Origin of the sequence: Vibrio sp. B181a, assembly GCF_030248375.1 — a bacterium.
Lineage (GTDB): Bacteria > Pseudomonadota > Gammaproteobacteria > Enterobacterales > Vibrionaceae > Vibrio > Vibrio campbellii.
In genome coordinates, this window is sequence record NZ_JAHGAD010000020.1 from 173,014 (window position 1) to 230,684 (window position 57,671).

Consider the following 57,671-nt stretch of genomic DNA (forward strand, 5'->3'; position numbering starts at 1 on the left):
GTACGGCCCAGAGTTCTTTGGTGAAGAACTTTTTACTGAACTACGTCGCGTCAAAGCCGCTTTCGACCCACACAATAAAATGAACCCAGGTAAGATCTGCACTCCGCTGAATAGCGATGCAGAGCTTGTGAAAGTCACCGACACCAAACGCGGCTACTTCGATCGCCAGATTGATGTTCAGGTACGTGATAGCTTCAAGCAAGCGATGGAGTGTAACGGTAACGGCTTGTGTTTTAACTACGACACCAGCTCACCTATGTGCCCTTCAATGAAAGTCACTGCAGACCGCCGTCATTCACCGAAAGGGCGTGCAGGTTTAGTTCGTGAGTGGCTACGCCAATTGACTGAGCAGGGCATTGATATCCTCGATCTAGAGAAGCAGACGTTGGAAAGCAAAACGTCCATCAAAACCATGATTGATCGTGTACGTCATTCGATTAATCGTCGTCACGAGTATGACTTCTCCCATGAAGTGTATGAAGCGATGAATGGCTGTTTAGCGTGTAAAGCGTGTGCGAGCCAGTGTCCGATTAAAGTGGATGTACCTAGCTTCCGCTCTCGCTTCCTCAATATTTACCACTCACGTTACCAACGTCCGGCAAAAGACTATTTGGTGTCAAACATTGAATCCATGTTGCCACTGATGGCCAAAGCGCCAAGTGTGGTAAATGGTGTGCTAAAACAATCTTGGGTGCAGAGTTTAACTGCTTCTACTGTAGGTTATGTTGATGCTCCGTTGTTGTCTGTACCGACTTTGAAAGAGCGAGTAGAGACGTTAACCACGGCTTATGACTTGCAAGCACTCAGCGGTTTATCTTCTGAAGACAAACAAAAGCATGTGCTGATTGTTCAAGACCCGTTCACTAGTTATTACGACGCCGAGGTTGTGGAAGACTTCATCAAGCTCGTTCAGAAACTCGGCATGAATCCGGTTCTTCTACCGTTTAAGCCAAATGGTAAAGCCCAGCACATCAAAGGTTTCTTACGTCAGTTTAAGAACACCGCGCAAGATACCGCGAAGTTTTTGGAAATGGTCGCGGATTTAGGCATTCCAATGGTGGGCGTCGATCCTGCATTGGTGCTGTGTTACCGCGATGAGTACGCTGAGGTATTAGGTAGCAAGCGCGGCGAGTTTGATGTGCTTACCGCTCATGAGTGGTTGTATCCAAGGCTGAACGAGTTCGATGCTCTTGAATCGAAACAGCAAGCGCCTTGGTATTTGTTCGCCCATTGTACTGAGAAGACCAAAATGCCAAATGCCGAGAAAGAGTGGGGGGCTATTTTCGCTCACTTTGGTGCAGTGTTGAACACCGTGCCTGTTGGCTGTTGTGGCATGGCAGGGACCTTTGGCCATGAGGTAGACAAGCTATCGATGTCGCGTGACATTTATGATCTGAGCTGGAAGCCAAACTTGGACAAGCTCGACAATGAACGCTGCTTGATTACGGGGTATTCCTGCCGAAGCCAAGTCAAACGCTTTGAAGGGGTAAAACCTAAACACCCAGTTCAAGCTTTGCTAACCTTGATATAGTATTTTATAAAAGCCCAGTTTGACTGGGCTTTTTATTATTTAAGAACCGTTATTGACGATGACAACGTTTTACTCTCATAAGGATATGAAGATTGAAAAAGCTTGAGCTGAAAGTCCCACCTGTCGCTTTGTTTCTGTTGATGGTACTCCTGATGTACTGGCTAAAAGACGCCATGCCAGAGATGAAAATTACCGTGCCGTTCGTTGAGTTTGTAACCACAGGGCTGATTGTGATTGCTGGTTTTATTGGAATCGCAGGTGTTTACGAATTTCGTAAAGCGAAAACAACCGTGAACCCAGTGAAGCCTGAAACTGCTTCGCAGGTGGTGGATACTGGCGTGTTCGCTTACACACGTAACCCAATGTACGTTGCGCTATTGCTTGTCATCATTGCAATTGGACTTTGGTGGCAGCACCTCAGTGTTATCTTATGTGGTGCATTGTTTGTTGCTTACATGAATCGCTTTCAAATTAAGCCAGAGGAGCGGGCATTAGAACGTCTGTTTGGTGAAGATTATTTGGACTATAAGAACCAAGTACGTCGCTGGATTTGATGACCGTAAAGCCGATCGCTTATAAAAAGAGAGCCACAGATAAAAAACACAGATAAAAAGAAAGCCCAGTGAAGTCACTGGGCTTTCTTATGAATGTTTGAAATTGGTCGGCAGGGCCTTATCTAGCGAAGCTTACTCTGTTGAAGTTTGCTTCCTGAAGACTAGGCTGCCTTAGCGAACTTTGCTAGGAAGGCGTCCTTGCGTTCGTTAAAGCGTTGGACTAAATCGTCTACCGCTTCTTGGTCGTAAGGTTTAAGGCCACTCGCTACCATACGTTTGATGCCTTTGCCTACTACTTCACCATCTTCTTTAAAGGCAAAGTTCAGCGTTACCACACCACGTTTACCTTCAACATCGAATGTTGCACCTGTGAAGTCGACTTCAGGGTGAGTCAGGTCTAGACGGTTGAATTCCACTTCCATGCTTTCGTAAATCACCAATGGACGTTGGCAGTTGATCATCATTTGCTTCTCTTCCATTAGAGGAACCATGATGTGCGGGAAGTTCATGCCAGAGAACTGAACGTAGTTTGTGACTACATGTTCAATGAAGGCTGGATCGTGGTTGGTTTCACCCTCGCGAGACATGTGCAGGTATTCTTTGCCTGCTTCGTCTACAACAGCACTTTCTTTTTCACACTTATTTTCAATGTGAAGTGCCACACCATCGTTCACCATTCCGGAGAAATCGAAGCGCATTTTGTGGCTCACGCCTTCTTTGCTTAGCAATACGGCAAACAGCAGATCGCCTGGCACACAAAAGCGTTTGTTGTCTTCATCATGAATAGGGTTGTAATCACCAGCTACGCGCTTTGCAAAGTGACTTGCTTGCTCACGAGTAAACTGAAATTGGTGATTAGTGTCTGAAAAATAAGGTGTTAGAAACATAATTTTTACGTAGTAACCAAAACTGTCAGGGATTATAGGCGAAGATCTCCCTATCAATGGTCCATCCAGTGAAAAGTTCACTGCATCTTAACAATGAAACGATAAAGGTGGCGAATAAATCCGCAGATCACCCGTTTATTGTTGGTTTGTAAATACCTAGGGAAATGGTCGGTCTGAAAGGTAAACCATAGTTCAAGTGTATCGATTAAGGTTATGTATAGTCGGTGCAATGGCTAATTTCTTTTTATATTGTGAGATATCGACCATTTACCTTGCTAATTAATGAGTAATCGAATTATTAAGATGTTATAAAACAAGGTCTTAATGATGAATTTGTTGAATGGTTTGCTTCTCGTTTGACTCGGCGATTTGCTCAACCTTCGACCGCTTTACTCAAAAGTATATTATTGATTCTTTTATTTTTAATTATCTCTTGTATCGATCGAAATGAAGATAATTGAAATGAAACAGTAATCTATATTGTTATTATTATCTTTATTGGGAACATTCCCAGTCGTAATTCTCATATGATTTAATGTCTTAATTATCATTATCTTAAGTGGCGAATCACTTACAACAAGTTGAGATAAGGTGCATTGCCGCAACTGGACTGCTGGTTTAATGTTTTGCGAAATTTTATAAAAACAATAAAAAATAGCGCCCTTGCAACCTTGATAGCCTCTTTCTGACAGACTGTCTTGTACGCAGGAGGTAATAAAACACAACAACAAAAGTTTGGCTGTCTATGAAATCAATGATCCCTCGGCATCATCCAAAGACTTAACCCTAAGTCTCTCTGCTCTCAGTGTTTGCCCACGAGAGCATCCTAATTAAAAACGTTCAATTTCCGGTTGCGAATAAGTAATCGGAGGCTTGCTGCTTCCTGCAAGAAGCGAATAACTTCTCAAACCAAGGATAATTATATGAAGTTACGAAAATTGGTATTGGCGTGTGCCATTGCTTCCCCCTGTGTTAGTGCCTTTGAAGTTTGTAATATTGGTGACGAATACAACGTATTGGATCGTGAGAGCTTCCACGATATACGTAAGTCAAATTACCGAAACTTCAGTGAAGACCTAACGCCAGAAGATTTATTTTTGTCTGCGCCCGAACACCACGCAGACGCTCGACCTTCGCTTGCTGAGGCAGATGAAGTTTTCCCAGAAACTGCATCTCTACTTGAGGTCGGTCCTGCCAATGTTGCCGTTCTAGAATCCGAAGAAGCGGCGAGCCTGCTTGCGACAATCGGACACTCGACGGCAGGCTTTGCCAAGGGCGCGCTTGAAGCGTTAGGGCCAGTCGGCGATACCATTGCCGTTGGATTGTGGGCAAATGATGTGGCTCAAGCCTTTGAAGATGAGACAAAAACGTCATACGACCGTTTTGCTACGGTGATGAGCCTGATTGACTGGTTTGGCGTTCTCAAGCTACCTGAGCGAGAAATTGATCGTAAGATCCTAACGGCTCGTTGGAATCGAGTTGCCGCGGGTGATCATTATAGCTTTACCGTTCACGACGACATCGTTACTCAACAAGACAAAAAAGATAAGCAGCATTGGGCGGATCTTGCATCCGGTCAACAGCGCATGCTTGAAGCGCTGGCGAAGGGGTATGCCTCTGATGTAGCGCTTAAATATCAGCAGCATTATCAAGAAGCGTTAAAAGCACAAGCCGTGTTAGCAGAGACGTTGATTAACTCTGTCGAGACTGAAGTTCAGAAAGCCATTTTTAATAAGCTCGCGCTAGAAGGTGCGAATGCCAAACTGTTTGCCTCTGATCTTGCTTCAACTTGCCGTACTGAGATTGATGCGTTGCTGGCTTTGTACCCAGAGCAGGAAGAAAACAACAACCGTCCAATGTATGTGCCATCTAAGCGAGAAGCTAATCGAGCACTAGCGCGCTTGCAGCATTGCCAGCAAGACCATCTGGACTTGGCAGTGGCGGTGCTTGATGAGCTTAGAAATGGGGAAGTGGAAGGCTTAGATCGTCAGTCACTGCATCAACTTTACCGACAAGTTCTCAATTCGAAGATCAAAATCGTCGAGACCGCAAACGCCCAGCTTGATGTGCTTAGAGCCAAGTTAAAAGAAGAAATGTATGCAGAAGGCATGAATGCCATCGATCGTTTGTTTGATTCAGAAGCGGTTGCGAAAGCCCATCGCTATTTTAAAGACCAAGCGGATTATTTAGCGATAGATGAAATGTCTCGCAGTATTTTTGGGCGTCCAGCCACGGCTACTGAACGTCGTCAAAAGTACTTTGTTATTCAAGAAGGGTACGAGAAGTGCACTCGAATTGGGATACTTGGGGGGGACCCGAACTTCAGAGGATGTACTGAGTACACGTGGATTCCTGCAGAGAAAGAGCATTATGACTCCGCAAAAGATGAAGTAATTTCGCAGATGGTGATGCCAAATCGCGATGCGATCAAGCGTGTCTTTACCCAATCTATGGATGAACTGATCAACGAAGGTTGGAGCTCTCAATATGAAGAGGCTTGGCTTGAGCAGCAGATCCTAAGCTTTTCCGACAAGCAACGCATCATCAGAACTGCAGAAGCTGACAAAGCACGAGTGATGCGTTGGATGTTTGATTCCAGTGCGGCACTGGAAGCCGAGTGTGGCGGTGGTAATGCTTGTGCCGCTTGGTCTCCTAGCTACCTAGCAAAAGAAAACCTATCTCGTGAATCGTCATTGCACCACATTGCTGATTGGCATGAAAGGAACAAAGACTCAGGTTATTACGTGCATTCAAAGCGCTTGGCAAAACTGGAAGGTTTTATTAGCTCGGCACTAGAGAGTGAATGGCAAGCAACACATGTAAACGGATTTTATAGTTACCTATATCCGGGAAGCTTTGATCTCGATAAACATGCACCTTTAATAGCGTCAGCACTAAAGGCGTCCAACTTGAATACCAGCAATCTTGCTGCAGCATTACCTTTAGCGAAAAGCGTGGTAAAAAATCGTATTTTAGAAGCGATGAGCGTGGCTGACAGCAATGGTGAGGAATGGCTTGCTGCACAGCTTGGCGACTTCCAGAGATACATTGGTATTATCCATGCGCAGAATATTTCTACAGGCCACTACGCATCAGGAGAAATGGGGACGACCGCACTCCTATCTGAGCCATTACCTGCTCATCTACTGCGCTACATGACGTTGGACGTTTATTACAATATCGACGATAGCGAATCTGCATATTACTACCCAGCGAATAATGGCGAAGACATGAGTTATGACGCGCGTCTACATGCATCTATCGATGACTTGTTTAACGCTAATTCTGAATTGGGTAGAAAGCTCGACCTGCTAGTTCAAGTTAATGACAACTTCACCAACCTACCGGGCAGAACTTGCATGATCATGTACCCGCAACTGAGAGACGCCTTGTTTAAGATCTCCGGTGATGAGTCAATGTATTGGTTAACCCCATTTTCTGATTGGTTTGACAGTGTGACTCGCCAACAGCTAGAGCTGTTTAGTGCGATTCGATTCGGAGTCATCAAGCAGAATGAGCTAAATATCTCCTGTGATTTAAGCCCAAATAACCCTAGATATTGGTAAAGGGAGGAACAGACTATGTTGAGAATTATTTCACTCTGTTGTCTCTGTTTTGGCTTCGTCGCCCAGGCTGCGCCTTTTGAGGCATTGAAAGCCCCTTTACGTAGCCAAGTACAAGTCGATGAATTAGCGTCACAATTTTCTGAGTGGGCGAAAGCTTCCAGTGGTTGGCGCTACAAATTGATGACGGCTAATGAAGCAGAGGCCTTGGAAGACTTTTCCGTTTCTGGCTATCAGCTTGCGAATGACTACTTGAGAGCTGCGGATACCTCCACTTGGGGGAGTGCGGGAAAAAGTGCAAGGAAGTTTATTAAGCAGGTTCGTGGTGCCATGAAAAAGCTACCTCGTTACAAGGGGGTGACTTACCGCGGCGCATGGGCAAAACAGTCTCTTTTGAACAAACTCCAAGTGGGAGATGTGGTGGTTGAGCCTGCGTTTACATCAAGCAGTACCATTCCTGAAGTTGCGAAGCGTTTCGCTGTTGTAAGGCCGAACTCTCCACAACCTCTACAGCGCGTGTTGTATGAAGTTCAAGTGAAGAGTAATGGTCGCGCGCTTGGCGGTTTGTCCGAATTTGGAGGAGAGGCTGAGGTGTTGTTACCACCTAACACCTACTACAAAGTAACGAGCATCGAGTTAAATCGAGGTTCTGCAATGGTGGCGCTAGAGACGGTTTCATCACACGAAGCGGTAGAGGGCGCGACATACAACCTATATTCGGGTGAAGAGATAAGCCAATCTTACTGGCGTGCTCTAGTTTGCGGTTAAGCAGGGAGCGAAATATGTACAAGAGACTATTGGCTGCACTTTTAACGATGGTTGCTCAGAGCGCTGCATTGGCAGAAGACTTTGCCGAGTTTAAAGGGCGAGACCTGTCGCCTATGCAGCAAGAGCAGATGGCCGATGATCTGATGGATTGGTCCATCGTTCATCACGCAAAAGCAGAAAGAAAGATGATCCCAGAAGAGTATTCAGCAATTAAACGTTATGGTCGCGTTGATCATGATGTTGTTAACGAGTACATGCGAGCGGGTGAACCAAAAGAATTTTTGATGCCAGGGTATGCGGAAGCTCTAAAAGTACGGGTTTCTCATATGCGTAGCGTAATGAATAAATTGCCCAACTTTAAAGGGACGGTCTATCGAGGCTCATCAATTAAGAACAGTCTTTTAGAACAGTTGAATGTTGGCGATATTTTGCATGAAAAGGCGTTCTTATCGACATCAACCATTCCAAGCGTAGCGAGAAACTTCTCTGCTGCGGGAGCTTATCAGAACGTTTCTGCTGCTCAATTCAAAATTGATTTGAAGTCATCAGGGCGAGCAATCAATGCTTATACATTCAAAGCATACGAAGCTGAAATCTTAGCTAAGCCTAACACTTATTTTCGTGTTGAAGCGATTGAGAGAATTTCAGCGAAAAAGAACTACATAAAATTGAGGGAGATAAAAAATCCTTCTAAATATCTAAAGGCTGAACCAGATATACATATTTACGATAGCTTTAGTGGAGATGAAGTGTCACTTCGAACCCGTTCAGCATTGTATTGTCTTTGATAGCCATTACCTCTCATGAAACCTTCATGAGAGGTATTATTTAGAAAATAAGTGGTCGACGCTCTCCCAGTTATATTTTGGGAGGTGATTTTTTACGTCTATTGGTAAATAAAAATGAAATCTAGAAAATTATTATTTGGCTTATTAATTCAAGTTTTTTTGTGCTCTCACTCAATAGCAGGCTTGAAGTACAATGATAAATATTACAGTAGTTCAGACATAGAAGAGATCATGGAAATTATGTCTGAACCTGGCATTGATGATTATGGAGAATTTAACAGGCTAAGAGAAGAATTATACGAACAAGCAGATGTTCAGAAAGGCCTTCTTTCAGAAGAGCAAGCCGCAGCACTGGCCGAGTATCAAGACTATGCTTTTGCATCGACTCGAGAAAGTTTTATCTCAGGCGTTTTTGATGATGAAACCCTGAATATCATTGACCATATAGATTCAGCGTTTGAGAGCGGCGCTAAATATCAAGGTGTTACCTTTAGAGGTGAACGTGAACTAGGGGCTTATATGTCAGATATACAAGTGGGGGATATTGTTAGTCCTAGCGCTTATGTTTCAACGTCTATATCAAAAGATGCTGCCTATAACTTTCATTCTGGTCAGCTTGCCAGGTTTGAACTTCAACAGGGTAAAAGCGGTATTGTCATACCAAGTGTCATTGATGGTGAGTTAGAGGTTCTTATTAATAGAAACTCTTACTTTGAAGTGACAGCTATTAAAACGAGTTATATGGGGACTCACGTTGTTTACCGAGAAATTGATCCTAATTCAGTAGGTGATAAGAAAATAAAAGATATGCATAGCGGCGAAGAAATCACAGCCGCTGAAGTGTGCGCTTTTTAAAGTCATCTTTATAAACTTTCTTTTTTTACTCTTTTAACAATATAAAGAACATATACCTAATGAATTCAAAATTAATATCCAGTTTTGTTGTTTTGGCTGCATTCAGTCCAGCTACCTATTCATTGTGTTTTATTGATGGTGTGTCTGATACGCAAAACTTAAATAGCTTCGATAGCCAGCGCTTAGAAGGGCAACTCCACCAACAGTTTTTCTCAGAACCTCAGTTTGGCTCTACATTCGGTGAGTTGGAACACTCTTCTCAGCAACAGTTATTTTCTGAGGCATGGCCTTCAACAGAAGAGGCATTAAACAGCGTACCAGTAGCGTCTGAAAGTGCGTTAAGTGCTCCTGCGATATTGAATCGCTTAGGTCAAGCTGGAAGTTCAACACTCGAAGTACTTGGCCCGGTTGGTGATGCTTTTGCTGTGGGTGTGTGGGCAGAGAACATGGCGTCTACCTTTTCCAAAGAGTCGTCGACGCGTTTAGATAAAACCGCCTCTGTTTTCTCGATTGTTCCATTGGTTGGTGATGAGCTAAACATGCTATCCAATGATATTAAATACTTTGCAGCGAAAGAGAAGATTGAGGAGTTTGAATCTCAAACTCACTATGTTTTTAATGATCATCACCCTGATTTCAATCGATTCCATCATAAAAAAGAAGATGCAATTAAGCTGATTAATCAATACGACAACCACGTTAAAGCTTCGATTGAAATGTACATCGACCAACTATTGCTTGCTGCGGATACGGAATATCGTCGTATTGCAGCGGGTTATGATCGTCAGCTTGTGAGGCAAATGACGAGGATGGATCTGGAATATATCAAGGTTTATGGTCATATCTCAGAACAATCAAATCTCAATCAACCTCTGTGTTCTGAAGCGGGGGACAATCCGACTCATTTGATGAATTGTGTCAAATCACAGGGACAGGCGCGAATTGAGTTGATTGCACAGCAGCTGTCATCGTCAGAATTAAATCAACTTCGTTTAAAACTACACGAAGCGAAGCGCTCGCTTGTACAGACCGCGATGGATAACTTGGAGGAGCATAAAGAAACACTGCGTAATGATGTTATTGCTCGTGCAAAGCACCATATTCCTCAAGTCTACCAATACACGAGACTTAATCGACATTTATTGGAAGAGAGGGCGAGAAAGAGTGGGTTGCGTGAATATGCGAAAGCAAATTGGAATGTGGATTATTTGTCAGAAGAGCAAATAAACACCGCGACATTTGAAGTGAGCCCTGCTAGAGAGTGTTGGGGAATACCTTCCGTTTATCCCGGCGGTATTCAAGCATCGCTCGATGCATGTAAAGACACTGGGCCGCTCTATGACACCTATCATATATCGAAAGATCAAGAGCTCGTGGATGTGATTAGAAAATCGCTGGACTTCGATGTGGAATCCTATGTGGAAACGAAGGTGAACGATGGCTGGGAGTCAGGGCTATTGCGCACCAAACTGGGTGAGGCAGCTTATGCGTATGTATTTGGCCAACTCTCGAATCGAATGTTTGAAACGCTAGTAACACAATTATCCACCATCCAAGTACTGTCTTATCAGACGACCCTAACTGAGTATTTAAATAGTCAGGGACTAGATGCCAACGACCCTGAACAGAGAAAAGACTGGTATCAGCTGAGCCGTTGGTACGAATTGCTTTTGACTGAAAGGCCATCAGGAGGTGCTCTAAGTATAATCACACAATATGAAGCGTTCAGAGCGTTGATCAAGCCTGTTTTCGAAGAAACGATCACTATGGCTTACATTCGCGATATTTATTACTCGATTCCTTATCCAAGTGTCTATTCAGCGAAAAACCTACAATTTTATTCTCCGATTATGGCGAAGACTTTTGACAAAGTCGTAGTGGGTCCAGACGAGAATGCAGTGTTGAGAAGTTTAAACTCTGCGGTGACAGAAATAATGCAAAAAGTAAGTGAAGCTAACACGGCCAATGAGTTGCATTATTTACTTGGAGATCTGGCTTTGTATGCACAAATTGCCCAACACCAACAATCTGAAACGCATGTGTTGACGGCGGCTGGTAATGCTCCCCAACTGTTTAACAGCTCATTATCCGCAGTGAATAGACAATACCTAAATGAAGCACATTTGTATGCTCTTTCTCAGCAGGTAATGGCGTCAGAGCAGCATGCTTTGTGGCAGATGTTATCGAATGTCGGTAGCCAATTATCTCAAGGTGAGTTGGATTTGGCGATCACACTACTGGGTGATGTGATTCGGAATAACGATATGACGATGCTTCCCCAAATTCATGAAGTTCTTATTCAAGAGTTAGAAGAACTGATCGAACTACAGATTAAGATTGAGGGCTAGTGGGATGAAAATATTAGCAAAAATGGTTTCTATTGTTTTTACATTCTCAACATTGGTTGGAAGTGCTCTTGCTGGTGGCGGCGCAGAAATGGGTGAGTTTTATGCTGCCCCTGATGGTGTGAAGGTTATTTACGGCTACAACTCTTCCCAGTACGGGAATCTTTATCGAGTATCGACTAACTTGTATGTTCAAACAAAAGATGACGCTTATCTTGCGGATATTAAACTGCTTATCCAAAGACTGAAAATGTCACCGACCGGTCGGGAAGTGTTGCGTCAAATCGCAGCTTATATGCCAGTCAATGCTCCCGACGATGCGGTAGAGCCTCTTATTGAGCATCTTCAAGGTGTTGATACGACCAAGGTGAATGTGGTTACCGTAATTCGAGAACCTGAGGGGGCTGGTCGCTTGTTCGAGACAGTGCCTTCCACCTTCGCTGAAAGACAAAAATCAGAGCTTGTTTACCTACGACAGTTTGATGGGAAAGGTGTGTCAAACACGGTGTTCTTTTCTACCAAAGAAGTGGTCAATATTCCGGGAACGGATAAGCCTTTTGATCAAGCGGTAGCTTTGGGGCATGAGTTAATTCATGCTCGTGATTACGCTTCGGGCGCGATGCCTCGCGGGAGTGTGATACTCAAACATCGTCACCCAGAAACTGGACAAGTCACGGAGTATTCGATCGATAAGGCTGAATACCAAACGACGGGAATTTCCCATTACAATAATGCAGAAAATGGCAGAGATGCAGAGACTGCGATAGATGAAATTCGTAATGACGTTATTATGAGGCGGGAAGAGATGTACTTCCGTTGGAAATCTAGCGGGCAGAATAAACCGAAAGCTTATCTGAAAAACGAAAAGGTGGTGAGCGAGTTTCATTTGGCTGACGACCTTGGTGCATATAAGAGAAATACTTACTGGCCTGCAGGGCACTACCAATATCATCCTTACACGGTTGAGGTAAGGCCTGCTGCTGCTGGCTCTCTTTCACCTAAGTGGGATACATTGGAAGGAAAGCAAGCTCATACCGAAGTGCGTCGAGCGCTGAACCAGTCTTTGAGTGAAGGCAAAGAGACGGCGATTGTGCTTGTCGATGCGACGGAGCAACGTTTGTCGCAAAGCCTGCAAAATTCTCCAGCCTTGACGAGGCGCGGTCTAGGTAACCAAAGTGCGATCTTAAACTATGCGGCTAAAAATAATATCAAAGTGGTTAATGCTTATAGCTCTGAAAATGAAACGCCCCTATCGAGTTTGAAGAAGAGAAAACGCAGCCGATTGTACCGCGCAATCTCTGGGCAGTCCGAAAGGTCAAATGGATACAAAGATGTCCAGTTTAGTGTGGATAATCAATCATTGCTTTCACAAGAACTTGAAGGTCAAGATACCGTGCTGGTGATGGCGTATTCTGATGGCCAAATGACAACAAACATTGTGGATAGCTTATCAGACGACCTCAATAGACAAGTGCTGGTGTCACGACATTCAAACCTAGATTACCAGCCTTCAAATCTGAATGCGGAAGAGAGTACTGCTTGGTTGAATATTCGAGAAAAACAGAATGTGAAAATGCTCGGTTCTGGCAGTCGTAGCCGTTTCAACATTTGCAGTATTCAGTAATCCGCTTGTGATCGTGTCATAAGGGATTAACTGGAAAGTTAAAAAATTAAAGCCGATTGAGTGTGCAGCTCAATCGGCTTTTCTTTACCAGAAGTTTCTTAGTGCACGCTAGGGAGCAAGTTTTCTGGCATTAATGCGTTATGCAAAGCCAGTTTGAGTAGCGCATTGGCTTGCTCAATATCTGGCGCGAAGTAGCGGTCTTTATCGTAGAACGACACTTTTTCACGCAGCATTTGTTTTGCAATCTCGATACGTTCAGAAGATTTGTTTGGCGCGCGGAAATCCAACCCTTGCGCGGCAGACAAGTATTCAACCGCCAAAATACCACGCGTGTTTTCACCCATCTCTTTCAGACGACGAGCAGCGAAGGTCGCCATTGATACGTGGTCTTCTTGGTTTGCGGATGTTGGCAAGCTATCGACAGAAGCAGGGTGAGCGAGCGTTTTGTTTTCACTCGCTAGTGCTGCTGACGTTACCTGCGCAATCATAAAGCCCGAGTTGACGCCGCCATTGTCGACCAAGAATGGAGGAAGTTTAGACAGAGCACTATCAATAAGCAGTGCCATGCGACGCTCTGACAAACTACCAATCTCTGCAATCGCAAGAGCAAGGTTATCCGCCGCCATAGCAACGGGCTCCGCATGGAAGTTACCACCAGAGATGATGTCGTCGTCTTCTGCGAACACAAGCGGGTTATCCGATACCGAGTTCGCCTCTACTTGCAGAGTGTCTGCCGCATTGCGAATTTGTTGTAAACAAGCACCCATAACTTGAGGCTGACAGCGCAGTGAATAAGGGTCTTGAACCTTTTCACAGTTGGTATGGGATTCACCAATCTCACTGGTTGCTTCTAACATATGTCGATACGCTAACGCCGCATCCATTTGGCTGCGATGGCCACGAACACGGTGGATACGTGGGTCGAACGGACGACGGCTGCCCAGTGCTGCTTCTACCGACATAGCGCCACAAACGGTAGCAGATGAGAATAGGTCCTCGGCAATGAACAGACCTTCGAGTGCAAACGCCGTTGACGCTTGAGTACCGTTAAGCAATGCAAGGCCTTCTTTAGGTGCCAGTGTGATTGGTTCTAGACCAGCAATTTGAAGCGCTTCTAAGCCAGAAATGACTTTGCCATTGTGACGCGCTTGGCCTTCACCAAGAAGTACCGTACTCATGTGAGCCAGCGGCGCTAAGTCACCCGATGCGCCTACTGAGCCTTTTTGTGGTACGCATGGATACACCTGCGCATTCACAAGGTCAATCAGCATGTTGATGACTTTCAAGCGCAAGCCAGAGAAGCCACGCGCAAGACTGTTGATTTTCAGCACCATCATCAAACGAACGGTCTCGTCGGACATGAATTTACCGATGCCAGCGGCATGTGAAAGCACAATACTGCGTTGCAGCGTTTCAAGATCTTCCGGCGCAATGCGTGTGTTTGCGAGTAGACCGAAACCCGTATTGATGCCATAAACGGTGCGATCTTCTGCAATCACTCGGTCGACAACTTGAGTGCTTTCCTCAATGGCCGGAATGGCTTCTGGATCGAGAGTAAGGTTGACAGGCGAGCGGCTCACCTGACGCAGTTCGTTTAAGCTAATATGGCCCGGCTTTAGCGTTAAATTGAGCATGTCTTTCATCCTTACTTCAGCTTTTTCAGTTCTTCATTGAGCATTGGCAAATCCAGTCTTTGCTCGGCTGCACATTGTTTTGCGATGTCATATCCCGCATCGGCATGACGCATAACTCCCGTCGCTGGGTCATTGTGAAGTACGCGAGCAATACGCTCAGATGCATCATCACTGCCGTCACAACAAATCACCATACCTGAGTGTTGAGAGAAGCCCATGCCAACGCCGCCACCATGGTGAAGTGATACCCAAGTTGCACCACCTGCGGTATTCAATAGGGCATTAAGTAATGGCCAATCCGATACCGCATCAGAGCCATCCATCATGCCTTCAGTTTCACGGTTCGGGCTGGCTACCGAGCCAGAGTCTAGGTGGTCACGGCCAATAACAACCGGCGCTTTCAGTTCACCGTTTTTCACCATTTCATTAAAGGCTTGGCCAAGGCGCTCACGGTCTTTCAGACCCACCCAACAGATACGTGCAGGCAGCCCTTGGAACTGAATGCGTTCACGTGCCATATCTAGCCAATTGTGTAGGTGAGGGTTATCTGGGATCAGCTCTTTTACTTTCTGATCGGTTTTGTAGATGTCTTCTGGGTCACCAGACAATGCTGCCCAACGGAATGGCCCAATACCTTCACAGAATAAAGGACGAATGTAAGCCGGTACGAAACCTGGGAAGTCAAACGCATTTTCGACGCCTTCTTCCAGCGCCATTTGACGGATGTTATTACCGTAATCCAGTGTTGCAGCGCCGCGGTTTTGCAGTTCTAGCATGGCTTGAACTTGCACAGCCATTGATTGTTTCGCCGCTTTAACTACACCAGCTTCGTCTTGTAAGCGCATTTCTGCTGCATGTGACATACTCCAACCTTGAGGCAAGTAGCCGTTCAATGGGTCGTGTGCAGAGGTTTGGTCTGTTACCACGTCTGGCGTGATGTTACGTTCCACAAGCTCAGGGAAGATGTCAGCTGCGTTACCTAGTAGACCGACTGAAATAGGCGTGTCGGCTTCTTTGATCATCGCTAGCGCTTCATCTAGCGATGTGGCTTTCTTGTCGACGTAGCCTGTGCGTAGGCGATAATCGATACGTGACTCGTCACACTCAACAGCAATCATTGAGAAACCTGCCATTGTGCCAGCTAGAGGTTGAGCGCCGCCCATACCACCAAGGCCGCCTGTCAGGATCCATCGACCTTTTGCGTCGCCGTTAAAGTGCTTTTTAGCTACTGACACAAAGGTTTCGTAAGTGCCTTGAACAATGCCTTGTGAACCGATGTAAATCCAGCTACCTGCCGTCATCTGTCCGTACATCATCAAGCCTTCTTTATCGAGCTCATTGAAGTGCTCCCAGTTGGCCCAATGTGGTACGAGGTTTGAGTTCGCAATTAGAACGCGTGGCGCATTTTTATGAGTCGGGAAAACGCCCACTGGTTTGCCTGATTGGACGAGAAGAGTTTGGTCATCGTCGAGTCTTTCTAACACTTCAACAATCTTATCGAAGCATTCCCAATTTCGTGCTGCTCGACCAATACCACCGTATACAACGAGCGAGTGAGGGTGCTCGGCTACATCTGGATCAAGGTTGTTCATCAGCATACGAAGCGGGGCTTCCGTCAGCCAAGATTTGGCGCGCAGTTGTGTACCGTGTGGAGCACGAATTGTTCTGCTTGTATCAAGTCGTGGATCTTGTCCCTGGCGCTGTGTCATTTTAAGACTCCTTTAGTTTCACGTGTGTACCAAGTCTGTGCTTGGCTATTTCTACTCGAGTAAAGTGCTGTTTGAGCTGTGCCTTGTTCGAGTTGATCGTTATTGGGTTAGGTTATTTGGGTTTATGGTCTTTCTCTGCCATGGCATTGGCGATGTCCCAACATAGGCGGGCTGCCAATCGAGCGGTTTGGCTATCGACGTCATAAGTGGGGTTATACTCGGCAATGTCTGCCAGCATGAGCTTGTTTTTGTAATGTAGGATTCGGTCGAGAAACGGCGAAATGATGTCGTAGCTGACCCCTCTTGCTGCTGGAGCGCTTACACCCGGAGCTGTCGCCGCAGGGAACACGTCCAAATCAATCGTTAGATAGAGGCAGTCGCAGTCATCGATAAAGTGCTGTAGTTGCGTTAAATGGTAGCTGTGGTTCATGTAGCAAAGCTGTTTGTCTTCCACATACCAAACATTGAGTTCGTCCGCTTTCTGGAATAGCGCTTTGGTATTGCTGCTGCGACTGACGCCAATGCAAGCGTAATGAAACTTCCAATCATTGCGTTGGCAGAAGTGATGAATCTGATTAAATGGTGTGCCTGAGCTCGGTTTTACATCTGCCAGCGAACTTTCAAAAGCGCGCAGGTCGAAATGTGCATCGAAGTTGATAATGCCAATCTTCGGCTGCTTGTCTGGGTGATGGGTTTTGAAGTACTCGGCCAACCCGGAAAATGATGCCCATGCGATCTCATGCCCGCCGCCTAGTACTACGACAGGTGAATGGGGTAGCGCTTGAGCAACTGTAGCTGCGCATTGCGATTGGCTGCTCTCTAGTAAGTCGTCTTCGCAAACTACAGTACCGAGGTCATAAAGCGGCGCATCTTGGTGCCAAGCGAGATTGGCTAGGGCACGACGGATTAAATCCGGTGACTTTTTCGCACCAATACGGCCTTTATTTCTGGCAACACCCGCATCGGTCGCAAAACCAAGGATTGAGACGCCTTCGCTTCTGCTCGGTAACTCTTCAACAGAAATATTTTTAATCACGTGGTGAACGCGCTTACCCAATTCTCCATCTTCTGCATCGTGGCGACCTTGCCAGTGAAATGGAGCGGTATTTGGATCTGATTGAGCCATGTTACAGTCCTCCGTGAGAGACATATTCACCATTGACTATACGACCTACTAAACGTTTCGCTCCGACTTGGTAACTGAGGTCTGCTGGGTTTTCGATATCCCAAATTGAGAAATCCGCGTCATAACCGGCTTCAATCACGCCACGAGACTCCCCATACCCCAGTGCTTTTGCTGCGTTTTGAGTGACGCCACGCAGTGCTTCTTGAGGGGTTAAACGGAAAAGAGTGCAAGCCATGTTCAGCATCAAGGTTAAATCAGCAAATGGCGATGTCCCTGGGTTGATGTCTGTCGCTATCGCCATTGGCACCTTGTGCGCTCTAAGTAATTCGATAGGAGGCAATTGGGTTTCACGTAAGAAGTAAAATGCTCCAGGGAGCAAGGTTGCCACGGTCGAGGAATTGGCAAGCGCACGCACACCAATTTCATCGAGATATTCAATATGATCGGCAGAAAGGCCATTGTATTTTGCCGTTAGCGTAGTGCCGCCTAAATCAGAAAGCTGTTCAGTATGACCTTTCACATGCAAGCCATGTTTTTTTGCTGCCTCAAAGACAAGCTCGGTTTGAGCTAAGTTAAAACCTATCGATTCACAAAACACATCGACGCTGGTGGCGAGCTTTTCTTCTGCCACGAGGGGAATGATGTCGTCACAAATATGCTGAATATAATCGTCAGCGCGGTCTTTAAATTCTGGTGGAAGTGCATGAGCGGCGAGTAGAGTTGTGGTGATTTTTACTTTGCGCTCTTGCTCTAAGGCTTTAGCTGCGCGCAGCATCTTGATTTCATCTTGCAGTGTCAGTCCGTAACCAGACTTAACTTCGACTGAGGTAACACCGCTTGCAAGCAATCCATCTAAACGTGGTAGAGCGAGTTCAATAAGTTGCTCTTCGCTTGCTTCGCGGGTTGCACGAACGGTGGAAAGAATACCGCCGCCTTGTTTGGCGATCTCTTCATAAGGCACACCGTTAAGGCGCATTTCAAACTCGTTGGCACGATTCCCGGCGTACACAAGATGAGTGTGGCAATCAATTAAACCTGGTAGCAACAGCTTGCTTCGAAGATCAATGGTTTGTTCGTAGTGGTCTGGATTCAGGATGGATTCGGTTTCTGCGCTGTCTTCGCCTCTTGCTGCGGTACTGAGTGCAACAATTTTTCCTGACCGAATGCCGACGCGAGCAAGGGGAGAGGGTAGGTAGCCTTGCTCTCCTTCTTGCATAGTGACGAGGCGTGCATTTTCAATCAGCAAATCCATTCTGATACTTCCTTTTGATTTGTATTTTTAAATGTATATACAAATAAATAGGAGAAAAAAGCATCACTGGCAAGGCTGATGTTGCTGAAATGTGATCAAAACGAAGAAGTAACGCCTAGTTTATAGCAGGATCTTAGAGCTTAATTTGTACTTATTGCCCGGATGGTAAAGTAGCGCAGTACTCACCAGTTTATCTTGACTCCACGTTCGACGGTTGAGCAGTAAACAAGGCTCGTTAGCTTGCATTTTCAAGTCTTGTTTAACGCGTCCTTCTGGCACTATCGCCTCAACAGTATGCTCTATTGCACTAAGAGGACAGTTATCAGAAAGGTACTGGTTTGGTGTCATGCAAGTAAAGTCTTGTCGTAGGTAACTAGGTGCGTACTGGCTGTTGACCCAACGCAGCTCAAGCTGGATTGGATTACCGTCTTCAAAGTGGATGATCTCGCTGTAAAACACTGTAGTACCTAGCATCACGCCAAGTTTTGTCGCAATACTGTCATCGGCTTTGATAGCGATTTGCTGTAGCACTTCACTGTGATGAGCGCGGCCCCGATTCGTGATTTCATCGGCAATGTTGCGTATGTCTAATAGGGGAGATTCAGACTTCTCAGCCGGATCACAAACAAAGGTGCCGAGGCGAGGTCGGCGTTGCAGTTTGCCTTCATTAACTAAGTCTCGAATCGCTTTGTTAACGGTCATTCGGCTTACACCAAACTGTTCCGTCAATTCGATTTCAGTTGCGATACGATGTCCAACCATCCACTCACCCGAATCAATTTTATCGAGGATAAACTGTTTGATTTGCATGTAGAGGGGCGCAGACATAATGACTTCCTTTTAATTGACTATACAAATAGTGCGTAATCTATGCACAAATTGCAAACAGATAGAGTCATTTTGTGCGCTGATAAAAGGAATTACTCCGCATTCTTATCGTCTATTACTTGCAGGAGTCTGATCAGTTGTGTAAACAGAGACTTATCAAAATAACGAAAACAGACAGTCACAAAGGAATCGCATGTTTAAGAAACTAAAAGCGTCACTTGGTATCGGCTCAGCAAAAGTGGATACGATTTTAGATGAAATGAGCGTATATCAAGGCGCAACTTTACGTGGTCACGTTCAAATCAAAGGTGGTGATGTCGAACAACAAATTGATGCCATCACCATCAAACTGAACACGGAAATGAAAGTAGAAGTAGACGACAGCGTTAGCTACCAAACTTTCACTATTGATCAATTGAAGGCGGTTGAACCGTTTGTCATTCAGCCGAATGAAGAAAAGCAGGTGCCATTCGAGCTTAAGCTGCATGACGAAACGCCTATTACCGCAGTTAGTGCACTAAAAAATCAGTGCCATGTGTGGGTAGAAACGACATTGGATATCGGTTTTGCGATTGACCCGCGCGACCGAGATTACATTGAAGTGAAGCCTTTACCAGTAGCCTCTCGCGTGATTCAAGCGATTGAACAAGCTGGCTTTACTATGGTGAAAGCAGATGTAGAGAAAGGCTTCTTACGTGGCAATACCTTCTCTTCTCGCTCTGGCATATACCAAGAGCTAGAGTTTCGTAATAACGGTTTTGTTTCTACTAAAGAGATTGAGCTTTCCTTTATCTTGGACGGTGGAACGATCCATTGCTTAGCGGAGATCGACCGCTCATTTAGCATTTCTGGCGACCAATACCGTTCTTTCTCGCTACCGATCGGAGCGTCTGATTCACAAGTTGCGGCGGCAGTTGCGCCAACCTTGAATCTGTAATACTCCTAACTTTCCGTTTCTGGAGAGAACAAGTACCGATATCCAAACGTCAAGGCGATATCGGTACTGTTGTCCATATTTCTTGCGTTCTCAATCGCCATTATCTCAATCGCTGAGTTCTCCATTAAATAACGATACCCGATCACGAACTCATTCGATGCGTCGGCAAACTCACTCGGGCCCTCTGTCGAACCTTGATACCAATGATATTCAAGTATGAAGTGGTGATTCTCCTCCAATGCATAGCGATAACCACCCGCAAATGCAGCGGTATTATGTCGATAGGGCAAATCTACCAGTGCACGATCACTGCTTCGGAAGGTCATCCCTACCATCGAATAGAATACATTGGCTGCATTGAATCTAAAGGTATAGTTGATTTGTAGGCCTTGCTCAAAGCTAGTGCCTTTGAAGGTGCCGTGCGGAACATCGTTATAATAGAGACTCACGCCAATAGACAAACCATGATGTTCATTTTGCAGTAATTGATATTGGAGGTAGCTCGACAGGTTGTTGGCTAGTGTTTCGCCTTGGAAGTCTTCCAGTAATATGTCGTATTCAGGCATCGACATGTAGAAACGGTTCTTATCAACTTCGTCACGTCCATTTTGTCCAATACCAAATAGGTCATGGAAGCTTTCAGTTAAACCATCTAAATGGTTATCCGCAGCAAAGACCCAGCGATAGTTCAACTCCCATTGCCATTGTTCATTGATTTGCCACTTACCTCCTAATTCGAGTTGGTTGTGGTAATAGTCGAGTGAATAGTCGCTGGTATGAGCCCAGACACTCGCAATTGTGCCTGAACCATACGTTTCAACATAACCGGAAGGGAGGGCATATCCGGAGCGAAGTACGTTCGTGTGGCTGACGACTTGCACTGGCGATTGAGCATAGGAACGAAGCGGGCCATACAAATCTGACGCACAGATTGCCGGCGTTGATAGGAGTATGGTGCAACTCATGAGCGTAGGTTGCCATCTTAAATCCATCATGATGAGAGCCTAAAGTGAGATTACTCAATAGATTAACTATAGTCTTATCATGTTTTGAATGCTGTTCAATTGTATTAATTTCTCAATCTGTGCTTATCGATGAATTTGCTGTGATGAAGTTTCAATGACATTTTAAAATCGCTCTTTGCATTCTAAATGTGAGCTATGTACAATCCTTGTTCCGATGAAGGTCCGGTATTCGTGTTACTGAGCGACCGTCATCGACTCTCGAAATATCTTCTAATTTGAATAACATGTGTTGCTTGGTGTGCAACACCACTGTAAAGGACATAGCATGCCTATTATTACTCTTCCTGACGGCAGTCAGCGTCAATTTGACAACCCAGTTTCTACTATGGAAGTTGCGCAATCGATCGGTCCTGGTCTTGCAAAAGCAACTATCGCTGGTCGTGTAAACGGTAACCGCGTTGATGCGTGTGATCTAATTGAAGAAGACGCAAGCCTAGAAATCATCACAGTAAAAGATGAAGTAGACGGTCTAGAAATCGTTCGTCACTCTTGTGCTCACCTTCTTGGTCACGCTCTTAAGCAGCTTTACCCTCAAGCTAAAATGGCGATCGGTCCAACCATCGACAATGGCTTCTACTACGACATCGACCTAGACGAGTCTCTAACGCAAGACGATCTTGAAAAGATTGAAAAGCGCATGAAAGAGCTAGCGAAAACCAAGTACGAAGTTGTTAAGAAAAAAGTAAGCTGGCAGGAAGCACGTGATACGTTTGAATCACGTGGTGAACCATACAAAGTGGAAATCCTAGACGAAAACGTATCTCGTGATGATCGTCCAGGTCTTTACCACCATGAAGAATACATCGACATGTGTCGCGGTCCTCACGTTCCTAACATGGGCTTCTGCCAACACTTCACTCTATTGAATGTTGCAGGTGCTTACTGGCGTGGTAACAGCGACAACAAAATGCTTCAACGTATCTACGGTACCGCTTTCCACGATAAGAAAGCACTAAAAGCGCACCTAACTCGTTTAGAAGAAGCGGCGAAGCGTGACCACCGTAAGCTTGGTAAGCAACTAGACCTATTCCACATGCAACAAGAAGCACCGGGTATGGTGTTCTGGCATCACAATGGTTGGTCTATCTTCCGTGACCTTGAAGTATTCGTACGCTCTAAGCTAGATGAATACGGTTACCAAGAAGTAAAAGGTCCACTAATTATGGATCGCGTTCTTTGGGAACGTTCTGGTCACTGGGACAAATACGCAGATGCGATGTTCACAACTTCTTCTGAGAACCGTGAATACGCACTGAAGCCAATGAACTGTCCAGGTCACGTACAGATCTTCAACCAAGGTCTCAAATCGTACCGTGATCTACCGTTACGTATGGCAGAGTTCGGCTCATGTCACCGTAACGAACCATCTGGTGCACTACACGGCATTATGCGTGTACGTGGCTTTACTCAGGATGACGCTCACATTTTCTGTACTGAGAGCCAAATTCAAGAAGAAGTAACAAATTGTATCAAGATGGTGTACGATACGTACCAAACATTTGGTTTCGACAACATCGTAGTGAAACTGTCTACTCGTCCAGAAAAACGTGTAGGTTCAGACGAAATCTGGGATCAATCTGAAGAAGCATTGAAACAGTCTCTAGAATCAATGGAAATTCCATACGAGATTCAAGAGGGCGAGGGTGCATTCTACGGTCCTAAGATCGAATTCACGCTATACGACTGTCTAGACCGTGCGTGGCAGTGTGGTACTGTTCAGCTAGACTTCAACCTACCAGGTCGCCTAGGTGCAACTTATGTAGGTGAAAACAATGAACGTCTTGTACCGGTAATGATTCACCGTGCAATTCTAGGTTCACTAGAGCGTTTCATTGGTATCCTTATCGAAGAATATGCTGGTTTCTTCCCAACTTGGTTGGCACCAGAACAGGCAATTCTTATGAACATTACTGATAAACAGTCAGATTATGTTCAGGAAGTAGTACAAAAACTACAAAAAAGTGGAATTAGAGCTAAAGCGGACTTGAGAAATGAGAAGATTGGCTTTAAAATCCGCGAACACACTTTGAAGCGTGTACCGTATATGCTTGTTGTTGGTGACCAAGAGATGGAAGCTGGCGAAATCGCAGTACGTACTCGTAAAGGTAAAGATCTCGGTAAATTTAAAGTGGATGACTTTATCGCATACATCCAAGACGAGATCTCTAGCCGTAAGCTCAATCTGGAGGAATAAGCTATTAAAGGCGGAAGACGCGGCCAACAGCCGGTAAAACAAAACCCACACCGTATGAACGGTGAAATTCGTGGCGTTCGTGAAGTTCGACTAACTGGCGCTGACGGTGAATCAGTTGGTGTTGTATCTATTCAAGAAGCGATCGCAGCTGCTGAAGAAGCAGGCATGGATCTTGTGGAAATCAGTCCTAACGCTGAGCCGCCAGTGTGTCGTGTGATGGACTACGGCAAATTCCTCTTTGAAAAGAGCAAATCTGCTAAAGAGCAGAAGAAAAAGCAAAAGCAGGTTCAGATTAAGGAAGTAAAATTCCGTCCTGGAACTGATATTGGAGACTATCAGGTAAAACTACGCAACCTGACGCGTTTCCTTGAAGAAGGCAACAAAGTGAAGGTAACAATTCGCTTCCGTGGCCGAGAAATGGCACACCAAGACATCGGTGTTGACGTTCTTCATCGCTTGAAAGAAGACACTGTAGACTTTGCTGTAGTGGAATCTTTCCCAAGTAAGATCGAAGGTCGTCAGATGATCATGGTTCTTGCCCCTAAAAAGAAGTAATTAACGGCTCATCAAGTAATTAAGACCTGGCCGTTTCCCTTTTAAAGGTAAACGGCTGGGTTTTGTTCGCCCTAATTACGTTGTTTATTAAACCTACTCAATGCGGAGTTATTCATCATGCCTAAGATGAAAACCAACAAAGGTGCTGCTAAGCGTTTCAAGAAAACTGCTGGTGGTATTAAGTACAAGCACGCTACAAAACGTCACATCCTGACTAAGCGTACTACTAAGAACAAGCGTCAGCTACGTCCAAATGCACTTCTTCCACGTTGTGAAGTTGCAGCAGTTGTTCGTATGTTGCCATACGCTTAATTCTTTATAGTTATCAATCGTTTAGTTTAGGAGAAGCATAATGCCTCGCGTAAAACGTGGTGTACAAGCTCGTGCACGTCATAAGAAAGTTCTAAAACAAGCTAAAGGTTACTACGGTGCGCGTTCACGTGTTTACCGCGTAGCTTTCCAAGCAGTTACTAAAGCTGGTCAATACGCTTACCGTGACCGTCGCGCTAAGAAACGTCAATTCCGTCAACTATGGATTGCACGTATCAACGCAGCATCTCGTCAAAATGGTCTATCTTACAGCCGTTTCATCAACGGTCTTAAGAAAGCATCTATCGAGATCGACCGTAAGATCCTAGCGGACATCGCAGTATTCGACAAAGCAGCATTTGCTGTTCTAGTTGAAAAAGCGAAAGCTGCTCTTTAATTAGCAGTTTAGGATTAAGAGAAGGAGAGCATTAGCTCTCCTTTTTTATTGCCTCGTGTTTTTCCGGCTTTAAAATTTCCCGTTTCCCGTTTCCCGTTTCCCGTTTCCCGTTTCCCGTTTCCCGCTCATATCCCAACTCTGACTAAATCAGTTGCTCTAATGGCAGCATTTGTTATCTTGCTTCTACTCGTCACGTCATGGATAAGGAGCATCTGTGTTACCGAGCTATTGGGAATCAAAGCGTTTAATCTTTTCTACTTTTGATGCAGCACAGGCTGAGTTAGCCAAATCTCTATTCGATTCTAATCATCAAAAAGTGGCTTATGACCACACTTTTCGTGATTGGCCAATTGCAGAATATCAAGCGCTGATTTCAAAGAGCGCTTTACCAAAACACCCCGATGACCTCGAAGCTTTTTACCTCAGAAAAATATCTACAAAGGAGGGGGAGGCGATAGGTTATATCCAACTCGAACTGAATTTTCCGTACAAAGGGTGCTTATGGATCCCTATGCTGTGTCTTATTCCTGACTACCAAAGTAGAGGCTTAGGAAAGGAAGCCGTCGATAGTGTATTGGACGTTGCTCTTGAATATGCTCCTTTCGATAAAGCCATGCTAAATGTGTACGTTGAGAATACCGACGCTTTTCGCTTTTGGTTTAAGCAAGGCTTCAATCAGATAGAGCAGTTTGATGATACTGAGCATGAGTTAGGGCGCGACTATCACTGCATTGTCTTAAGCAAAGCACTATCACGTTAAATCATTCTGTTATCTATTGATGGTAGGGTTTACTAGAGCTGCAAACAAAAGGATTAGAAATGGACATTCGACAACTACAAGCGCATATAAAAGAGTTTGATCACGACCCAGAACAGAAGCACCATTACTTTCTCAAACTGATTGAAGAAGTGGGTGAGTTGTCTGAATCGATTAGGAAAGGTGCTACAGGTCGGCCGACAGAGGACACAATTAAAGGAACAATCGCGGAAGAACTCTACGACGTACTCTATTATGTTTGTGCTTTAGCCAATGTTTATGAGATAGATTTAGAAAAAACGCACCAAGTGAAAGAGATACTGAACAAACGAAAATATAACCGTTAGGGAAAGGGGAGACAACATGGTTCAACGAATCAGTTACGAATTTTTGCCGCAAATTTCTGGTCCTTATGTTCATGCGACAAGACATTGTGAGACCTTGTATGTGTCAGGGCTGACAGCTATGGGGTCAGCAAGTCAAAGTGAAAGCCTAATCGAGCAAACAAAAACGATTCTGTCTTACTTGTCACAAATACTCACCGAAGAACAAAGAGAGAAACGCGATTTGGTCAAGCTGACGATATTTGTAACCGACATGAACCAACTGCCAGAGATCCGGTCGGTATTATTCGACTTCTATGAAGGGTATTTGCCAGCTTGTTCATTAGTTGAGGTAAGCCGTTTGATTCATCCTGACCTATCTATTGAGATTGAGGCAGTCATCTCATCTGAAGCATTGTAGAGAAGCTTTAATGAAAATAAACCGCTTGGATCATTTAGTACTGACAGTGAACGACATTCAAACCACGCTGGATTTCTATACACAGGTTCTAGGTATGGAAAGTGTTACTTTCGGGGAAGGGCGTGTTGCTTTGGTATATGGGCGACAGAAAATCAACCTTCATCAGCTTGGCAATGAATTTGAACCTAAGGCGAGTCAGGTAGCCTCTGGGAGTGCTGATTTATGTTTTGTGTGTGATACGCCAATTGCAAACGTGCTCTCCCACTTAGACTCCCATTCTATCGAGGTTATTGATGGCCCCGTTCTACGGACAGGTGCAATTGGTAACATCCTATCGGTTTACATTAGAGACCCAGATGGTAACTTAATTGAGTTATCTAACTATCTTACTGAGGTATAACATGATTTATTCAACAACCGAGACGATTCCTGGACGAGAGATTGCGGAGATAAAAGGTGTTGTGACGGGAAATGTGGTTCAGTCAAAGCACATTGGGCGTGATTTCATGGCTGGCTTAAAAAGCATTGTTGGTGGTGAGATTCGTGGTTACACCGAAATGATGACGGAAGCCCGAAATATTGCTATTCAACGAATGGTAGAGGATGCCGCTAACCTAGGAGCAGATGCTGTTGTCGGTATTCGTTTCACCACCAGTTCGATCGTCGATGGTTCTTCAGAGATTCTTGCATTTGGCACTGCAGTAAAGCTTGTTTAAAAGCGACGGGCCTGCACGATGTGCTGCAAACTTATGATTAATAGAGAACGGCTAGGTAAGTTCCAACGCGACTATCCATTTTAAGTGAGACGCAGAATCTCGACCGTGATGTTCTGCGTTTGCATTTCTGCCGCCTGCCTAATACTCCTCTCCTACGTACTCAACTTATTGATCCTGATCGTAGTGTTCGCAAAAAATAGCAGATTAGAGTTAGTATACTTGGATTGAATAAGTATTCATTTTTGTCTGCATGTTTTATAGGGTAAATATTCTAATTATTTGTAATGCTTTAAGTCGGAAATACTCGGAAAAATCACTCGAGTTAGCAGTTAATGCGACGAACAGCATGCTGATTAACATGTTTATAATCTATTCTAATAACAACTTATCATGAAACTGAATGCATTTTAAATGCCATTATTAACATCGCAAATGTGAATTAAAGTATATTAATTCAAAGTTTTCTTATAAAAATATGAACTTATGCCTTGCGAAGTGATTCTAAATTGTTACAAATACTATACAGCTGTAACATTGCCATAAGGAATTGTAGATGAGAGAACTCACTCCCGAGTACTTGTTAGCCGCATTACGACAAGCGATAAAAACCAAAGGGCTAACATATCGAGAGTTATCTGAGAAAATGGGCATGCCGTTGTCCACTTTTAAACGTCATTTAACTAGTACCAACCTTGCTCTTGATAAGCTACTTGAATATTGCCGTGCGGTTGACTGCACCCTCGATGAATTGCAGAAATTGGCAAATCAACTTCAAGCTGAGGATCAAGATTACTTTAGCCACACGCAAGACGAAGTCTTTTTCCAATTTCCTCATCTTTACGATTTTTATCGAGAATTACGGATGCTGCGTGGGAAAGACGGCTATACCATCCTAATGAAAAAGTATGATCTCTCGAAACAAAGTATGTCGGACTATTTAGGCGCGCTAGAGCTACTTGATCTGGTTTATGTTGATGAAGAAAACAACATCACGCTGCATGGTCCGCTTTACTACAGCTATGCTGAAAACTCGAAGCTTAACGACAAATACACTGAGATCATTAAGGATCAAACTACAACGCATGAAAAGTGCGTGCGTGTCGCTTTATCTCGCATGAAAATCACCGAGGAACAATTACTTATATTAGAGGAGCAGGTAGCCAAGACCGTGCTTGATTTTCATTCGAAGAACGTTGTCGCCGAGAACTTTGATGTATCAGACTTCACCAATGTTCTATTGATTGCAGGGCCGCATCACCCCGTCACTTTTTCCGATGGCATCGTTCAAACTGGAACAAGTTTTATTGATGATATCCGCTATGCGATTGCATCAGCAGGGGATAAACCGAGCCTCTCGATATAATCTCTAGTTATTTTTAGTGATTTATAGATTTGCGGTTGAAATGGTTTATAGGTGAGCTATTATGACGAAGTGTCAATTATGACGGTTCGTCAGAAAGTGTAATTTCGTTTCTGCATACCATATTCGTGTTACAATTCATTTGGGTTACACAGTAATACGGAACAGGGAAATATGTTTAACTTTGGCTGCAAGAAAAATGACAAGCAAGAGGGTTGTCGTGTCGCTTCTGGTTTAACCAAGAAACAACAAGCGATTGCTGATCGTGAGGTGGAATTAGTCCAACTTGCCAAGTCATTGGTTCAAGAGCAGGGGTTTGCGAATCTAACAATGGATAAGCTCACCGCCGCAAGTTCTTACTCTAAAGGGACTATCTACAACCATTTTTGTAGCAAAGAAGACGTTATCCTTGCCCTTTGTATCCACTCACTGAAAAGTGAGGCGATGTTTTTCGAACGTACAGCCAACTTTGATGGCAATACGCGTGAGAAAATCATAGCAATGCATGTGGGCTACCGTATTTATGCTCGTATGGAGCCTGTTTTGTCAACGTGTGCCATTGTTGCCAAAACACCTTGGGTGATAGAGAAGGCTTCGCCAGCTCGCCTGAATGAATTAAACAAGCTTGAAGAAGAAGTGATATCCGGTGCGGATGCATTAGTGAATCATGCCGTAGAGATCGGGGACTTAAAGTTCTCACCTGCAGTGGGTTCTGATGCTATCGTATTTGCAAACTGGTCGATCGCTTTTGGATCTAACGCGCTTGCTCAAAATGCGTCAAATAGCCGATGCATACAGCGCTTACAAGACCCTTTTTCAGTGCTTCATAATGCGAATATGCTACTGGACGGTTTAGGATGGTTGCCGCTCTCAACGGAGTGGGATTACCGTAAAACCTGGCGTCGAGTTGAGCAGGAATTATTCAGTGAAGAACTTGCTTATCTCGATTCAGTCAATCGCTAAGCAAGGTACAAACCAATCATCTTAACGGGTTGGTTTTTTAATCACACTACATGACGGATCGTCAATAACGATGTTTTTTCACCAAGCCTTTCAGCCAGGCTGGTGTAAAGCGCGTTAGAAACGGATCTGGAATTAGAGAACAGCGCAAGCTGCTTTTTTAGCTCCATTTTATGACGAAACGTCACAAAAGGAGAGTGTGATGAAACACCACCAAGCTCAACAAGGCTCCTCCGAACAATGGGGGAAGGTTCCAACCAAGTACAGTATTTGGGTAGTGCTGGCGACAGTATTGCTCGTGATATTCGCGACAATAGGAGGAAAAAATCTCTATTTTCGTGGTGACTATAATATCTTTTTTGATGGCACTAATAAGCAGTTGTTGGCTTTCGATGAGATTCAAACCACCTTTGCGAAAACAGACAATCTTGCCATCGTCGTTGCACCAGACAACAACGACGTCTTCACTCCAGCAACTCTTCAACTTATACAAAACCTCACCAATGATTCGTGGCAGGTGCCTTATTCAAGCCGCGTGGACTCGATTGCTAACTACCAACATACCGAAGCGTTTGAAGACGATCTTCTCGTCGAAGACTTGTTGTATGAAGACTATGAGCTAACCCCAGACCGTATTGCAAAGGTAAAGCAAATTTCGCTGACTGAACCCGTGCTGAAAGGCGCTTTGATTTCAGAGAAAGGTGACGTCACGGTTGTTAATATTACTGTGCAACTACCAGAAGTAGACAAGACTGCTGAAGTGCAAGAGGTGATGTCTCATATCAACGCAATGTTGGAGCGTTACCAAGAGAAGTTCCCAAATGTTGAGTTCCATAAAGCAGGCATTATCGCCATGAACTATGCGTTTATGACGGCGGCGCAAGAAGACAGTTCGACGCTGGTGCCAACCATGCTGTTAGTGATTTTGGTGTTCTTAACCATAATGTTGCGTTCAGTCTTGAGTGTTGTCGCTACACTGATTGTTATTATTAGTTCAGTTATGGCAACAATGGGGCTTTCTGGATGGGCTGGCATGTTCTTGAGCACCGCAACGGTCAACGTGCCAACACTGGTTATGACGCTCGCCGTTGCGGATTGTGTGCATGTTATCACCACGATGCGTCAGTCGATGCAAAATGGCTTTAGTAAAGCGCACTCTATCGAACGAAGTGTTTCACTTAACTTCATGCCAATTCTGATCACTTCAGTGACCACAGCTATTGGCTTTTTGATGATGAATATGTCCGATTCTCCGGTATTGAGAGACTTCGGCAACTTGTCAGCGTTAGGCGTAATGATCGCATGCTTCCTTTCTGTCACGCTTCTTCCTGCCTTGCTGAAGTTGCTTCCTATCAATGTCAAGCAAACGCCTTCGAACGGTAAGTCTGACTTTATGGACAAACTGGGTGACTTTGTTGTTACACATCGCAAAGCGTTACTGCCTGCATCTGTTTTGGTTATTGCAGTCAGCGCGAGTTTGATTCCTTTGAATCGCGTTAATGACGAATCCGTGAAGTACTTCGATAACCGCAGTGATTTTCGTCAAGCTGCCGACTTTATGGAAGCGCGCATCAGTGGCATGACTAACATCAGTATCGCGATTAAAACTAACGAATCACAAGGGATTGCAGATCCGACATTTCTCAATGCTATTGGTGGGTTTACGGATTGGCTGCGAGTTCAACCTGAAACTGACCATGTTGCGACGCTAGCGGATGTGTATAAACGTCTCAACAAGAACATGCATGGCGACGACGAAAGCTACTACGCATTACCACAAAATCGCGAACTGGCTGCGCAATATCTGTTGCTTTATGAGATGTCCTTGCCATATGGGCTCGACCTAAATAACCAAATCAATGTTGATAAATCGTCAATTAAAATGGTACTCACCGTCGATAACTTAGGCAGTGTTGAATTGGTTGATCTTGAGAATCGTATCTACGCGTGGTTCGCTGACAATGCCCCTCAATATGAAGTAGTCGCTTCGAGCCCTTCTTTGATGTTCGCCCACATTGGCGAGACCAATATGGCGAGTATGCTCTCTACTTTACCTATCACATTAGTGCTCATTTCCGCGTTGCTTATCTTTGCGCTTCGCTCTCTTAAACTTGGTTTGATCAGCTTGGTGCCAAACATCGCACCCGCCGTGATTGGCTTTGGTCTCTGGGCGCTTATCTCAGGTGAAATCAACCTCGGGCTGTCAGTAGTGGTGACGTTGACCCTCGGAATCGTGGTCGACGATGCCGTTCATTTCCTCTCTAAATATCAACGAGTTCGAAAAGAGGGACAAACAGCAGAGCAGGCAGTGCGTTACGCCTTCCATACTGTAGGGCGCGCGCTATGGATTACGACTGTCGTTTTAGTTGCTGGTTTCTCAGTGTTGGCGATGTCGAGCTTCCGTTTGAACGCTGACATGGGGCAACTCAGTGCGATAGTCATCTTTATCGCTTTAGTCGTGGACTTTTTATTCTTACCGACTTTATTGATGCTGTTTGATAAGGCCACTTACCCACAAATAACCGGAACGAAATCATCCCGCTCACAAGCTAAGAATAACGTTGCAGCGACACCGTTGTAATCGGACACGAACTTCAGGAATCAAGACAAGGAATACATGATGAAACTAGTTACAACACCATTCAAAGTCGCCGCACTAACGGTTTCACTTTTGCTGTCGCCTTTTGCGTGGGCAGATGAAGCAAAAGGATTAGAGATTGCACAGGAGCGTAAAGCTCGTGATGAAGGTTGGGGGGATTCGGTGGCAACCATGCAAATGATCCTTCGCAACGTACAAGGGGAGAGCAGTACGCGTTTGATGCGCTTGAAGTCACTTGAGGTTGCCGATGATGGTGACAAAGGGTTGACCATTTTTGATGAGCCACGAGATGTAAAAGGCACTGCATTTCTGAACCATTCTCATACAGTTGGTGCTGATGACCAGTGGCTCTACCTGCCGGCTCTTAAGCGTGTAAAACGTATTGCTTCACGTAATAAGTCCGGTCCGTTTATGGGCAGTGAGTTTGCTTATGAAGACCTGAGCTCATTCGAGATCGAAAAATACCGTTTCAATTACCTAAAAGATGAAACGATGAATGACCAAGAGACGTTTGTATTAGAGCAAATCCCGACAGATAAAAACTCTGGTTACACCAAGCAGGTGGTTTGGTTGGATAAAGCGCACTACCGTCCTTTGAAAGTCGAATTTTATGACCGCAAAGGCGCGTTGCTAAAATCACTCCTGTTCTCTGACTACAAGCAATACCTAAATCAATACTGGCGTGCGCACACCATGGCGATGACCAATCACCAAACAGGTAAAAGCACAGAACTGACAACCAGTGAACTCACGTTCCAGACCGGGTTAAAAGACAACGATTTCAACAAAAACACCCTAAAGCGCGTTAAGTAGGGTGGTTGAATGAAAAGAGTAATCGCAGCAAACCGAACCTTGGCTAGCATTGCTGCAATGCTGTGCTCTTCGCCATTGTTTGGCGTTGAACTAGCGGGGCAGGCTAACATTGAGCATCGGCAATTTTTCTCTGATGGTGCTCAAGGACAGGGCAAAGGACAAACATCACTCGTGTTGCAGCCTGAGCTTTACTGGGATCTGCAAGGCGGTGATGCGAGTTTCACGTTCACACCTTTTTATCGCTGGGACAGCATGGATGATGAGCGCACTCATGGTGATATTCGAGAAGCCTTGTATTTAACCTATTGGGATGATTACGAACTTCGTGTTGGCATCAGTAAGGTGTTTTGGGGCATCACAGAGTCTGCACACTTGGTTGATGTTGTAAACCAAATTGATGCAATAGAAGCGGTTGATGGAGAAGATAAGCTTGGCCAACCTATGGTGCATTTTACCTCTATCAAAGATTGGGGGACAGTGGATGCCATGATATTGCCTTATTTTCGTGAGCGGACATTTGCGGGTAAAGATGGGCGTTTGAGGATTGATCCCGTTGTCTCTGATGATGCGCTGTATGAATCTAGCCGAGAGGAAAAGCATGTGGATGTGGCTTTTCGGTACGCACAAATGTTCGGCGATTGGGATGTAGGTTTAAGCTATGTCTATGGAACAAACCGTGACCCGTATTTTCGGTTTGACCAAGGAGAGTTAAAACCTTACTACGCCCTAATGAGCCATGTTGGGCTGGATGTTCAAGGCATCGTGGGCGATTGGTTATGGAAGCTAGAGAGTGTCTACCGCGATAGCTTCGACAATCATGTCGGAGTCGTCACCGGTTTTGAATACACGATAGTGGGCGCTCTTGAGACAGCATGGGACGTTGGCATCATCGGCGAGTATTTGTATGACAGCCGCGGTAACAACGCCCAAAATATTGGGCAAAACGATGTGTTTGCAGGTATTCGTTTAGCATTAAATGATGAGGATGGTACTGAAGTTCTAACGGGTATCACGCAAGATCTCGACAACTCCGATGTGTACAACGCAAAACTTGAGGCTTCCAGCCGCATTTCAAATCATTTCAAGTGGCAAATAGACGCTTGGCTGTTTAAAAATGAGACCCCAACAGATTTGCTTTACTTTGCGCGGGACGATGACTTTATTGAGTTCTCTATCCAGTATTATTTTTAAATTGGTAGATAAACTAATCGAAAAGTTGGAGGTAAGTAGATCTACGTCATTATTTTGACTGGCTTCTAAAGCGTTAAAAAAATTTTGTCGTTACTATTCCTTATATTAATTGTGGTATTGATAGTTGTGTATAAGCAACTATCAATACTGACTGGTTTTACTCAGGAGTAGTAGCGTTGAATTCATTTCGTTGGGACACATATTTCGAAACTGGAATCGAACAAGTTGATGAGCAACACCAGTATTTAGTCGGCTTCATCAATAAGTACGGCGAACTTTTGGCACAAAACAGCATCTCCCTGACCGATATTCAAGTCGCATTGTTTGATCTTTCTCGTTACGCCGAGTTCCACTTCAAAGAAGAAGAGAACTTGATGCGCGAAGTGGGGATCTATCCTGAGCATCTACAGAAACATATCCAAGTCCATCGCGCGTTCATGAGCGATATCATCAGCATGCAAAGCTTCATCAATGAAGAAAATAAGCGTGCGGCCGAACAGTTGCTGGATTTCCTTATTCATTGGCTGGCGTACCACATTCTTGGCATTGACCAGAACATGTCTAAACAAGTGGCGGCGATTCAATCCGGCATGTCTCCAAAAGCAGCGTATGAAGAGCAAGAAAAACAAGCCAACGCGTCAACAGAGCCGCTGCTTGAGGCGCTAAATGCGCTATTTTCACAAGTCTCAGAGCGAAATCGAGAGCTACTCAAGCTGAACCTAGTTCTAGAGGAAAAGGTGGATGAAAGGACGAAGCAGTTATCGAATGCAAATAAACAGCTAGAAGCCTTGTCCTTAACCGACTCATTAACTCAGTTACCGAACCGTAGAAGCGCGATAAAAACGCTTAAGAAACTGTGGAAGGATGAGGACGCTAAAGACCTGCCTTTGGTTTGTATCATGATTGATGCGGATTACTTTAAACAAGTGAATGATACCTGCGGCCATGAAGCTGGGGATTTAGTTCTAACCGAACTCGCGCAAGCATTGAAGCACTACTTCCGCAGTGATGACATTGTGTGTCGTTTAGGCGGCGACGAGTTTTTCGTGATTTGCCCAGATACCGGGTTAGAGGGTGGTTTGCATGTAGCAGAGGCGGTGAGAAAACAGGTCTCCCATATGCTTGTTCCTACTTCATTCGAACCTTGGCGAGGGAGCATCAGTGTTGGTGTTGCAGAGCGTCGAGACAATATGGAAACCTACACGGATTTAATTCGGGTTGCCGATGAGGGCGTTTACTTGGCAAAACAAAACGGTAAAAACCGAGTTCAAACCGTACAAAAACTGACGCCTTTAAACTAGACTACTTCTTATATTTAATCGCCAAAGAAAACGGTCTTCTCTTCCCGCTTGATAAGAACAAAACCAGTGACTTTCTTTGGCTTCTTATGCAAAAACAACCTCGATAAAATGGGCGTTATTCCTAGACAACGCTGCTTTTTTTACGTTTTTGTGTTCTTTTTATTCAATAACCTCTTCTTTTCATAATTCAATTTGGCTTTGGTGGCGCGTTTGGCTACTATGTACAGCTATCAAAAAACCAATCACTCCCTTATGGATACTACCAATAGGTAGATGAGGAAACGATGCAACATCTAGAAGAGATCATTGCTAACGCGAGCGCGGCAATTGAAGCTGCAGAATCGCTAGTCGTACTTGATGAAGTGCGTGTTCAGTATCTAGGTAAAAAAGGTGAGCTAACTGCTCAACTTCAAAGCCTAGGTAAACTACCACCAGAAGAGCGCCGTGAAGCTGGTCAAGAGATCAACAAAGCGAAAGGCGTAGTTCAGCAAGCTATCGTAGCTCGTAAAGATGCACTACAACGTGCAGAGCTAGAAGCGAAGCTAGCAGCTGAAACAATCGACGTGACTCTACCAGGTCGTCGTATCGAGAACGGTGGTCTACACCCTGTTACTCGTACTGTTGAGCGTATTGAACAGTTCTTTGGTGAGCTAGGCTTTAACACTGAGTCTGGTCCTGAGATTGAAGATGCATTCCACAACTTTGATGCACTAAACATCGCAGAAGATCACCCAGCGCGTACTGACCACGACACGTTCTTCTTTAACCCAGATCTAATGCTACGTACTCACACGTCTGGCGTTCAGATCCGTACGATGGAAAATGGTAAACCACCATTCCGTTTCATCGCACCAGGTCGTGTATACCGTAACGACTACGACCAAACGCACACGCCAATGTTCCACCAAGTGGAAGGCATGCTAGTAGACGAGAACGTAAACTTCGCACAGCTAAAAGGCATCCTGCACGACTTCCTATGTAACTTCTTTGAAGAAGAAGTTGAGGTTCGTTTCCGTCCTTCTTACTTCCCATTCACTGAGCCTTCAGCAGAAGTAGACGTGAAAGGTAAGAACGGCAAATGGCTTGAAGTTCTAGGTTGTGGCATGGTTCACCCTAACGTACTGCGCAGTGTAGGCATCGACCCTGAGAAGTACTCTGGTTTCGCATTTGGTATGGGCGTTGAACGTCTAACTATGCTTCGTTACGGCGTAAACGATCTTCGTGCGTTCTTCGAGAACGACCTTCGTTTCCTAAAACAGTTCAAGTAATCCAGGGGATACATCACTATGAAATTTAGCGAATCTTGGCTTCGTGAGTGGGTAAACCCTGCGGTATCGACTGACGAACTTACACACCAAATCACAATGGCGGGTCTAGAAGTAGACGACGTACTACCTGTTGCTGGTTCTTTCACTGGCGTTAAAGTAGGTAAAGTGGTTGAGTGTGGTCAACATCCAGACGCTGACAAACTACGTGTAACTAAAGTAGATGTTGGCGCTGAAGAACTTCTAGACATCGTTTGTGGCGCATCTAACTGTCGCCTAGGTATCAAAGTTGCTGTAGCGACTGTTGGTGCTGTTCTACCAGGCGATTTCAAAATCAAAAAAGCAAAACTACGTGGTCAACCATCACACGGCATGCTGTGTTCATTCTCTGAGCTAGGTATCGACGTTGAATCTGATGGCATCATGGAGCTAGCAGAAGACGCAGCAATCGGTACTGATTTCCGCGAATTCCTAGGTCTTGACGACGTAACAGTAGACGTAGATCTAACGGCTAACCGCGCGGACTGTTTCAGCATCCGTGGTATGGCGCGTGAAGTTGGCGTTCTAAACCGTGCTGACGTCACTGAGCCTGCAGTAAACGTAGTAGCACCAGCTATCGACGACACAGTTTCTATCGAAGTGAAAGCGACTGCTGCATGTCCACGTTACCTTGGCCGTGTGGTTAAGAACGTAAACGTTCAAGCTGAAACACCACTTTGGATGCAAGAGAAACTGCGCCGTTGTGGTATTCGCTCTATCGACCCAGTTGTAGACATCACTAACTTTGTTCTTCTAGAGCAAGGCCAGCCAATGCACGCATTCGATCTTGCTAAGATTGAAGGCGGCATCGTCGTTCGTATGGCAGAGCAGGGCGAGAAGCTAACTCTTCTAGACGGTAACGAAGCTGAGCTAAACGCTGATACTCTAGTCGTAGCAGACCACAACAAAGCACTTGCTATCGCAGGTATCTTTGGTGGTGAAGAGTCTGGTGTAACCACTGAAACTAAAGACGTGCTACTTGAGTGTGCGTTCTTCGCACCAGACCACATCCGTGGTCGCGCGCGTAGCTACGGTCTACACACGGATTCTTCAATGCGTTTTGAGCGTGGTGTCGATTTCGCACTACAAACAAGCGCAATGGAGCGTGCAACAGAACTTCTTGTTGAGATCTGTGGTGGTGAAGTAGCACCTGTTGTTGCTGTAGAGTCAGAAGCTGACTTACCAAAAGCGAACACAGTATCACTACGCCGTACTAAGCTAGACAGCCTACTAGGCCACCACATTGCAGACAGCGATGTTGTTGAAATCCTAGAGCGTCTTGGCCTAACTGTAGAGACTACAGACTCAGGTTGGACAGCGACAGCACCAACATGGCGTTTTGATATCGCAATCGAGCAAGACCTAATTGAAGAAGTAGGTCGTATCTACGGTTACGATAACATCCCTAACCAAAACCCAGCGGCAGCACTTAAGATGCACGACCACGTTGAAGCGAACATTCCGCTAAAACGCGTTCGTAACCTACTTGTTGACCGTGGTTACCAAGAAGCGATCACTTACAGCTTCGTTGAGCCAGAACAGCAAAAGCTTGTTGTTCCAGGTGTTGAGCCGCTAATCCTGCCATTCCCAATCTCTGCGGATATGTCAGCAATGCGTCTAGGCCTAATCCAAGGTCTACTAAACACTGTGGTTCACAACCAGAAGCGTCAACAGCCACGCGTTCGTCTATTCGAACACGGCCTACGTTTCATCCCATGTGAGTCTGCTGAAAACGGTATGCGCCAAGAGCCTATGCTTGCAGGTGTTATCGCAGGTACTCGCAGTGAAGAGCACTGGGACATCGAAACCAACACAGTTGATTTCTTTGACCTGAAAGGTGACCTAGAAGCGGTTCTTGAGCTAACAGCTAACGAAGCGGCTTACTCTTTCGCAGCGCTTTCTGCTGAAGACAAAGCAGCGAATCCAGCGCTTCACCCAGGTCAATCTGCAGCTATTATCGTTGATGGCAAGCAAGTTGGTGTAATTGGTACTGTGCACCCAGAGCTTGAGCGTAAGTTTGGTCTAAACGGCCGTACTATCGTATTCGAAGTGGAATGGTCTGCAATCAACACTAAAGTGATTCCTGAAGCAGTACAGCTTTCTAAGTTCCCATCAAACCGTCGTGACATCGCGGTAGTTGTTGACGAAGCAGTAGCTTCTGGCGACATCGTTGCAGCATGTCTAGAGCAAGGTGGCGAGTTCCTGAAAGACGCGAAACTATTCGACGTTTACGTTGGTAAAGGTGTTGAAGAAGGTAAGAAGAGTCTAGCTATCGCGCTAACACTACAATCTGTAGAGCGTACGCTTGAAGATGCAGACATCGCGGGTGCGGTTGACGCTATCGTTGCTCACGTTTCTGAGAAGTTTGGTGCGTCTCTACGTGACTAATCTCGCGTAACGTATCTTCTTAAGAAATAAAAACCCTGCCAGTTTGGCAGGGTTTTTTTGTATCTGCCGATCTGAGTGAAGTTGTGAGCGAAGAACCAATTCAATTATTGATCTGCGTTTTGGGGAGTGAATTCCATATAAGCAATTGATTTTATATTCATTGTTGGCTTAGAATTGCTGAGAATGATATTGATTATCAATATTATTGTTTTGGGCTCGCTTGCCCCATATTTTGTAGTAATCGTTCCAGATAAGGATAACTAAATGGCTATTCCTAAGATCGCCTCATATAAAATCCCTCAGTCAGAGACATTTCCAGAAAACACAGTAGATTGGAAAATAGATCCTAAGAAGGCTGTTGTTTTAGTTCATGATTTGCAGACTTATTTCCTCAACTTCTTTGATAAAACGAAGTCACCAGTAGCAGAGCTTTTGGAGAATGTTAGCAAGGTTCTAGACAATGCAAGAGCGGCTAATATCCCTGTTATCTACACTGCTCAGCCTGCAAATCAGGAACCGAATGAGAGGGCACTTCTGACCGACTTCTGGGGTGCAGGTCTAACTCAAGATACGGATATTGCTCCGGAAGTATCACCTCAAGCTGGCGATATTCAATATACCAAGTGGCGTTATAGTGCATTTAAGAAAACGCCATTACTTCAGTGGATGCAAGAAGAGCAAAGAGATCAGCTCATCATTGTTGGTGTGTACGGCCATATTGGCATTCTATCGACAGCGTTGGATGCGTTTATGCTAGATATCAAACCTTTCGTAATTGGTGATGCGATTGCGGATTTCTCCGAAGAAGATCATCTTCATACTCTCAAATATGTCGCTGGAAGAAGCGGGTGCGTGAAATCCGTGAATGAATTTATCAAAACGATGAAGCCATCAGATTCATCAAGCGCTTTGAGCTTAGAGTCTATGAGGAAGGATGTCGCGGATATACTTGACGTTGATTTGGATGAGGTAGACGTTGATGAAAATCTTATCTTCCTTGGTCTGGATTCAATTCGAGTAATGACACTGCACAGCCGCTGGAAGGCACTAGGTTTTAATGTCGAACTTGCTGAAATGGTGGCTCTGCATACCATCAAAGACTGGTGGGAAGCGACGCAAGTTACCGCTTAAAAGTCGCTTATTTCTATAGTCCTGTATAAAAAGCGCCCCTGTATAAAACAGGGGCGCTTTGATTTTGTTGGATTACTGAAGTCAAACGCTCATCGCTAGCGCATCAGATTCATGATCTAACTTCATTTTTTTACGATCAGTTTCAGTCGTATGTTTCTGCACATTTACCTTTTGGTTATCTATAGTGAGCTCGACTGTTGGACGCCAAATTTTTAGGTCTCGGTGTGTCACAATAATCGCTGTTGAGTTCAAATGATGGATATGTTCAGCAATTCTAGTCTCAGTGGCTTCATCCAATGCCGACGTCGCTTCGTCGAGCACGAGGATAGGGGCTTTTTTGATCAGAGCTCGTGCAATCGCCACTCGCTGTCTTTCACCACCAGATAGCCCAGAGCCTTTTTGACCGACTGATTGATGAATACCTTCTTCTGAAGAGTCAATAAGCTCATTGAGTTCTGCGTATCTAGCAAACTGCTCAACCTCTTCGTCATTTGCTTTTGGATTACCTAAGCGAATATTGTCTGCCAGCGTTCCGGTATAAATAATCGGATCTTGCGCGACGTAAGCAATATGCTGGATGAAAGATTCGTATGGGATGTCCTTAAGGTCGACACCACCAAGGGATATAGAACCTTTATTCGGGTCATCAAACCTCAGAAAAAGACCGAGTAATGTGCTTTTGCCACTGCCACTGATGCCATTAATGACCACCGTTTCGCCTTGATTGATTTCCAAACTGACATTTTCAAATAAGCCTTGATGGCTAACATGATCGAGCTCGAACTTATGGTTGCTTGGAACGGCCGCATTGTCACTAGTCGCTTCCGGAAGGGTAGGGACATTGGTTAGTTGGCCGTAGTTATTCATTGAGGCTTTGACATCATTAATAGCAAAGCCTGCCAGCGCTAGCTCACCAAGCGGTGCAGCCGCTCGGGTAATCAAAATTAATAGCGCTAAGATGAGCAAGGGTTGATCTATTTGCATCCAAACCAGATAAGTGGCAAGGCCAGCGAGTGGCAAAATGGTGGCCAATGTGGAGATGAAAGTTGCAACTGATGCGCTTTGATTTATCCCAGCGTACCCCCTTTCTTGCGCACGCCAGCTTTGATCAATACGTTCTATTGCGCGTTTTGGTCCTGCTGTCGAGCGGAGTAAATCAAAATGGTCGATAAGTTCCAGTGTTGACTTTGTCGCTTGCACATCTGCACTGTTTCTGTCTTTATCTGAGCGACTAAGGTGGCGTTGTGCCATAAATTGAGCTGATAAAGCAACGGCTAGCAGAGCACCACTCAACAGTGCAATTTGGATGCCTCCTACGATACCAATGCCAAAAACCAAGAAAACCGGCAGTAGTGGAGCATGTAAGAATGTCTGTAACTGATGGGCAGGGATTGCCATAAACCCAGGGATACCTCGCTCAGCCAGTTGGTTGAGCTGCGTGCGATGTTGCTCGTTAAACCATGCAAGTTTAGCCTTGCTGAGAGAGCGTCCCACAGCAGTGTAAAGGTCGCCAGCTAATCTAGCTCCAGAAAGAAATCCAGAACGTGTGACCAGCACGGTGACAAGCACGGCAAGGGCAGCGGCTATGATCACGTTAAGTGGTTCTGCTCGTTCTACTATGGATATCGCAAGAAAGGTATAAGCGACGGCCTCGAATAGAGCCACAAAAGTCCAACCCAGTGCGACTCGATACAAGCGAGATTTAGCGTTTAATGGAATGGTTGAGCTGGAAGAAACGGCATTTTTAGGTGTCATACTTCGTCATCCTGTCGTTGGCCACTTAATGTGAGGGTGAAATCAGCCAATTGTGCGAGCTTTGAATCATGTGTCACCATGACCAGCGTCTTATTGTGTTGTTTAGTGAGCGCGCTTAGGCTTTTGATGATGTCGATAGCGGTATCGTCATCGAGAGCGCTGGTGGGCTCGTCGAGCAGAACTACATTGGCATTACTCAGAAAAACGCCCGCTAATGCGATACGTTGCTGCTGGCCGCCAGATAGCAAGCTGGCGTCAGTATCAAGATCAAGTTCTAGCCGAGCGAGTGAGAGTGCGAGACGTAACTCATCATCATTGGCGTCTGGTGCGCTCAACAGCAAGTTTTCCCTAATGGTAGTTTTAAGCACTCCGGTGTCCTGAGGGACATAACGTATTGCCAAATAGCGCGCAACTTCGGAAAGCTCGAATAGTTCCTCACGCCCTAACGATACACTGCCATGCGCGGGTGTTTCTTGCCCTGCCAAAATACGCAGTAAGGTACTTTTTCCTGCTCCACTTGGTCCCATAATTGCGGTAAAGGAGCCTGGTACAAAATCGTGGGTAAGATTATCGATGACCGTTTTTTTGTCGTTGACGACTACTAGGTTTGAAGCTTGTAATTTTTGAGGCTGAGATTTGCAATTGAGATTGCCGCTGGCAATAGGGGCTTGTTGCAGGAAGTCACTGATTTTTTTAGCGGCATGTTTGCCTGCTGTAACGTAGTCCAGTCCGTGTCCAAGCTTTAGTACTGGCGTGACGACAGCCAATCCAAAAAAGAACACGGATGCCATAGCCGCAGGGCTTAACTGGTAGGCAATGGTGTACGCAATCGCGAAAGTGGCGACAGCTTGCAACAAAGCGATTGCAATGGCGGCGGGAAGGGCAACACTTCCTACCCACTTTACAATGCCCTGAGTAAAGCGTCTGGTAGCGTCATAATAATTGGTGAGTGCGCCCGTTTGAGTACCGTAGATACGGTTAACTCTGATCCCCCTCGTATAGTCATTCACTGCGGTTACAATATCCCCCATTATGGTCATTCGCTCAGCGCCATGTTTGGCGGCAAATCGGGGCAAAAACACTAAGTAATACAGTGACGCAATCAAACCGGGTACGAGAGTAAACAACGCTATTGGCCCGCAGAGACTCAACATAATGGCTATGGACGAGGCTGGTACGACAATGAATGTCACTAACTCTGCTGGCAAATGGGCCACCATATGATGCAGTGTATTGATGTCCTCTGATACCAAGCGACGCAACTGATTATCGCCGTATCTTGATATAGTTTTACTCGGTAAGCGAACCAAGTGTTGCGCTACCTGACGGCGTAGACGATTGGAAAACAGGGATTCGGCATCGTGCACTAACCAAGATCCTAAAGAGGAGATAATGGCACTGATTACCCAAAGCCCTATCGCGGTGTAAACCCACTGAGTTGAAAGATCATCGATGAGTTGGATTAAGCACAATAAAGCACCTAGCTTTGCCACCGCGGCAGATACCTCACAGAGAACGCCAATAGAAAGCTTAGTCACTGAAGGCCGCAAAGCGGGTAGTAAGGTTGGTGTGATGTAGTGCTGAATGATCTTATTTATCATTTTCTTACCTCATTTAAGCCATGAGGTATCAATGAAGAAATCAAGGTTACGTGAATAGTCGTTTTCATATTAAGCCTATTGAACTGATGTTCTTAACTGACATTGTTAAACGTGATGATTTAGTTTTGTCCGATGACATGCCCAAGCCCGTATTCGGGCGATAAGTCGAAAATGACATCATCGATTAATGCGTCTAATTGCGCTGTGCTGTTGAGGTGCGGCATGGTAATAATATGTGCAACATCCCCAGAGGTGGCCAAAGAATGCTTGCGCCAAATCGGCTCAGACGGACACGGGAAAACGACGGTATTCGAATTCTTATTTCTCCATGCTTCAATGCCCGCTTTTTGCAGGCGTTGAACGGTATAGTCCGCCATATCCAAACAAAGCTTCACTTTAGATTGCCAATCTGACAATGAATGGCTCTTGATTGCAGTCCACATGAATAGTGCGCTATGGCCATTTCTGGAACCACTGATGGTTTGATCACGTGACGAGATGTAGTCCACTTCCACGGAAATTTGGTCAACCATATGCTGTTTGGCTAACACGATCCCACATGGAATCGGTGACCCGATCATTTTGTGTCCGGATACCGTGATGGAGTCGATGCCATCTTGAAACGAGTAGGGTGGTGGCTGATCCACAAATGGTAGGATCATTCCACTTAATGCGGCATCGGCATGAATGTAATAATCCTTCCTGTCGAGCCCTAGAGCAGCGAGATCATTCTGTATTCTTCCAATGTCATCGATGGCACCTCGCATAGTTGAGCCAATGTTGGCAAAGATAATGGGATTGCCTTGTTGGTCTCGCTCAATTTGAGTTATGAGCTGTTGATAATCTATTTCACCATTTGATAGAGCAGGGATCTTGCGCGATGGGATGTTGAGTAATCTAGCGATTTTATCGACCGAGTAGTGGGTTTCTTCAGAGTAATAGAGATAGGCCGTTGGAAAGAGCTCACGGGCTAAATAACAGGAAAACAGGTTGCCCTCGGTACCACCGTTAGAAATATAGCCCCAACTTTCCTGATGGGGGATGTTGAACAACTGGGAGAAGTAACGCATGACGTCTTTCTCAAAGTCGAAGGAGTTGAGCTTGTAATTGCTTTCTTCTCTCCAATCTCCACAGTTATTGATGGAAAACTTCATAAATTTTTCTAATTCGGAATAATCAAAATCAGCAGATTCAGGATACCCGACGTTAAAATATTGGTTTTCGCTGCAGTAAAGCCAGAACTCGTTAAGTCTGCTTAGATCCTCATCGGATAGTTTCATTGTGTCGCCTGTTGAGTCTTATTTTCATGATTTAAAGTACAAGTGGCTGATGTACGAATAAACCTTAATCATTATTATTTATATGGTTTCTAAAGAAGAAATTATTGTATTTATAGAGTTGGTTATTTTTATTAAAAAATGAACAGTTAGCCTGCTAATGATTAAATTACTATTAGCGTAAAGGTTGCTTTATAGTGACTTTATTTTATCGACTGTCGTGCTCTTATTATTAATGTCAAAAGTAACAGTATAAAATAACAAGTCGCTATCTATTTATAGAGGTGAGTACGGTTATTTTTATACAGCATGGTTATTGCATTAAGAGTTAGAGATTAAGAGCACCAAACTATTTACGAAATATTGGTGTAATCAGAGTAAACCTCCTTATCAATCTTTCATATTATTTATATGTCAATCTATTTTTATTCCACTGGTGGCATAGATCACGCAGCAGGAACATTTAACGCACTGGATTCCTTCCTCAGCGAGGTATAAGGCTTATCTATATAATAATATTAACATTTTTGTTGTAAATGATTATTGTTTGCAAAATAATGGCGCCTTACCGATTGATTGTCAACAAAGTGAAAGCAGATGAGTGATTTAACACCAATGCAGGCTGCATGTTGGTTTGGAAGAAATGCGAACGCTAAACTTGGTGGCGTTGCGTCCCACCTTTATACCGAATTCGATGGCAAGAATATTAACCTTGAAAAACTTCACGCTGCTTTAATGAATTTATATAAACGGCATGAAATGTTGCGATTGAAGGTTGATAGCTCAGGTGCCTGTTCTATTATCGATGAGCCCAATGGAAACATTTTAGAGGTAGATGATTTCAGTCAATTATCGGCTGATAAATTAACTGATGCCTTGAATGAAAAAAGAAGCCAATGGGCACATCAAAAGCTTGATTTAACACAAGGACAAGCCGCAAAGTTCTCTGTGAGTTTATTACCTGATGATGGGTTTCGCTTTCATATTGATACCGATATGATTGCTATCGATCCAGACAGTTGTCGTATTTTAATCGAGGACTTAGCGACGTTTTATGAAGGCGGTGTATTTGATACGGACGATAAGCCGTCCTTTTTTGTGTGGCATGATCTCGCAAAAGAAGAGCCAGAACTCAAGCTACAGCGAAAAGTCGACCGAGCGTGGTGGAAAGCGCATTTAGAAAGTATTGCGCCAGCACCTTCCTTGCCGTTCCCTGAAGGCAACCCAAGTCAAATTACAAGTGAGCACTACTCCGCTTGGCTTGATTCTGAGCAGCGATCCACTCTGTTCTCTCTCGCAAAGCAATACAAAATCACGCCCGCTAATCTGATGCTAGGTTTGTTCGCAACAACCTTAGGCACGGCGACAGGCGATGAAGCTTTTAGGATTAACGTTCCAGTATTTTGGCGGCCACCAATAACGCAGGGTACAGAAAGGGTTGTCGGCGATTTCGTCAATTTTGTTGTGCTCAGTGTGGATATGACGCAGGCCGACACGCTGATCGATTTTTGCCACTCTGTCGCCGAAAAAATGGGGCCGTTACTTGGTCATAGCTTCTATGACGGTGTGAATGTGATGCGAGATCTTTCGTTGCATCATGGTAGTGCCCAGTTAGCGCCGGTTGTTTTTACTTCTGCTCTTGATTTACCGAGTGGTGATCTTTTCTCCCGCCGCGTCCATAAACATTTTGGCAAGATGAATTGGACTATCTCTCAAGGCTCTCAGGTTGCACTGGATTCACAAGTGGTGAGCATTGATGGTGGTGTCATGATTAATTGGGATGTCCGACAAGAAGCCCTACCAAAGGAATGGACACCTGCGATGTTTGATCACTTTGTGGCTCTCACCAAAAGCGTCATTTCTAACCCTAAATTATTGACCGCCTCGATGGGCAGTTTGCACTCAAAGCTCGTATGCCACTCTGACTTAACTGCGGAGCTGAGCTCGATGCAGCGGGCATATTTATTAGGTCGAACGACGCAGATGCCATTAGGCGGAGTTGCGATGCAGGAGCTCCTTGAATATCGAGGTACGCTTTCTCCAGTTGTTATCCGTCGCCGGCTATCTGAAATGGTTATCAGATACCCAAGCTTGAGAAAATATATTGATAGTAAATCACTCGAGCTGAAAGTTAGCCTATGCCCACAAGTGAACCTGACTTTGCATGATTTATCTTGCACAGAAAAAGACAGGGTAGAAAGTGAGTTAGCGCGCTTCAGACATGATTACAGCCACGCCATGTTTGATTTAGAGCGACCGCTATGGGATATCACAATGTTTGCGCTTCCGGATGGTATCACTCATGTGTTCGCGCGCTTTGATGCGTTAATCCTCGATGCTCGCTCTATTGCTGCGCTGTTGGTTGAGTTGTTTGAAGGTGAAGCGCCTTACTTACCGCATATTGAACCCGAGTCATCGACAGAAGACTCGAAAATTACTCGCCATAGAGACGAAAACTATTGGCTGGAAAAACTAAAGTCCGTCGATAAACCGATGCAATTCCCTTGGCATAAATCACTCGAATCGATCCCTTGTTCTCGTTACCAAAGACAGAGTCTTGAGATTGATAAAGAGACGGTGAAAAAGCTCGTCCGGGTGGGAGGCAAGCAGGGGCTTTACAAGAATACCATGATGATGTCAGCAGCTCTTGAGGCGATATCTTCGCATGTGAGTGATGGAAAGTTGTGCGTTGCGATTCCGGTGCTGCCAATGGTGAGCGCGACATACTCAAGTGAATCAAGTTTTATTGCTGTTCAATGGCAAGCGACACAAAACGATTATCTTCAGCGAGCCAAAAGCTTGCAAGCAGACACGTTAGAAGGGCTCGAACATCTCGCTTTTTCTGGGGTTGATCTGGCTCGTACTTTATTTGAACGATGTGGACCAGGGCCGACTCTGCCGATTGTGATAACAAATGGTTTATCGTGGCCAACGCTCAGTAAGAATGCTCCGATGCAACTTCAGCGTGGGCTGACACAAACTCCTCAAGTTGCAATGGATGTGCGTTTTGTTGCCATGGCTGGTGGCTCGATCATGTTCAGTGTTGACTATGCCAGCGAAGCCGTGGCGGACGAACAGGTGAAAATGATATTGGATCATATCGATATGACTTTCTGCCATATGGCTGAGACTTCTCTGTTTGAAACTGCCCCTGAGCAAACTCTAAAGCCTTTGGAGTCCAGAGTGATAGAGCTCTTCGATAGACCGCTCAGAGATTTGGCTGCTGAAGACTCAACCGAACAGATTATCTTTGATGTCTATTGCCAGGTGCTTGGTAAACCAGTGACTGATGAAACCAAAGAGAGCCTGCCTTTTTCCCAGTTGGGTTTGAGGCCTAACCATCTAAAACAAATCAGTACTGAATTAAATAAAGTGCTACGGGTGGAGTTGCCACCGATGCAGCTCATTCGCTGTAAAGATGCTGCGGAGGTAAAAGCGCTCGCTTTAACTGAGGGTTTCGAGGTCGTGACCTAACACATCATTGATTTAGTGGCATATTTTCTTCTGGGATGGTGGTGTTGACCTTGCCATTCCAGAGGTTTGCGCCTCCCACAATTCATAACGTTTTCATCTCATATCAAGGAGAAAAAGTGAATATAACAATAAAAGATATTGTCGGTATCGGAATAGGGCCATTTAACCTAGGGCTTGCTGCTTTAACTGCTCATCAACCTAAACTCGACACCGAGTTTATTGAGCGCCGGGATGGATTTAATTGGCACAGTGGTATGTTATTACCGGGTGCAACTTTACAGGTTCCTTTTTTGGCGGACCTGGTCACTATGGCCGATCCTACTCATCCGTTGAGCTATTTAAACTATCTCAAACAACATGATCGCTTGTACCAATTTTACTATTACGAAACGTTCCTTGTTCCGCGCAGCGAATATAACCATTACTGTCAATGGTCGGCTGAACAACTAGAAAACTGTACCTACAGTGAAAATGTTGTTGGTGTTGAATACTCTCAAGACAATGAGTGCTTTAAGGTTCAAAGCGAATCGACTGACGGTGGAATTAAAGAACGTTACAGTCGAAATCTAGCGATCGGTGTTGGTACTGCGCCTTGGCTACCGGAGTGGGCAAGCCATGCTGCTCACCCGTTGATTCAGCACTCTGCTAAATTTGCACACATGCGCGATGAGTTGGCTAAATGTAACAGCGTCACCGTGGTAGGTTCGGGCCAAAGTGCAGCGGAGTGTGTTCTCAACTTATATCGAGATTTGACTGATGAGCAGATCAAAGGCGGCGCGAGGGTTAATTGGGTAACTCGCTCTGCTGGCTTCCATCCGATGGAAGCATCTAAGTTGGGCCAAGAGTGCTTTACTCCAGCATACATGGACTATTTTCACACGCTTTCACGTGAGAAACGTCGAAACATCGTAGAAGGACAAGGGCAACTATATAAAGGGATAAGTGGGTATACCATCGCGGATGTCTTTGACTTACTTTATGAGCGTTCGATAGGAGGACGCGAGCCGGGACTGAATCTGTATTCCAACTGTCAGGTGAATGATATCGAGATGATAGAAGGCTCTGATGTCTTCACGGTGTCGTGTTATCAATCACAGCAGGAAAAAGCATTCACACTTCATACTAATGCTGTCATTTGTGCAACAGGTTACACGCATCAATGGCCAGCATGGTTGGAGGCACTGAAAGGATCGGTGTTAGCCGTGGATGAACATGGCGATTTGATTGTTGAATCGGACTTTTCTGCTCAACGTTGTGATCAGGGGATTGGACACGTCTTTGTCCAAAATCCAGAAGTCTTCCAACATGGCGTCGGCGGCCCCGACCTGGGGATTGGTGCTCATCGAAACGCTTCAATCATCAATACGGTGTTAGGCGAAGAAGTGTATCGTTTACCTAAGAAGTCGGCTTTCCAAACTTACGGCACTCCAGAGGCACATTGATTGGTTAATTGAAATAATAGGGCATGCAACCATTCAGATTGCATGCCCTTACTTGTCGTTATTTTGGCGTTGATGAGTCACGCCGCATTTAAGCGTAACTTTTTCAGATTTGAGGACATTTCAGTTCGTTCGAGAAAGCCCTTAGACAGTCGATCATCTTTTGAGCATTCTCAGTGATATAGAAATGAGACCCTTCGACAACAAGATGATCGCGCACTTCATTACACCAGAGTTTCCAATCATCTACTTCAGCAAAGTACGCTTCAGAATCACGATCTCCTGATATTAAAAGTGTTGGGACGGATAGTTTAGCCTGATCATCCGGTGCTGATGAGAACAGATACCTCTCCGTTGCAGCGAAATCCGCTCGTAAAGCAGGAAGAAAGATCGACCACCATTGTGGGTTATCGAGCAGACTGCGATCACATCCTCCCATCTCAACCAGATTCTCAAGGAAGGCTTGATCGTCACAGTCGCCTATCAATCTCCGCCCCCGAATATGAGGCGCTTGGCATCCAGATATCACCAAACCCTGCGGCGATTGGCCTAATTTAATAAGTTGCTTCGACGCTTCATACGCCACTTGCGCACCCATACTGTGGCCAATGATGACGGTCTTTTCGATTGGTAGGCTACTCGCTACTAGGGCTTGAACCAGCTCTCCGGCCAGTGATTCGATGGTCTCAATGCCGGGCTCGTCAATTCGCGCTTCTCTACCTGCATACACCACCACTGAAATGGATTCATTCGAGAGGTTGAGCTTACGCCAGCTCGTGAAGGTTCGGCTGCCACCTCCTGCGAAAGGGCACACTACATAATGTGTATCGCAATGTGCCTCAGAAGTTGCGATAGTCACTAGAGGACTCATGATCACGCTCCTTGAGGTGTTGTGATTTTACACCTATCCATTATGAGAGCGAACGCTTCGAGCGTGGGGTAACTATACAATACCGACAACTTGATCGGGTATCCCGCTTTGTGACAGCGTTGAACCAATTCCACTGCGCGATAAGCATCACCTCCAGATTGGAAAAAGTCACTGAGCTTATGGAATGTTTGTTGCCCGAGTACATCACCCCAAAGCTCTGCTATTTTAAGTTCGCTGGCAGAAACCAATGGCTTTTCTGAGTTCGAACATTGGCTTCTTTTACGACTTGTCATCTGAGCGAGTGCTTTATGATCAACTTTACCATTGGCGGTAAGAGGCAATGCATCAAGCAATAGGATACGTTGAGGCAACATGTATTTTGGCAATTGATCCTTCAACTGGCGTTGTATGTCCTCAGTATTCAGAGGTTTGGTTGCCGTTTGTGCTGAATCCGTGACAACAAAAGCGACGAGTGTCTTATCTTTTTTGCCTGCTGCCAATGCAACCGCTCGCTGCACTTGAGGAATCGTATTAAGTGCGGCTTCGATTTCACCTAGCTCAATGCGGTAGCCCCCGACTTTGACTTGTTTGTCTTGGCGTCCTAAAAATTCGAGCGTGCCATTCGGCCAGTAACACCCCATATCTCCTGTTCGATACCAAGGTTGGCCATCCAGTGTTAAAAATTGTGCTTGGGTTCTCGGCTCATCATTAAAATACCCGAGTGCTACGCCATCACCGCCAATCCAGAGCTCTCCGGGTACCCAATCAGGACAGTCTCTCCCCAGCTCGTCAACCACTCGATATTGCTGTCTTGGCAAAGGGTATCCGTAGGGGATAGAACGCCAGTCATTCGGGACTTGCTCAACATCGAATACGTTAGACCAAATCGACGCCTCGGTCGCCCCACCCATTGCGATGAATTTCCCATCAGATCGATACTGGCGATAACGAGCAGGAAGATCGAGCCCTATCCAGTCGCCTGACAGCATGGTTAACCTAAGACGAGAAGGGACCTTGGAATTAAAACACGTAGAGTAGGTTAAAAGCATATCGAAAAGGGCTGGAACGCTATTCCACATCGTGACGTTGTGATCTTCAACTGCTTTACACCAAGCACTTGGGTCTCTTCTGTCCGATTCATTTACTAACACAACCGCACCACCAGCGGACAATAAGCCGAAGATGTCATAGACAGAGAGATCGAAGTGAAGCGCTGAGAGAGCAAGCACACGATCATGATGGTTGACTTGGTAACGTTGATTCAGGGCGATACAGGTGTTGAGAGCACCTTGGTGAGAAATCACCACCCCTTTTGGTGTGCCTGTCGAGCCCGAAGTGTAAATGATATAAGCTGGCTGCTCTGGGTCTACTTCTGGAGACTTGTCCAGTGGGCTGCTTTCTATGGCGTCTTGCCATGTGAGGTAAGTGAAACCGTCGGTTGATGTGTCACCTGTCTCAGTCGCATCGTCGGTAATGACTACGTTGATGCCTGCGCCTAGATAAATGCCTTCACGCCTTTCCTTGGGTTGATCGAGAGAAACCGGCACATAAATAGCGCCTGCATACAAAATGCCCAAGACCGCGACAATCTGGCCAATACCTTTATCCATGCTTATCGCGACACGATCTCCCGGTTCAACGCCTGCTAGTGTCAATGTCTTAGCGCAACGTTCTGCGTAGTCTGCCAGCGTTTGGTAATTGAGTGAAATTTGGTCGTGGATAACTGCCGTAGCATTAGGGAAGCGCTCGGCGTTTTCCCAGAAACCATGATGGAGTAAACCTTCTGGCAGAGGTTGGTTATCTTGGTTGTTGATAGCACGACGCACCGAGATTTGATTTTTAGGCAGCGATACGGGTAAAGGTTGATTCCAGTGACTCTCCGCTTGGCTGAGATGCTCGAGCAGTTCGGAGAAGGTGCACAGCATATCTTGTATCATGTCTGATGGGAAAAGGGCATCCTGACTGTCCCAATGCAATTCGAGCCCATTTTGTGAAATAGTGGCATGCAGGGAGAGCCATGTATTTGCTGATTGGTAACAGCCCCATACTGGTTTTTGATTGACGGTTGATAGCTGACTAGAAAAAGCGATGTTGGCTGGATAGCGATGGGATTCTGAAAGCTTTGCTAATTGTTGGACAAGTGGGAAAATCGCCATGGTTGGAAACGATTGTGCTTGTTCGAAGTGGCTTTGGTTCTCTTTTACAAGCGAAACAAAACGCTGATTGATTCCCGATAGGCTGACCAATAGCGGCTGAGTAAATTGGCCCATAACATCAAGGTGAGCTGTGTTTTTATGGCAATCAAATCTTAACATCATCTCTCTCTGTTGCCCCCACAGGGAGAGTACTGCGGCGAACACGCTCGCTAATGTCAGTTCTGATGTAACCTCATAGGCTTGGCTGTATTTGACTATCCGATGCCATTTGTCTGTTGGCAACGTTAATGCTCGCCTTGTTACGCCTGTTTCAATCAGCTTCTCCGGTTCACAAAGCGTTGGGACATTAGCGGAACTTGGTAGATTGAGTAAATGTTCTTCCCAGTCGTTACTGCTGTTCGATGGTATCTTGACCAACTCACGATCTACCAACTGTTGATGCGATACGAATACTTGCTCCTCAGTAGCAAAGCTCAGACTTGTGCCCTGTAACATTTGAGCAAGTTGTTCAAAAAACAGCATCACACTTGGCATATCGACGACAACAGAGTTGAAACGAGCGTGCAGCCTGATGGTATTTGATGGCAAAAGGCTCACGACCAAGTAAACCGTTGCGGACGAACGGCTTGTTGTCAGTTCAGTGCGGGCGTGCTTCAGCTTCTCAATAGCCTCTTCTTCAGAAACGGAGGTTAAGTCATTAACGGCGAACGCATCTAAATGATGCTTGTTAGATTTTTGGAGGAAGAAATCGTCGCTGATAGTGGCCTTAAGCATCGGGTGATGGTTAATTAAAACCTCTAGGCAAGGTTTAAAGGTGTCCCAAGATGTATTTGTGTAATCAAATTCTTGATAGATAAAATTAGCTATCGACCTCTGTTCGCTGCGCTGCCTTTGAGTGGATAGCAACCAGCTTTGATATGAGGTTAAAGGTAATGCTGCCTCTTGGTGGAAAGGTGATGGTTCGCTTTGTTTCATTGTGAACTCTCTTAAAAAGCCAAGCAGAAAAGAAAAAAGCCCTTAGTCAGATGGCTAAGGGCGTAAGAGGATAGGACTAGAAATCCGCAGTGGCTGATAACATCACTGTGCGAGGAGCACCTAGCGCAAGGGTGGCGTAATGTGTGCTTGTCCAGTAGTCTTCATCGGTCACGTTATTGACGTTAAGACGCCAAACGACGTTGGTTTCTGCGATGGTGGAATTGTATCGAGCACCAAGGTCAAAAATCGTCTGTGCTGATAATGATTGCGTGTTCTGTGCATCAATATATTGCTCAGACATGTAGTTAGCTTGGCCAATAAGTGTGAGATCGCGCATCGCAGGTAAGTTCCACTCCAGTGCGAGCTTCGCTTGGAATTTTGGTTGCTTAGTCGCTTGTTTACCTTCAGTCGTCACGTCGGTTGCTTTGGTAATTTCGGCATCGGTGTATGCAACGCCACCTGTTAGTGTGTAGTCTTCAAGTACGGTACCGTAGAAGCCCCATTCAGCACCACGGTTACGTTGCTCACCGCCAAATGAATAGATATCAGTGACAGGATCTTGATATCCATTTGGCTTTTTGATCTCGAACAGGCTGAAGGTATGGGCAAAGTCGTCAAGATCAAGTTTTAGCCCGGCTTCGATTTGTTTGGTTTTCTGCGGCGCAAATGCCTCTCCCACGTTCTTAGAGCCTCTTGGTGCTGTTCTACCGTTGGTTAAGCCTTCGATGTAGTTACCGTATAGTGAGGCAGAGCTCGATACTTTGTACAACAAGGCGACGGAAGGGGTAACTGCGCTTTCTTTTAGTTTTGTGGTTGGCAATGACATACCATTCATAACGATACCGGATTCAAAGTCGATGCTTTGACGACGAACGCCGAGTGTTAGTTGGTAGGTGCCATCAGCAAAAGAGAGTGTGTCTGCGATTCCATAGCTCTCGAGAGTCGAATCAACCGGTAATTGGTAGTAATTGTCATAACCTGAAGGTGCTGGGCCCCAAACTGGATCGTAGATATTCGTTTTCCAAGACTCAGGCGCGTTGTTTCCGGCTGGTGCGTCGTGTTTATCCTCTCTAAAGTAAGTACGATTCAGTACCAGGTAGTGTTCAACTGGTCCTGTATCAAATTCACTACGAACCCCAACATCTTCTGATGTACGTTTACTGTTTAACTTTACTGCGCCTTGAGAGACTTCAAGCGTGCCTGAGTTATCAATAATTTTGATTCTTTGTGGAACATTGGAATCGAAATCAGTTCGACTGCCTCCAAGAGCGGTATAGAACGTGACAGAGTCAGTTACATCGAATTCGCCACGAATCATTATGCCTCTATCTTTACTGTCGTTGTATGCCCAGTCTGGCGCTAAAAGAGTGTCGGATGAAGGTGGTGGTGGAACTTTCACGCCGGGAGCGATGCTTAGGCCTCGGTTCGCGCCATCAACTCGCTCAGTGCTGTAATAAAAATCGGCTTCTACGAGGGCAATATTGTTGCGCCAGTCCAGGTTCAATGCAGCGAGCTGCGTTTTACTGCTCTGATGGTTCACCGCTGTGTCACCATCTTTAAATGCCCCGTTGAAACGCACGCCAAATTGATCATTCGCTCCAAAACGACGGCCGATGTCGATGTGTCCACCGAATTGGGCGTCAGATAAGTAGTTAAGCGTAAAGGCAGTGGTTGGTGTTTCAGCTGCGCGCTTGGTGACAAGATTAACAGAGCCTCCAACGGAGCCGTTTGGAGCCATACCATTGAGAAGTGCAGATGGGCCTTTTAGTACATCAACACGCTGAAACATCTCTGGGCTAACACGGTAATAAGGTGCAATGCCGTAAAGACCATTAAACATGACATCGCCGACATCGAGGTTAAATCCTCGTACTTTAAAGCTTTCTTTATTTAACCCTGTTTCGCCGCTTGTGAAAACGGATGGATCCGTCGCTGAGATCACGTCCGAAATATCTTGGGCTTGTACGTCTTGAATTTGTTTGTCCGTGTACCCGAGCGCATTGAACGGTGTCTCGAGAAAGTCTTTGTCGCCTAGCATACCTAGGCTGCTTTCGGTTGAGATTTTACCAGCAGCATAGCCTTTATTGGCTTCGCCAAATACCGTCATGGACTCGTCTGATTCGATTTCATCGGCATGTGCAAGATTAATTGGTAGTGCAGACACACCAAGTTGAAGCGCGATGACGAGTGCAACGCGACTTGGGCTTAGCGTTCCGTTAAGTACCTTTTTTGAAGAATTCGCTGCTATCTGATGATAGTTATAAGTCATTATTATTTCCTTGTTCTTACTTTGGCTGGCTCACATCCGTCCTGACGCCAGAGACGGCTTTAAACGTTGGGCTACTTACGGCCCAACTTATTGTTGTAAAGCGGTTAATTATTTAGATATTCGTTACAAAACGATTTGCTATAAGGCCGAGCTTTCGTAACCTTTGATGATGTCGTCAATGACAATTTTTAGGGACGTCACACTGGCAGAAGTGATGTACCAAGCATCTGGATCAACAAAAACGACGTGACCGTTTTTCCATGCCTTTGTTTGGCGAAGGAGTGGGTTTGCCAAATGTTCTGCATCTATTATTGGCTTTCCTTGCATCACTGCGGTTCTGTCGATGATGTAAAGAATGTCTGGGTTGGCTTGGCTAATAAATTCGCTGGAAATCGGCTGACCATGCAAGCTGGTTTCGACTTTCTCACTTGCTGGTTTTACGCCCAATACATCGAAGACAAAACCATATCGAGATTCGACACCAAATGAACTGAAGGCTCCGTTGTTGTGCATCACCACCAGGGCTTTCTCTGGACGCTCCGTGGTGACAGCTCGAACCTCTGCAACTTTGGCATCTATTTCTGCAACCTTCTGCCGTGCTAGCTCTTGTTTGCCGAAGATTTCCCCTAAATCAACAAGGTGCTTTTTGATAATATCAACGTGATGACTGCGGCTATTGCGATAATCGATGTCAAAATGCAGAGTCGGCGCCAGTTGGGATAGATCTTCATATTGAGTGGTGTGAAGTGGCGTCATTAATACAAGGTCAGGCTTTAAAGCGTAGACCTTTTCCATGTTTGGCTGAACGATTGCTCCTAGGTCGACGATTTCCGGCGAGTCTTTGTATTTCTCTAGGAAGTGAGGGATAAAGTCTTTGACCATTCCCGCAATTGGAACATTTAACTGATCTAAAAAGTCTACCTCGTTCATGTCTAGTGCCGCTACTCGTTGCGGACGGTTTGAAATTACGGTCTCACCAAGGTTGTGTTCGATCACGATTGGAGTATCGAGTGGCTGGGCGGCTTGAGTCTTAGCAATGGCGGCAGTGGGCTCGCAAGCCGTCAATACACCAAGAGAACAGCAAGCAAGAGCGACACTCAAGCTTAGAGTGCTTTTAAACATGAGACATTTCCTTTTGTTGTCGTTAGATTGCCTTTTCAAAGGCGAGTTACAGTCTTTTAAATCTGGCTTCTAGCTCTGATTGTGATGGCGAGAAAATACCCACCACAAAGCACGTTGACCAAGATAGAGACGGTGGTTTTATAGTTAAATAGATGCTCGACCATGAGCTGTCCCGTCAGAAACATGATGATGGCAATAGCACAAGCCGCCCACAGTACCTGCCCATAACTCGATGATCTGGAAGTTGAATAAGCGATGTTGGCGATGAAAATCCCCATAAATGCGGTAGGGCCAATTAAACTGGTCGAAATAGCGACGAGTATTGCAATGACAGCAAAATATTTTGGAATGTAGTGCTTATCGCTAAGGCCTAATGACATTGCTTGGTCTCGGCCAAGTCCAATGACGTCTAATTCACGAGACCATCGTTTTACAAAGAATGCGAATGCGCTTAACACCGTGCACGCGAAGAGCAGGGTAGAAGGTTTTGCTCTTTCAAATGACGTATAGCTAAGCCCTTGAAGTATCGAAAACTCACCAGGACTGATTCTAAGTTGGACGAACTGGGCGATGGTTGTCAGAACCAT

Annotated in this window: 44 protein-coding genes (2 of these 44 only partly in view); 29 read left to right on the forward strand and 15 right to left on the reverse strand. The window is 45.3% G+C overall.

The genetic code is table 11. From position 1 onward, the window contains the following. Both KIO97_RS09985 and KIO97_RS09990 read left to right on the forward strand, forming a co-directional pair. Nucleotides 1-1,531: the 3' portion of an FAD-binding and (Fe-S)-binding domain-containing protein gene (locus tag KIO97_RS09985; RefSeq protein ID WP_285382275.1), read on the forward strand. The gene continues 1,505 nt to the left of window position 1, outside the view; only the last 1,531 of its 3,036 coding nucleotides appear in the window; its start codon lies off the left edge, out of view; it ends in the stop codon at nucleotides 1,529-1,531. Nucleotides 1,532-1,623: 92 nt separating this feature from the next. Further along, on the forward strand, nucleotides 1,624-2,085 hold the full coding sequence (locus KIO97_RS09990) for an isoprenylcysteine carboxylmethyltransferase family protein (RefSeq protein WP_285382277.1): 462 nt from the start codon (nucleotides 1,624-1,626) through the stop codon (nucleotides 2,083-2,085). Nucleotides 2,086-2,246: 161 nt separating this feature from the next. Here the strand turns inward: KIO97_RS09990 and KIO97_RS09995 are convergent, their stop codons facing one another. Further along, nucleotides 2,247-2,972 (reverse strand): DUF3581 domain-containing protein, encoded by a 726-nt coding sequence (locus KIO97_RS09995; RefSeq protein ID WP_005428037.1) that lies wholly within the window; start codon nucleotides 2,970-2,972, stop codon nucleotides 2,247-2,249. 923 nt (nucleotides 2,973-3,895) lie between these two features. Here KIO97_RS09995 and KIO97_RS10000 point away from each other — a divergent pair. The 6 genes from KIO97_RS10000 to KIO97_RS10025 all read left to right on the forward strand — a co-directional run bounded on the left by KIO97_RS10000 (nucleotide 3,896) and on the right by KIO97_RS10025 (nucleotide 12,915). Beyond that, nucleotides 3,896-6,538, forward strand: a complete 2,643-nt coding sequence (locus KIO97_RS10000; protein WP_285382279.1) for a hypothetical protein — start codon at nucleotides 3,896-3,898, stop codon at nucleotides 6,536-6,538. Nucleotides 6,539-6,553: 15 nt separating this feature from the next. Then, nucleotides 6,554-7,303: an ADP-ribosyltransferase gene (locus tag KIO97_RS10005; RefSeq protein ID WP_285382280.1), complete on the forward strand. Its 750-nt coding sequence runs from the start codon at nucleotides 6,554-6,556 to the stop codon at nucleotides 7,301-7,303. Between the two features lie 14 nt (nucleotides 7,304-7,317). Further along, complete coding sequence (locus KIO97_RS10010; protein WP_285382282.1) at nucleotides 7,318-8,091, forward strand: ADP-ribosyltransferase; 774 nt, start codon at nucleotides 7,318-7,320, stop codon at nucleotides 8,089-8,091. A 114-nt stretch (nucleotides 8,092-8,205) separates the two neighbouring features. After that, entirely contained in the window at nucleotides 8,206-8,946 is a 741-nt protein-coding gene (locus KIO97_RS10015) for an ADP-ribosyltransferase (protein WP_285382284.1), read from the forward strand. Nucleotides 8,947-9,005: 59 nt separating this feature from the next. Further along, nucleotides 9,006-11,294 carry a hypothetical protein gene (locus KIO97_RS10020; RefSeq protein ID WP_285382286.1) on the forward strand — a complete coding sequence of 763 codons (2,289 nt, stop codon included), beginning with the start codon at nucleotides 9,006-9,008 and terminating at the stop codon, nucleotides 11,292-11,294. A gap of 4 nt (nucleotides 11,295-11,298) precedes the next feature. Continuing rightward, a complete protein-coding gene (locus tag KIO97_RS10025) occupies nucleotides 11,299-12,915 on the forward strand; it encodes a M91 family zinc metallopeptidase (RefSeq protein ID WP_285382288.1) in 1,617 nt (538 codons plus the stop codon). 98 nt (nucleotides 12,916-13,013) lie between these two features. On the opposite strand, the gene hutH is transcribed toward KIO97_RS10025, so the two are convergent. The 5 genes from hutH to hutC all read right to left on the reverse strand — a co-directional run bounded on the left by hutH (nucleotide 13,014) and on the right by hutC (nucleotide 19,464). Continuing rightward, nucleotides 13,014-14,549, reverse strand: a complete 1,536-nt coding sequence (gene hutH, locus KIO97_RS10030; RefSeq protein ID WP_045378699.1) for a histidine ammonia-lyase — start codon at nucleotides 14,547-14,549, stop codon at nucleotides 13,014-13,016. 11 nt (nucleotides 14,550-14,560) lie between these two features. Continuing rightward, complete coding sequence (gene hutU / locus KIO97_RS10035; RefSeq protein WP_285382290.1) at nucleotides 14,561-16,258, reverse strand: urocanate hydratase; 1,698 nt, start codon at nucleotides 16,256-16,258, stop codon at nucleotides 14,561-14,563. A 112-nt stretch (nucleotides 16,259-16,370) separates the two neighbouring features. Further along, nucleotides 16,371-17,384, reverse strand: coding sequence for a formimidoylglutamase (gene hutG, locus KIO97_RS10040; RefSeq protein ID WP_285382292.1), 1,014 nt, complete (start codon nucleotides 17,382-17,384; stop codon nucleotides 16,371-16,373). 1 nt (nucleotide 17,385) lies between these two features. After that, nucleotides 17,386-18,636: an imidazolonepropionase gene (hutI, locus tag KIO97_RS10045; RefSeq protein WP_285382294.1), complete on the reverse strand. Its 1,251-nt coding sequence runs from the start codon at nucleotides 18,634-18,636 to the stop codon at nucleotides 17,386-17,388. Nucleotides 18,637-18,756: 120 nt separating this feature from the next. Then, nucleotides 18,757-19,464, reverse strand: coding sequence for a histidine utilization repressor (gene hutC / locus KIO97_RS10050; protein ID WP_005428069.1), 708 nt, complete (start codon nucleotides 19,462-19,464; stop codon nucleotides 18,757-18,759). A gap of 193 nt (nucleotides 19,465-19,657) precedes the next feature. Between hutC and KIO97_RS10055 the strand changes: the two genes are divergently transcribed. Then, nucleotides 19,658-20,401, forward strand: coding sequence for a sporulation protein (locus KIO97_RS10055; protein ID WP_285382296.1), 744 nt, complete (start codon nucleotides 19,658-19,660; stop codon nucleotides 20,399-20,401). Between the two features lie 5 nt (nucleotides 20,402-20,406). Here KIO97_RS10055 and KIO97_RS10060 read toward each other — a convergent pair whose 3' ends face one another. Then, nucleotides 20,407-21,396 carry a DUF3187 family protein gene (locus KIO97_RS10060; RefSeq protein ID WP_285382298.1) on the reverse strand — a complete coding sequence of 330 codons (990 nt, stop codon included), beginning with the start codon at nucleotides 21,394-21,396 and terminating at the stop codon, nucleotides 20,407-20,409. Between the two features lie 295 nt (nucleotides 21,397-21,691). Between KIO97_RS10060 and thrS the strand changes: the two genes are divergently transcribed. The 18 genes from thrS to KIO97_RS10150 all read left to right on the forward strand — a co-directional run bounded on the left by thrS (nucleotide 21,692) and on the right by KIO97_RS10150 (nucleotide 40,145). Then, nucleotides 21,692-23,620, forward strand: coding sequence for a threonine--tRNA ligase (thrS, locus tag KIO97_RS10065; RefSeq protein ID WP_005428072.1), 1,929 nt, complete (start codon nucleotides 21,692-21,694; stop codon nucleotides 23,618-23,620). Nucleotides 23,621-23,623: 3 nt separating this feature from the next. After that, nucleotides 23,624-24,175 (forward strand): translation initiation factor IF-3, encoded by a 552-nt coding sequence (gene infC / locus KIO97_RS10070; RefSeq protein WP_074050532.1) that lies wholly within the window; start codon nucleotides 23,624-23,626, stop codon nucleotides 24,173-24,175. Nucleotides 24,176-24,292: 117 nt separating this feature from the next. Continuing rightward, nucleotides 24,293-24,487 (forward strand): 50S ribosomal protein L35, encoded by a 195-nt coding sequence (gene rpmI, locus KIO97_RS10075; RefSeq protein ID WP_005428085.1) that lies wholly within the window; start codon nucleotides 24,293-24,295, stop codon nucleotides 24,485-24,487. A 40-nt stretch (nucleotides 24,488-24,527) separates the two neighbouring features. After that, nucleotides 24,528-24,881 carry a 50S ribosomal protein L20 gene (gene rplT, locus KIO97_RS10080; protein WP_004727974.1) on the forward strand — a complete coding sequence of 118 codons (354 nt, stop codon included), beginning with the start codon at nucleotides 24,528-24,530 and terminating at the stop codon, nucleotides 24,879-24,881. Between the two features lie 214 nt (nucleotides 24,882-25,095). Further along, a complete protein-coding gene (locus KIO97_RS10085) occupies nucleotides 25,096-25,641 on the forward strand; it encodes a GNAT family N-acetyltransferase (protein ID WP_005428065.1) in 546 nt (181 codons plus the stop codon). A 59-nt stretch (nucleotides 25,642-25,700) separates the two neighbouring features. Then, nucleotides 25,701-25,985, forward strand: coding sequence for a MazG nucleotide pyrophosphohydrolase domain-containing protein (locus KIO97_RS10090; protein WP_285382301.1), 285 nt, complete (start codon nucleotides 25,701-25,703; stop codon nucleotides 25,983-25,985). Between the two features lie 16 nt (nucleotides 25,986-26,001). Next, nucleotides 26,002-26,382 carry a RidA family protein gene (locus tag KIO97_RS10095; protein WP_077200829.1) on the forward strand — a complete coding sequence of 127 codons (381 nt, stop codon included), beginning with the start codon at nucleotides 26,002-26,004 and terminating at the stop codon, nucleotides 26,380-26,382. 10 nt (nucleotides 26,383-26,392) lie between these two features. Next, entirely contained in the window at nucleotides 26,393-26,782 is a 390-nt protein-coding gene (locus KIO97_RS10100) for a VOC family protein (RefSeq protein WP_285382304.1), read from the forward strand. Nucleotide 26,783: 1 nt separating this feature from the next. Then, complete coding sequence (locus KIO97_RS10105; RefSeq protein WP_005443150.1) at nucleotides 26,784-27,098, forward strand: heavy metal-binding domain-containing protein; 315 nt, start codon at nucleotides 26,784-26,786, stop codon at nucleotides 27,096-27,098. A gap of 553 nt (nucleotides 27,099-27,651) precedes the next feature. Then, entirely contained in the window at nucleotides 27,652-28,461 is an 810-nt protein-coding gene (locus KIO97_RS10110; protein ID WP_005428090.1) for a helix-turn-helix transcriptional regulator, read from the forward strand. Nucleotides 28,462-28,632: 171 nt separating this feature from the next. Beyond that, the gene (locus KIO97_RS10115; RefSeq protein WP_005428091.1) at nucleotides 28,633-29,421 is read left to right on the forward strand and encodes a TetR/AcrR family transcriptional regulator; all 789 of its coding nucleotides are present in this window, start codon (nucleotides 28,633-28,635) and stop codon (nucleotides 29,419-29,421) included. Between the two features lie 199 nt (nucleotides 29,422-29,620). Further along, a complete protein-coding gene (locus tag KIO97_RS10120; protein WP_285382307.1) occupies nucleotides 29,621-31,999 on the forward strand; it encodes an RND family transporter in 2,379 nt (792 codons plus the stop codon). Nucleotides 32,000-32,038: 39 nt separating this feature from the next. Continuing rightward, complete coding sequence (locus tag KIO97_RS10125; RefSeq protein WP_285382416.1) at nucleotides 32,039-32,830, forward strand: outer membrane lipoprotein-sorting protein; 792 nt, start codon at nucleotides 32,039-32,041, stop codon at nucleotides 32,828-32,830. Nucleotides 32,831-32,839: 9 nt separating this feature from the next. After that, nucleotides 32,840-34,021, forward strand: coding sequence for a hypothetical protein (locus KIO97_RS10130; protein WP_285382309.1), 1,182 nt, complete (start codon nucleotides 32,840-32,842; stop codon nucleotides 34,019-34,021). A gap of 176 nt (nucleotides 34,022-34,197) precedes the next feature. After that, entirely contained in the window at nucleotides 34,198-35,322 is a 1,125-nt protein-coding gene (locus KIO97_RS10135) for a GGDEF domain-containing protein (RefSeq protein WP_005427920.1), read from the forward strand. A 284-nt stretch (nucleotides 35,323-35,606) separates the two neighbouring features. Further along, complete coding sequence (gene pheS, locus KIO97_RS10140; protein ID WP_005427963.1) at nucleotides 35,607-36,590, forward strand: phenylalanine--tRNA ligase subunit alpha; 984 nt, start codon at nucleotides 35,607-35,609, stop codon at nucleotides 36,588-36,590. Between the two features lie 18 nt (nucleotides 36,591-36,608). Beyond that, complete coding sequence (gene pheT / locus KIO97_RS10145; protein WP_285382312.1) at nucleotides 36,609-39,014, forward strand: phenylalanine--tRNA ligase subunit beta; 2,406 nt, start codon at nucleotides 36,609-36,611, stop codon at nucleotides 39,012-39,014. A gap of 264 nt (nucleotides 39,015-39,278) precedes the next feature. Further along, a complete protein-coding gene (locus KIO97_RS10150; protein ID WP_285382314.1) occupies nucleotides 39,279-40,145 on the forward strand; it encodes an isochorismatase family protein in 867 nt (288 codons plus the stop codon). Nucleotides 40,146-40,226: 81 nt separating this feature from the next. On the opposite strand, the gene KIO97_RS10155 is transcribed toward KIO97_RS10150, so the two are convergent. The 3 genes from KIO97_RS10155 to KIO97_RS10165 all read right to left on the reverse strand — a co-directional run bounded on the left by KIO97_RS10155 (nucleotide 40,227) and on the right by KIO97_RS10165 (nucleotide 44,781). Continuing rightward, nucleotides 40,227-41,900 (reverse strand): ABC transporter ATP-binding protein, encoded by a 1,674-nt coding sequence (locus KIO97_RS10155; RefSeq protein WP_285382316.1) that lies wholly within the window; start codon nucleotides 41,898-41,900, stop codon nucleotides 40,227-40,229. After that, nucleotides 41,897-43,501: an ABC transporter ATP-binding protein gene (locus KIO97_RS10160; protein WP_306417149.1), complete on the reverse strand. Its 1,605-nt coding sequence runs from the start codon at nucleotides 43,499-43,501 to the stop codon at nucleotides 41,897-41,899. Before KIO97_RS10160 ends, KIO97_RS10155 begins: the two co-directional genes overlap by 4 nt. A 119-nt stretch (nucleotides 43,502-43,620) precedes the next feature. After that, nucleotides 43,621-44,781, reverse strand: a complete 1,161-nt coding sequence (locus tag KIO97_RS10165; RefSeq protein ID WP_122019364.1) for a histidine decarboxylase — start codon at nucleotides 44,779-44,781, stop codon at nucleotides 43,621-43,623. 594 nt (nucleotides 44,782-45,375) lie between these two features. On the opposite strand from KIO97_RS10165, the gene KIO97_RS10170 reads away from it, so the two are divergent. Further along, nucleotides 45,376-48,252, forward strand: a complete 2,877-nt coding sequence (locus KIO97_RS10170; RefSeq protein ID WP_285382320.1) for a condensation domain-containing protein — start codon at nucleotides 45,376-45,378, stop codon at nucleotides 48,250-48,252. Nucleotides 48,253-48,368: 116 nt separating this feature from the next. Then, the gene (angU, locus tag KIO97_RS10175) at nucleotides 48,369-49,694 is read left to right on the forward strand and encodes an anguibactin biosynthesis histamine N-monooxygenase AngU (protein ID WP_285382321.1); all 1,326 of its coding nucleotides are present in this window, start codon (nucleotides 48,369-48,371) and stop codon (nucleotides 49,692-49,694) included. A 103-nt stretch (nucleotides 49,695-49,797) separates the two neighbouring features. Here the strand turns inward: angU and KIO97_RS10180 are convergent, their stop codons facing one another. The 5 genes from KIO97_RS10180 to KIO97_RS10200 all read right to left on the reverse strand — a co-directional run. Further along, on the reverse strand, nucleotides 49,798-50,562 hold the full coding sequence (locus KIO97_RS10180) for a thioesterase II family protein (RefSeq protein WP_285382322.1): 765 nt from the start codon (nucleotides 50,560-50,562) through the stop codon (nucleotides 49,798-49,800). Nucleotides 50,563-50,564: 2 nt separating this feature from the next. Beyond that, nucleotides 50,565-53,693 (reverse strand): non-ribosomal peptide synthetase, encoded by a 3,129-nt coding sequence (locus KIO97_RS10185; protein ID WP_050905364.1) that lies wholly within the window; start codon nucleotides 53,691-53,693, stop codon nucleotides 50,565-50,567. 76 nt (nucleotides 53,694-53,769) lie between these two features. After that, nucleotides 53,770-55,962, reverse strand: coding sequence for a TonB-dependent siderophore receptor (locus KIO97_RS10190; RefSeq protein WP_050905363.1), 2,193 nt, complete (start codon nucleotides 55,960-55,962; stop codon nucleotides 53,770-53,772). Between the two features lie 138 nt (nucleotides 55,963-56,100). Continuing rightward, nucleotides 56,101-57,084: a siderophore ABC transporter substrate-binding protein gene (locus tag KIO97_RS10195; protein WP_285382323.1), complete on the reverse strand. Its 984-nt coding sequence runs from the start codon at nucleotides 57,082-57,084 to the stop codon at nucleotides 56,101-56,103. Nucleotides 57,085-57,140: 56 nt separating this feature from the next. Next, nucleotides 57,141-57,671, reverse strand: the 3' portion of a protein-coding gene (locus tag KIO97_RS10200) for an iron chelate uptake ABC transporter family permease subunit (protein WP_285382324.1). It continues 423 nt past the right edge of the window; the window shows 531 of its 954 coding nt (coding positions 424-954); the start codon falls outside the window, past its right edge — the gene reads right to left on this strand; it ends in the stop codon at nucleotides 57,141-57,143.

What these genes read in the sequence shown, in the direction of transcription:
- KIO97_RS10005 (WP_285382280.1), top strand. Translation starts at nt 6,554, where the DNA reads ATGTTGAGAATTATTTCACTCTGTTGTCTCTGTTTTGGCTTCGTCGCC.
- KIO97_RS10150 (WP_285382314.1), top strand. Translation starts at nt 39,279, where the DNA reads ATGGCTATTCCTAAGATCGCCTCATATAAAATCCCTCAGTCAGAGACA.
- KIO97_RS10110 (WP_005428090.1), top strand. Translation starts at nt 27,652, where the DNA reads ATGAGAGAACTCACTCCCGAGTACTTGTTAGCCGCATTACGACAAGCG.
- KIO97_RS10155 (WP_285382316.1), bottom strand. Translation starts at nt 41,900, where the DNA reads ATGACACCTAAAAATGCCGTTTCTTCCAGCTCAACCATTCCATTAAAC.
- KIO97_RS10090 (WP_285382301.1), top strand. Translation starts at nt 25,701, where the DNA reads ATGGACATTCGACAACTACAAGCGCATATAAAAGAGTTTGATCACGAC.
- KIO97_RS10060 (WP_285382298.1), bottom strand. Translation starts at nt 21,396, where the DNA reads ATGATGGATTTAAGATGGCAACCTACGCTCATGAGTTGCACCATACTC.
- hutI (WP_285382294.1), bottom strand. Translation starts at nt 18,636, where the DNA reads ATGGATTTGCTGATTGAAAATGCACGCCTCGTCACTATGCAAGAAGGA.
- pheS (WP_005427963.1), top strand. Translation starts at nt 35,607, where the DNA reads ATGCAACATCTAGAAGAGATCATTGCTAACGCGAGCGCGGCAATTGAA.
- KIO97_RS10165 (WP_122019364.1), bottom strand. Translation starts at nt 44,781, where the DNA reads ATGAAACTATCCGATGAGGATCTAAGCAGACTTAACGAGTTCTGGCTT.
- KIO97_RS10020 (WP_285382286.1), top strand. Translation starts at nt 9,006, where the DNA reads ATGAATTCAAAATTAATATCCAGTTTTGTTGTTTTGGCTGCATTCAGT.
- hutU (WP_285382290.1), bottom strand. Translation starts at nt 16,258, where the DNA reads ATGACACAGCGCCAGGGACAAGATCCACGACTTGATACAAGCAGAACA.
- KIO97_RS10125 (WP_285382416.1), top strand. Translation starts at nt 32,039, where the DNA reads ATGAAACTAGTTACAACACCATTCAAAGTCGCCGCACTAACGGTTTCA.
- hutG (WP_285382292.1), bottom strand. Translation starts at nt 17,384, where the DNA reads ATGGCTCAATCAGATCCAAATACCGCTCCATTTCACTGGCAAGGTCGC.
- thrS (WP_005428072.1), top strand. Translation starts at nt 21,692, where the DNA reads ATGCCTATTATTACTCTTCCTGACGGCAGTCAGCGTCAATTTGACAAC.
- hutH (WP_045378699.1), bottom strand. Translation starts at nt 14,549, where the DNA reads ATGCTCAATTTAACGCTAAAGCCGGGCCATATTAGCTTAAACGAACTG.
- KIO97_RS10105 (WP_005443150.1), top strand. Translation starts at nt 26,784, where the DNA reads ATGATTTATTCAACAACCGAGACGATTCCTGGACGAGAGATTGCGGAG.
- KIO97_RS10190 (WP_050905363.1), bottom strand. Translation starts at nt 55,962, where the DNA reads ATGACTTATAACTATCATCAGATAGCAGCGAATTCTTCAAAAAAGGTA.
- KIO97_RS10015 (WP_285382284.1), top strand. Translation starts at nt 8,206, where the DNA reads ATGAAATCTAGAAAATTATTATTTGGCTTATTAATTCAAGTTTTTTTG.
- KIO97_RS10100 (WP_285382304.1), top strand. Translation starts at nt 26,393, where the DNA reads ATGAAAATAAACCGCTTGGATCATTTAGTACTGACAGTGAACGACATT.
- KIO97_RS10170 (WP_285382320.1), top strand. Translation starts at nt 45,376, where the DNA reads ATGAGTGATTTAACACCAATGCAGGCTGCATGTTGGTTTGGAAGAAAT.
- KIO97_RS10185 (WP_050905364.1), bottom strand. Translation starts at nt 53,693, where the DNA reads ATGAAACAAAGCGAACCATCACCTTTCCACCAAGAGGCAGCATTACCT.
- KIO97_RS10025 (WP_285382288.1), top strand. Translation starts at nt 11,299, where the DNA reads ATGAAAATATTAGCAAAAATGGTTTCTATTGTTTTTACATTCTCAACA.
- KIO97_RS10095 (WP_077200829.1), top strand. Translation starts at nt 26,002, where the DNA reads ATGGTTCAACGAATCAGTTACGAATTTTTGCCGCAAATTTCTGGTCCT.
- hutC (WP_005428069.1), bottom strand. Translation starts at nt 19,464, where the DNA reads ATGTCTGCGCCCCTCTACATGCAAATCAAACAGTTTATCCTCGATAAA.
- KIO97_RS10120 (WP_285382307.1), top strand. Translation starts at nt 29,621, where the DNA reads ATGAAACACCACCAAGCTCAACAAGGCTCCTCCGAACAATGGGGGAAG.
- rpmI (WP_005428085.1), top strand. Translation starts at nt 24,293, where the DNA reads ATGCCTAAGATGAAAACCAACAAAGGTGCTGCTAAGCGTTTCAAGAAA.
- KIO97_RS10010 (WP_285382282.1), top strand. Translation starts at nt 7,318, where the DNA reads ATGTACAAGAGACTATTGGCTGCACTTTTAACGATGGTTGCTCAGAGC.
- KIO97_RS10055 (WP_285382296.1), top strand. Translation starts at nt 19,658, where the DNA reads ATGTTTAAGAAACTAAAAGCGTCACTTGGTATCGGCTCAGCAAAAGTG.
- KIO97_RS10160 (WP_306417149.1), bottom strand. Translation starts at nt 43,501, where the DNA reads ATGATAAATAAGATCATTCAGCACTACATCACACCAACCTTACTACCC.
- KIO97_RS09995 (WP_005428037.1), bottom strand. Translation starts at nt 2,972, where the DNA reads ATGTTTCTAACACCTTATTTTTCAGACACTAATCACCAATTTCAGTTT.
- KIO97_RS10195 (WP_285382323.1), bottom strand. Translation starts at nt 57,084, where the DNA reads ATGTTTAAAAGCACTCTAAGCTTGAGTGTCGCTCTTGCTTGCTGTTCT.
- pheT (WP_285382312.1), top strand. Translation starts at nt 36,609, where the DNA reads ATGAAATTTAGCGAATCTTGGCTTCGTGAGTGGGTAAACCCTGCGGTA.
- KIO97_RS10180 (WP_285382322.1), bottom strand. Translation starts at nt 50,562, where the DNA reads ATGAGTCCTCTAGTGACTATCGCAACTTCTGAGGCACATTGCGATACA.
- KIO97_RS10115 (WP_005428091.1), top strand. Translation starts at nt 28,633, where the DNA reads ATGTTTAACTTTGGCTGCAAGAAAAATGACAAGCAAGAGGGTTGTCGT.
- KIO97_RS10130 (WP_285382309.1), top strand. Translation starts at nt 32,840, where the DNA reads ATGAAAAGAGTAATCGCAGCAAACCGAACCTTGGCTAGCATTGCTGCA.
- KIO97_RS10000 (WP_285382279.1), top strand. Translation starts at nt 3,896, where the DNA reads ATGAAGTTACGAAAATTGGTATTGGCGTGTGCCATTGCTTCCCCCTGT.
- rplT (WP_004727974.1), top strand. Translation starts at nt 24,528, where the DNA reads ATGCCTCGCGTAAAACGTGGTGTACAAGCTCGTGCACGTCATAAGAAA.